Here is a 57671-nt window from a genome sequence, read left to right on the forward strand (position 1 = left end):
AGAGAATTGAATGGTGAAGAATCGTCTTCTCTTCTCACTCCATTCTACTATTATTCCAGATATAAAGGTGCTTCCGAAACTTCGGAACAGGCAACTAAGGTAGACTTTTTATTTTTTCCTACGATTTACTATAAACGAAACACCTCGGAAAGCACACTTTTTGTCTTAGGATATTATAGCGAATCTTCCCCCTCCGTCTCGAAAGGTAATTTCCTTGGGTTAGTATCTTCTTCTACCGAGAAAAAAGGTGAAAGGATATCTAATTCTTTTTATATATTTCCTTTCTATTTTTCCGGATCAGAAAAGGAGGGAGAAAAAACGATCGAAAGTTATACTACCATTCCTATTCTTTATTCCGGTTATAAAAAAGAAGATCGCTCGGGATGGAATATATTAGGTTTTTTAAGCGGCTCGGGTTCTAATCAAGAAAGTTCTTTTGCGATCTATCCTTTCTATTCTAATAAGGAAAAAAATATCCCGAATCTGCTTAAAGAAAGAGTTACCTGGGGACTTTTGTATTATTCGGATAGAACCGAATTCCAAGCGGGAAGTTGGAACTCATTTAACGCAAATCCTTTCGGAAAGTTAAAAGCCGAGGAGAAATCTTCTTATGGAAGCAAAACTTTAGAAACTAGTTCTTCTTTTTACTTTTTACCGATCCCGCTCTTATATACATATTCTGAAAAACAAACTTTGGAAAATCGGGAAAATTCCAAAAGGGAAGTGACCTTTCTGAAATTGATCGATTATTCCAAATACGAATCCGTCTCTCTTAAACAGAATAGTACGGATAAGGTTGTGGATCAATGGAGGGATTTTACGGCATTCTTCCTTTTTTCGAATACATTACATACAGTTAAGGATTTAAAGAAGGAAGAGACGACTAGTACGTATTTTAAATCTTATCTTTTTCCGGTATATAGATTCGAATCGGATAGCGATCCTTTCAAAAAGGAAAAACACTTAAACTTTTTGTTAATTACCGATTATAAATCAGGAAATTCCGGTTTAGAAAGATTAGTAGTCGGTCCCGCTTTTTATTTGGACAATTCGGAACGTACCGCATACGGTTTGGCTCCTCTCGCATTTTATAGGAAAAGTAGAGAGTCCAGATTCTGGTTTGCATTCGGCTTTTATAGTTATAAGGATACTGATTGGGATCGCTGGGGATTTGCGGGAATTTTCGATACGAACTACGAGAATTATCAAAAAAGAAGAAATTTAAACTTCTTCTTGGGTATGATCCATACGGAATTGGAAGAACAAAGAACGAAAGTTGCGATCTTTGGCGGACTCTTGGGTGGATATGAAAGAAGTCCTGATTATTCGGATACGAATTTCCTCTGGTTGCGTTGGAAATCAGTTCCTGGCGAAACTCTGGCAAATTTTTTACCGGTCTATTATTATCATTCGGATGCATCCGGAACCGCAACTTTGATCCCTCCGGTTTTAGGATATTTCTCTTCCGAAAAAGACGGAAGATTCGATATGCTTGGTTTGGGATTATTGTATTATCGAAATCAAAAAATTTCCAAAGAAGAAGATCTGATGCTTGTCGGTCCTGGATTATTCTATTATAGACAGTACGGGAATAATATGAACGGCTTACATGCGATGGGAATTTTAGCGATCCCTGGAATGGGGGGCCTTCTTTGGGATTGGGAATACGAGACCAAGACCAAATATAGCAAATACTCTATTCTACATTTATTATATAGTCATACGGTCACCAAGGAAGGGAAAGAGATCGATAGAATATTCAGCATCAAGTTATAAAAAAAGCCGAGGATTTCTCCTCGGCTTTTAACTTTCCGAAAGGAAGAGAGGCACATTACATCATGCCGCCCATTCCTCCCATACCGCCCATTCCACCCATAGGAGGCATTCCGCCGCCGTCTTTTTCAGGTTTGTCGGTGATTGTAACTTCTGTAGTTAACAACATTGATCCGATAGAAGCAGCGTTTTGGAGTGCGGAACGAACTACTTTAGCAGGGTCAACGACTCCAGCTTGTAGTAGGTCTTCCCAAACCATAGTAAGAGCGTTGAAACCTTCGTTTCCTTTTTTACTTTTTGCTTGCTCTACTATTACGGATCCTTCCAGACCAGCGTTAGAAGTGATCATACGGATCGGTTCTTCTAGTGCGCGGAAGATGATTTTTGCTCCAGTAGCTTCGTCGCCTTCTAATTTAAGACCCGCAACTGCTTCTTGAGCTTTTAGAAGAGTTAATCCACCACCAGGAACGATTCCTTCTTCTACTGCTGCGCGAGTAGCTGAAAGTGCGTCTTCTACACGGTGTTTTTTCTCTTTCATTTCTACTTCTGTAGCTGCACCAACATGAATCACTGCAACACCGCCAGCAAGTTTTGCTAGGCGCTCTTGTAGTTTTTCACGATCGTACTCGGAAGTAGTATCTTCGATCTGTTTTTTGATCTGACCTACACGGCCTTGGATATCTTTAGAAGCACCTTGTCCTTCGATGATGGTGGTGTTTTCTTTATCCACAGTAACTTTTTTAGCGCGTCCCAGTTGTTGAACTGTTGCGTTTTCCAGTTTCATTCCGAGGTCTTCGGAAATCACTTGTCCACCGGTAAGGATTGCGATATCTTCTAACATCGCTTTACGACGATCTCCGAATCCAGGAGCTTTAACAGCAACACAAGAGATAGTTTTACGAAGAGTGTTTACTACGATAGTAGCTAATGCTTCTCCTTCTACTTCTTCTGCGATGATCACTAAAGGTCTTCCAGCTTGAGCAACTTTTTCCAATACAGGAAGAAGGTCTCTCATAGAAGAGATCTTTTTGTCGTAGATCAGGATATATGGATCACTTAAAGTAGCGATCATTGCTTCAGGATCGGTTACCATATAAGGAGAAACGTATCCACGGTCGAATTGCATACCTTCTACCACGTCTAAAGTGGTTTCGATAGATTTTGCTTCTTCTACAGTGATAACTCCGTCTTTTCCGACTTTGTCCATAGCATCTGCGATCAGATTTCCTATATCCTTGTCGTTGTTTGCGGAGATAGTCGCAACGTTAGCGATATCTTTTTTGTTTTCGATCTTAACCGAACGTTTTTTGATACTTTCTACTGCTGCATTAACTGCTTTATCGATACCGTGTTTAAGTGCCATAGGGTTTGCACCAGCGGTAACGTTTTTCAATCCTTCGTTAACGATAGATTGAGCGAGAATAGTCGCGGTGGTAGTTCCGTCTCCAGCAACGTCATTCGTCTTTGTGGAAACTTCTTTTACCATCTGAGCGCCCATGTTCTCGATAGCATCTTCTAGTTCGATTTCTTTTGCTACGGTAACTCCGTCCTTAGTGATGGTTGGAGATCCGAATTTTTTGTCGATTACTACGTTTCTTCCCTTAGGACCAAGGGTAACTTTTACAGCGTTCGCTAGTTTGTTGACGCCTTCTAAAAGTTTACGTCTAGCTGTTTCATCATACTCGATAATTTTTGCCATTTTTATTTCCTCGGCCTATTACTTTTTCACGATGGCAAGAATGTCGCTTTCGCGGATGATTAAGTATTCTTTACCTTCGGATTTAATTTCAGTTCCGGAATATTTGCCGTATAGAACGACATCACCAGCTTTAACTTCTAGTGGTATAAGCTTTCCGTCTTCATAACGTCCGCTTCCTACTTCTACAACTTTTCCCTCTTGCGGTTTTTCTTTAGCCGTATCAGGAACGAAGATGCTGCCGATTTTTTCTTCAGCGTCTTGTTTAGGCTCGACCAGAACACGGTCACCTAGCGGTTTAATCGCCATGACTTTCTCCTTTTAGCACTTGAAATAAATGAGTGCTTGAATATAAATTCCAGGAAATCCGAAACAGGGGTGGGCGGTCAAGCACTTTGGGCAATAGAGTGCTAAAATATTCGTTAAAATCCGCTTAAACCCTCGAATTTTTCATTTCCCGTTTTTTAAAGGAAGAAGTCTAAGAGCGAATTGAGAATTAAGGGTTCGCACGGAGAACACAAAGATCACGAAGTATTTCGCTTATAGAATGTAAACGATTCGATCAAGCTTTCAAAATTTCTCCGTGTCCTTTGTGTCTTTGTGCGAAAAAAATCGAATAGGATAAGATCATTTGTTCTCAGAGAAAAATTTAATCAGAGTCCGGGAAGGAAATAAGAAGCCCGTCTTGGAAGAAGGAGAATATATTCTCTATTGGATTCGAGCGAATCGAAGGTTGGCTTGGAATCATTCTTTGGATTATTCCATTCATCTTTCTAAAAAATTTGGGAAACCTTTGGTCATCTTTGAATCCGTCATGATGGATTTCGAATGGAGTTCTCCTAGGCTCCAACAATTTCTTTTAGAAGGAATTTGTGATACTGTAAAAGACGCAACCCGTATCGGTCTTACATATTGGCCTTTTGTAGAAACAAAGAGGCATTCTCTTTCGGAGATCATCCCGAGTATTTTAGAAAAATCTTCTATTGTGATTACGGATGATTTTCCTTGTTTTTTTCTTCCACTACATGCTCAGAAACTTTCAGAGACCCTAAATTGTAAACTATTGCTCGTGGATTCTAATTCTATCACTCCACTTGCTTCTTATGAAAAATCATTCGGATACGCTAGGGTATTGAGACCTAAACTTCATGATAGGTTTGTGGAATCTTATGTTCATAGATCTAGTCCAAAACCGAATCCAAAAGGAATTCCAAGTTCTGATCATTTAAAAAAGCCGAAATTCCTATTTTCAGGGGAGAAGGAAGACATCTCTTCGTACCTGGAAAAAATGAATTCTCAGTTTCCAAATGTTCTTCCTGTTCCAGGTAAGACTGGGGGGCGAAAAGAAGGGCTCAAACTTCTTAAAAAATTCCTAAAAGAAGGACTTCCATTTTATTCGGAAGAAAGAAGTGAACCGAGACCTCCCGATAGAATGAAGGCTTCTTCTCTTTCTCCTTATTTACATTTCGGAATGATCTCAATAGATGAAATCGTCACTGCGGTTTTAGAATCTGATCCAAAGATAGATTGGAGTCCAGATACATTAAATCATTCTTATAGAGGAAAGAATGAAGGTTTCTTTCATCCAAACTCAAATATAAATTCATTTTTAGACGAACTTTTAACTTGGAGAGAACTCGGTTATCTTTTATTCTATAAGGAACCAAGTTTTAGAAAGGATCTTGCCATTCTTCCGAATTGGGCAAAACTTTCTTTAGAAGCGCATAGAGGAGATAGGAGAGAATATACATATACTAAAGAACAATTCGAAAATGCTATGACTCATGACCCTATCTGGAATGCAGCTCAGAAAGAATTAGTTCTTACGGGAACCATCCAAAATTATCTCAGAATGCTTTGGGGTAAAAAAGTGATAGAATGGTCTTCTTCACCCGAAGAAGCATTTCGTATATTAGAAGATTTGAATCATAAATATGCGTATGATGGAAGGGATCCGAATTCTTATACGGGAATCCTATGGTGTTTTGGTGCGTTTGACCGACCTTGGTCCCCGGAAAGAGCAGTGCTCGGAAATATTCGCTATATGTCCTCGGATTCCACTTCTAAAAAATTCAAAATGAAACCGTATTTGGAATATATCAAATCCCTCGAAGGTTTTTCGGAACTCCAACTCTTTAAATAACAGCCGTTATTATAAAGGGAAGAGAAGTTGTTGCGGATTCTTTTTCCTTGCCGTATTATGTAGTTCCGGAGGGAGAAAGATGACTGAAAATAAAAAATACGAAACCCTGCAGGAATTCTGGCCATTCTACTTGAGAGAACATTCAAACAAAATGAACCGTGTATTCCATTTTATCGGAACCACATGCGCTCTAGTGTTTATCGTTTCCGCAATCTTCTATATGAATGCTTGGTACTTACTGGGAGCATTGTTTAGCGGATACTTTTTCGCGTGGATAGGGCATTTCTTCTTAGAAAAAAACCGCCCCGCTACGTTTATTTATCCGTTCAAATCTTTCGTAAGCGACTGGAGAATGTATTTTTGCACGATTACCGGACAACTCGGTAAAGAACTGCAAAAGGCAGGAGTGAAGTAAGTTATCTATATTTCGGAATCGCAGCGTAGTAATTTTCACGTTACCTGCGATTTCGTTACGATTACCCCATTTGAGGGATACTCGTTTGTTACTGAAGCGGTGTAGGTTTAATTCGCTTATTAAGTAACGTTATAAATTATTGTCGGCTTACGTTTTTTTCTTTCTCAATCTATAATTAATCAATACATAGGCTCATTCTTAGAACGAAGAGAGGTTCTCTGATTGGATCCCGTTCTTCCCGCCGCCAAAGAATTAGCAAAGAATGTAGACACCCTATGGGTGATTTTCGCCTCCGCTCTTGTCTTTTTTATGCAAGCTGGCTTTTTGCTTTTAGAATCAGGATTAGTTCGATCTAAAAATTCGATCAATGTCGCAATTAAAAACCTGCTCGATTACGTTGTAGGAACAATTTGTTTCTTTTTGATCGGTTATGGTTTGATGTACGGGACTAGCTTCAATGGCTGGATCGGTAAGGACCTATTTCTTTTAGAGGGTCTTACCACTGGCAAAGAATTTGCCTTCTTCCTGTTTCAAGTTACCTTTATGGGAACAGCCGCGACTATCGTATCCGGTGCAGTTGCAGAGAGGATTCGGTTCCAAGCATATTTAGTCTGTTCCCTTTTTGTTTCCTTATTCATCTATCCTGTTTTTGGTCATTGGGCTTGGGGAGGAGGTTGGTTAAGCCAATCAGGCTTTCATGATTTTGCCGGAAGTTCAGTCGTACATTCAGTTGGTGCTTGGGTATCTCTTGCAGGAGTGATCGTACTCGGGCCCAGAAAAGATCGTTTTGATTCGGATGGAAAACCAAGGGAATTGTATGGTCATAATCTTCCTTTTTCCGTTTTAGGAACTTTCATCTTATGGTTTGGTTGGTTTGGCTTCAACGGCGGAAGTACACTCGCTCTCACTGACGCTGTTCCAAAAATTATAGTAAATACCAGTCTTGCTGCTTGCGCGGGATGTAGTGCAGCCATCATATTCGACTATATCACAAAAGGTGTTCCTCATGTAGGAGGTGCAATCAACGGAGTCCTTGCTGGGTTAGTCGCAATTACTGCAGGTTGTGATGCAGTGAGTCCAGCTTCTTCTTTAATTATCGGATTGATCGCAGGTATACTTGCAGAAGTTGCAGTTTGGATCATGGAGAATTTTCTAAAGTTAGATGATGTAGTGAGTGCATTCCCTGTTCATGGAGTTGGGGGAATTTGGGGGACCTTGGCTGTAAGTTTATTTGCACAAGAAGAGTCCTTACGCAGTTGGAATCAATGGCAAGCTCAACTTACTGGTGTAGCAGTTTGTGCGATTTGGGCTTTCAGCATGGGACTTATTTTATTCTTCTTAATGAAGTTCACTATTTCAATCCGTGTATCTTCGGAAGAAGAGGATAGAGGATTGAATGAATCTGAACACGGTGCTAAAACAGTTTGGCTAGACTTGATGAACGCGATGAAATACGTCGCAGATTCCAAGGACTTGAGAAAAAGAATAGATGTGGATCCGGGAGTGGAATCCGGAGCTGTCGCTGAATTATTCAATCGTTTACTTTTGAGTTTAACCCAGATCATCGGAGTGGTAAAAGAAAATTCGGATAAGATAGAAAACGAATCCGGGCTCTTAGAAAATTCCACCCTGGCCATCACCAAAGAGATCGAAAAACAAAAGGAAAGAACCGCACTTGTTCGGGAAACTTCCGACATATTGGAATCATCCTTAAAGGCGGTTTTGGATTTAGTTCGAGAAGAAAGAAGAAGGTCTTCCGAAATGAGAAGAATGTCCGAAGAAATGTCCCAAGGAATGAGGGAACTACAGACGGATATTTTGACCTCAGGCAAGATAAGCGAGTCCATACAATCCATTGCTTTCACCGGTGAGAGAACTTTGGAAAGGACAGTAAAAAGTATGCAAGGCCTGAACGGTTCCGCCAAAAAAGTGGAAGAGCTTGTAGTGATTCTTCAAAAAATTGCGGAACAACTTGGAATGTTGTCGATCAACGCTTCTATCGAATCCGCAAGAGGTGGAGATAAAGGATTTGCAGTGGTTGCGGAACAGATATCGGTTCTTTCCGAAAAAACGGCTTCGAATGCAAAACAGGCAAATAAATATCTACAAGAGATTTGGGAGACTGTGACCGGTTCCTTACAGTCCTTATCCGAAACAGTCGACTCATTTAAATCTATCTTAATACAGATACCGGAACTTTCCAAAACTATGAAAGGAGCCTTCGATTCTGTGCGCGATTATTCTTCCAGATCGGATGAACTGGAAACTTCCATCCAGGGAGTGGCCAATATGAGCGAATCAGTCGCAGGAGATATGGAAAAACGTTATTCAGAATTGAACAAGATGAGGGACTTTTTTTGCGAGTTAGAGGATGGTGCAGTCCGGATCGGATCTCTGTTGGAGGACCTACAGAAGATGAGCCTTATGTTAAGCGGACAAACAATCCGAATGCACCGAGTAGTTGATATTTTTCAAATAGAACCTAACGCAAGCTGAACTGTTAGGTCCCTACTGCAACCACAGTTACCAGTTTTTCTTTTCCTTTTACTTGCACTGGTGGAAGTGTCTCTCCCCTGAAATTTGCACCTGCAAGTTTCCAGGTTTCTTCCGAGACCAATAATTCTTTTCCGAAGTTTTTAGTAAGGGATTCGATTCTGGAAGCAGTGTTGACTGCGTCTCCTATTACTGTGAATTCCGCTCTTCTACTTGTTTCAATATTTCCGGAGAAAACTTCTCCCGTATGGATACCAATTCCGATCCGTACTGGCTCCAACCCTTTTGATTCTCTGGCCTTATTGAATTCCCCTAATTTTTCCAACATCTTCTGTCCGCATTGTAGCGCGCGGATCGCATCGGATGCAGGATCAGCGGAAGGATAAGGAGTTCCGAATGTGGCCATGACTGCGTCGCCAATATATTTATCCAAGGTCCCACCAAATTCAAAAACACAATCAGTTAATGTTTCTCTAATAGAGGAAAGGAATCTGCTCAGTTCTAATGGATCCATATTCTCGGAAAGAGCCGTGAAGTTTCGGATATCGGTAAATAATATTGTAGCAGTTTGTCTTCTTCCCTCCAATACGTTGGGGTTGGTCATCATTTCTTCTACCATTCCGGGGGAGAAGTAGCGCGATAATAAGGATCTTTGGGCTTCTCCTTCTCCAATTCTTCTGATCATGATGAGGGTTCTTAAGATCCCGAAAGAAAAGAAAAATGCCAAAATTAGATAGACCATAGGTCTTCCGAATAGCGCATCAGTGACTAGGACATTCGGCCCCATCACATAATCTCCCCAATCTTTCGCAAATACCATTTTGTCGTAGATTAATGCATAGGAGAAGATCCCAAAATAAACCAGATAAAATAAGATTACACTTAAGACAACATATCTTAATCTGAATTGGATCAATGAAAATGCAAGAGGGAAGAATAAAAAATTCATGATAGGATTTTTGATCGCAAATCCAAGATCAAATGAGTTTTCGTGAAGAGTATAATATAATAATAAAGAACTGATCACGAAAAAATCCGAGACTAATGCAAGATAAGAAAAACCTTTAATCGCCCAATGAGTGCAGGTCCGGATTACGTATGTGTGTCCAATCGTAACTGCAGTGAAAATTGCAAATGCGATCCCGTTAACTAGTGCGTCTCCACTTTTCCAGTTTAAGGCCAACTGAGCCGCGAAAAATATTAGAAGCAGATATCGGAAGGCGTTGGATACATAGGCGCCTATGATTTCTTCGTTTTCTAAAACCTTACGGACCGAATCGTCCATTTTGCTTCGATCTGTTATTTCCAGTATATTACAAAGAAACTTAGGTAGATAATCTTTGATAGGCATAGCTCCCTAAAATACTCCTTTCCATTTTTGCTTCAATCGTTTCTTATTGTTTTCGACTGAATCGATTAACAAAAGGAATGTTATAATTCTAAAATAAAAAACCGAATCGGTGGAACTTTTATACAAAACCAAGATCGATCCGATCTGGGCTAGAACAGGATGGAAGAATGAACAATAGAATTGCGATCATTGCGGGTGGGACTGGACTGGTAGGTGGGGAACTTATACAAGAATTATTGATAGATCCGTCCTGGGATAAGGTCTATCTTTTGGTCCGAAAACCTTTGGAATGGACTCATTCCAAATTGGAATTAATACTTACTGATTGGGATAAGACCTTAGAATTCCCTCAAGGTGTTACGGATGCATTTTGCACTTTGGGAACTACGATCGGCAAAGCAGGTTCTAAGGAAAATTTTAAAAAAGTGGATTTAGAATACCCATCCAGTTTTGCTAAAGCAGCAAAGGAGAAGGGTGTAAAATCTTTCTTTATAGTAACCGCGCTAGGAGCTGATCCAAATTCTTTCGTATTTTATAATCAGGTAAAAGGGGAAGTAGAAGCGAAAATTTCCACACTTGGTTTCGAAACTTTCGGAATTTTCAGGCCTTCTCTTTTAGAAGGAGATAGAAAAGAATTCAGGTTAGGGGAGAAGATCGGGTCTAAGCTTGCTTTTCTGATAAACCCTCTGCTTTTTGGTCCCTTGAAAAAATATAGATCCATTCATGCAAAGACCGTTGCTAAATCCATGTTGAACCTAGCTTGGTCCGGTAAAAAAGGAAATCATATTATAGAATCGGATAAAATTGCAGCATTAGGATCTTCTTCCGCAAGAGCGAATATAGAAAACTTAATATAGTTTCCGATTAGGATTTCCCGTTTAATTTTTTAACGATCTCGGAAGCATTTTCATTTTGAGGATCTAATTCAAGACTTAGTTTGGCGAAGTTAATTGCTTTTTCGTGCCTTCCTAATTTTAGATTTAAGTCAGCTATATGAGCTAGATTTGCAGGGATCCCCGGATTACGAAGTTGGATCCTTTCCGCAAGCTCTAAAGAGCGATTGTAATTTCCGATCTTTTTGAAACAGAAAGATGCGGAGTAGATTATATCCGTATCCCCCGGATTTTCCTCCACATAGGAATCCATAAGAGAACAAGCCTCCTGGTAATTTCCATTTTTATAATGGAGCCTGATCAAATCTCTCTTTAATATTTGGTTTTCTGGAGAAAGGTTTAAGGCTTCTTCGATAGTAAGAATTGCTTCCGGGATATTTTTGTTTCTTAAAAACTCTCTCGCTTTCTTGCTCAGATTATGGACTCCCTTTCCTGCCTTTGTTTTATTCAAGGATTTGCCTGGATCATATTCTATTCGCAAAAGAGAAAGATCGTCTGTAATACGTCCTTGGTTCTCTAAGTTGGAAGCTATCGTTTGTAAATTCCCTTCGGAAGATTCTACAACCCGCAAGAATAAGGATTCATCCTTATTCATGGTTTTATCTCCGGAGTCGGAAATGATTTCCAAATCATCTCTTCCGTCGGAACCGATCACTAAAATATCAGCAGGTTGGAGTCTGAATATTTTTACACTTAAACTTCCTTCCATTCCTGGAGTACCTAATTTTCTATATTGCAAACTTTCCTCTAAAAAGGAAGCTTTTCCATCTCTGTATAGAACGGACCAAGGATGTTCTGCATTAATATAGTATAATATACCTGCTTCTTCGTCTAAAACTCCCAAGACCATGGAGACTAACATGCTCCCGTCGAATCCCTGGAATAATTTATGCAATTCTGTAAATGCGTTTTTGATCCATTTTTCAGCGTACAGGGAATAGGTGTTTTCATTTGTTAAAGTTCTTTGTAAAATAGAGTGGAATGCCGCTCCTAAAACGAGAACGCCTCCTGCTCCTTGTAGAGATTTCCCCATTGCATCCGCGTTCAAGAATACAGTGTATTCCTTTCCTCTTAAAAGGATTTCTTGCGCGATACAAATGTCTCCGCCTATCTCGCTTTCTTTTCCTTTAAATACGAAATTCTTCTTTTGTTTAATTAGAAAATCAACCTTTGCCTTTCTTCCGCTGGTTCGATTTATGCCTAAAGGTTTGATTAAAAGTGAAGTAAGAAAATAATCTCCGTCCTGTTGTTGTTTAAGTTCTTCAACAGTACGCAATGTTTCTCTGAGTTCAGAAGTTTTTTCTTCCACTAATGACTGGAGATGCTCTCTGATCCTACCGATCTCGCCTGTGGCCTTCGCAAAATCTTTTGCAAAACCTAAAAATTCTCGATCAATCGAGACCAAAGGAAGTTTTCCGGGGCCTCCAGCTGCAAGATCATTCGCTGATTTTCCAATTTGCTCTAAGGTAGTGGAAATAGATTGGAAATACAAAATAATTAGTGTGGTTGCTGCAAAAAAAGTTAATCCGATAAAGAATGCGATCTCTAAATATGAATCAGGTCTGAGGCCTACATAAACCGCTAATATTGTTAGAGATAATAATACTAAAGAAAGTAAGAACCCGAATTTTCCTTTAAGACCTAAGAATCCGGGAGGGAAATTAGAAGAATAAGATCTACTTAGCAGAACCTTCTTCAACATGACCCGTTTAGGTCCGGTTATATAGTCTGTGATTATATAACTAAAACCACAATATACAAAAACAGCAGCAAGCCATCCTAAGAATATATATAAAAGTTCTTTCAAATTATAATCAAATAACAAGTAGGGAATAACGCTAGTGAGAAGGACAAAACTCCCGTAGCAGAATGCAGATATCATATTATGCATAGGCAAATGGATCAGATCGGATAAAATCACATCCAATTCTTCTGAGGAGTTCCTACGTATAGAATGAGTAGGATTTAGTGTTTTGTTGATCCTTCTGATATGTGGTTCGATTCCCGAAATACCTATTGGAGCAAGCAATCCATATTGTACACCATGTAATATAGTTACAAGCAAGGTCGCGAAAACAAAACAAAGGACGATTATATAATGGGTTTGAAGGGAAAACATCGGAATGGTCGCAGATCCGAAGAAAAAAGCATAAACCGCTCCAAACCAACCACCCGCTAAAGAGAATGCTACGATGGAAAAGGTATAGGAAATCTTTTTGTGAATCGCCTCGAAAAGGCGATAAAAATATCTCTGAGTCATCTCGATTATCCTGGAATGTTCCGGATCTTTATGGAATACAAAAGAATAAGACGAAACGATTCTTCTGAACATATTTTGTATGGAAAGAAATTTTTTCCTACAACTCTTTATCTGAAGCAGAATAATTTATAGAAAGATGTGGATATCATAAAAAGTATTACGTCGATAAGAATCGATTGGATTTTGTTTTTGTGAACAATTGTTTACATTCATTGATCTTGATCGGATATTTTGCTTTTCAAATACGATAGGCAAATTAGTTTCACCTTCGATTCACGTAGGGGATGAAAGATGGATATTCGAGGAAAACGTATAGTAATTACGGGAGCTGCCTCCGGGATCGGAAAAGAAACTTTGATCAAGTTTTTGGAATTCGATGGAGTAAAGGTCCTTGCTGTGGATTTGGATCCGTCTCGTCTGGATATTTCCGATGATCGAGTAAAAAAATTCAAATGTGATGTTTCCTCTTCCGAGAATGTAGATAAAATTTTTAAGGAAGCTGAAAAGGTTTTGGGCGGTATTGATATCTTTTATGCAAACGCAGGTTTTGCATACTATGAGGAGATTAAAAAACCGGATTGGAAACGTATGGAGAAAATTTTTCAAACAAATGTTTTTTCCACTATCTATGGATTACAAAAGGTCCAGGCGGAATATTCCAATCCTGTTTATTATATCATCACTGCTTCTGCTATGAGTTTTCTTTCGATCCCAGGTTATGCATTATATTCGGCAACCAAAGCGGCAGTACATTCTTTTGCAGAAGCGTTTCAGTTCGAATTGAAGAAACCGCATAGGCTGATGGTCGTTTATCCGATCGCCACTCGAACGAATTTTTTCGACTCTGCCGGCAAAAAGGTGCCGGTGCCTTTTCCTTCTCAGACTCCGAAACAAGTTGCAAGTGCGGTTATTTCCGGAATTCAATGGAATAAGAAGAAGGTTCTTCCTTCTAAAATATTTACTCTAATGATGTTCTTGGATAGATTTTTGATCTATCCGCTTCGTATTTATCAGCATATCGAAAACTGGAAACGTAAAAGGGCTCTAAACTAAGGCAGGGCTATTTTTATTCTCTATACGTATTTTATTATATTCTAATAAAGCAAGGCTATCTAAGTTATAAGCACAGACTAAGTTTGCTCTTACTTCCTTAGCGTCGCCTTGTAGCTTATTTAAACTTCTTTCTAAGATCACTCCTATGATAACTCTGGTTGCGGATTCTACTAGTTCGAAAGCAACCTCGTCCTTGGATATTCCATTTTCTAAAGATGTATAAATTAGATGGGATTCTTCTAATTTTTTGCGATTTTCTATTAGTTCTCTAGAGGGGGAGATATTACTCATTTCTTCGTCCAGATATTGTCTTAAAATACCTTTTGTTCCCAAACCCGTGACAATTCCTCCGATGGCTGCCACAACCTGCAATTGTGTGGTTCCTTCGTAAATATTAGTGATTCTCACATCTCTATAGATCCTGGAAATATCGTAATCATAAGTATATCCAGCTCCTCCATGAATTTGGAGTGCGTCGAATGCGATCTTATTTGCCTGTTCTGTAATATAATATTTGGATAATGGAGTGAATAAATTGGCGAGTTTTTCCCATTTTTTTATACTTTCGTCCTTTTTGATCTCCCTCTCATCGATGCCGGATTCTTTCATTTTTTCGGATTTCCAGTGATATAGATCTATAGATCTGGAAGCTTCTTGCAAAATGGAGCGCATCGCTATGATTTCTCTGTCCATTAGATCCAACATCTTCTTCACAGCTGGGATGTTTTTGATCTTCTTACCGAATTGTTCTCTTTCATCCGCGTATTTTTTAGCTTCGTAATAGGCTGCGGCTCCGATTCCCATTGCCTGTCCTGCGATGGAAAGTCTTGCTCCGTTCATCATTGCCATGGAATATTTTACAAGTCCGTAACCTTCTTCTCCGATTAAGATGCCGGGAGTATTCTCGTACACTACCTCGCATGTGGGAGAACAATGTAGTCCCATTTTTTTCTCTATTCCTGCGATCTCAACATCTTCACTTTTTACTATAAAGAAGGAAAGTCCTCTTGCCCCACTGGTGGGACTTCCCGTTCTAGCTAATGTAAGAATGATAGAAGGTTTATCATCGAACCCGCAGCCATGAGTAATAAACCTTTTGGCACCAGTAATTCTCCAGACACCGTCTTCTCCCTTGATCGCTTTTGTTTGTAAATTAGGAAGATCTGATCCGTAATTCGGTTCTGTGAGTGCCATTGCACCACATAGTTCTCCGGCTGCCATTTTAGGTACGTAAGTTTCTACCATTTCCTCCGAGCCGAATCTTTCTATCGTTTCCGCAAGGTTCATACATCCTAAAGCGATCGCAAGTGAGCCATCGGCTCTGGAAAATATTTCCATCAGCATAGCTTGTACTGTACAAGGTAGTCCCAATCCACCATGTTTCCGTCCGATAGAATAGGGGAGAATTCCAGCTTCTTTAACCTGATTGACTGCGTTTATCATTTCCTTTGGAAATGTAACTTTACCTTTTTCGTATATTAAACCTTCTGCATCCATTTTTTGGGCAAAGGGGGCCACTTCTTTTCCTGCGATCTCTCCTGCAGATTCTAATACCGATCTATAAAATTCGATGGCTTCTTCTTTACTTCCCGGAGCTAATGAAAACTCTTCTTTTCCGTTTTTTTCATATTCTTTTTTGTCTGAAAAACCTTGTTCGAAAGCTTCTACTACTTCTTCCCAGTCTATTAAGGATTCGAAATATTGTTTTAAGTCTTCATTCTCTAAGAAATAATTATTTTCGAGCATGGATATTCTCCGAATAAAATGAACTTTTGTTCAGTGTAATTACGTTTCTTAAGGAAGCCTTATTTTACGGATATGAAATGAAAAGGGAAAAATTGAGAAGCTTTGTTTTTTTGAGAGAACTAACAATATTTGTTTTGGGAGGCAAAGAGAGGAAGGGTTCGCACAAAGAACACAGAGATCACGAAGAATTTTATGCGAAGAATTGAATATACGATCTGTAAGGAATTAGAATTTTGAAACTTTGGTGAACCCCGTGCCTCCGTGCGAAATAAATATAACTAGGAGGTATAAAAAAAGCCGCCGGTTTAACCCGACGGCTTTCGGCTTTTCAGCAAAGCTGGATAAGAAGGATTACTTCTTGTCTCCTGCGATTGCAGCTTTCAATTTTTCTTCTGCATCAACAGCTAATTTTTGCAATTCAGCTGGGTTTGCGTGAAGAATAGGAGAAAGACCTGGAACACCTGGAGGGCCAAGAACTCCAACAGTTGCTACGAAAGAACCTTTAACTTCGCCTACTTTGTAAGTAGTGAAAGTAACTCTGTATAAACCGCGAACTAAAAGTTTTTTAGTGTCGATGTTTTTAAGTTCATCTAAGCTTTTTGGAATATTAGGAATTTGGATACGAAGTAAAGAGTTGTACTTGTTGTGACGCTCTTCATTGTAAGTATCGTCTCCATCATCATTGTCGCCAAGATTTTGAAGAGCTTTTCCTTTAGCTGCTCCTTCGATTTGGTTCGGCATAATAGCTGCTAAGCGCTCTACGCGGATCCAAGTATCGAACCAGTTCGGCATGCTTTTTTCTTCTGGAGTTGCAGCTTTGAAAGCCTCACTTTGGAAGTCGCTGCTAGATGGCTCACCAATTTCTCCGGTAGGGGAAATTAGACGAACACCTAATTCAACGATTGCTGCTGGAACCCAAATATAAAGGAAATATGATTTCTTTCCGTTTACTACTGCGTCAGCGGCTTGTCCTGGTTTGATGTATCCCCAATAGTTCACAGTTTCAGAATAAGGTGCAAAAAGCTTCTTAACTCCTACTCCTGGAATGTCTTGCTCACCGACCGAGAAATTACTTTGTAGGCCGGGAAGTCCACCGATACATGCAGCAAAGCTGACCATTATAGCGGTGGAGATTATAAGGATCGAAGATTTTTTCATTCGAGAGATCTCCTTGGTATGGATTGCTCAAGATAGAGAAGAGATTCCTTTTTGTAAATCTAATTAATAAATTTTTGTTTCCTACTCTTCTTTTGCGGTGCAAAATTTTTACAAAGCAGTAATTTTACATCTCAACCGGATCATATAACAAGTTCCATTTGATAAGTAAAAAAATTTCCAGGTCTCTTAACAGAAACGTTTTGAACGAGGGGATGATGGATAGGTGGTTTAGTTTAGTTTTTGAAAAGCCAGGACCAAAACCATTCCCAAAGATCCAATAACCAGGCAAACAATCTACCAAGGATCCCGGTATGGGAATACCTTCTTAATAGCTTTTGAGCCCTTTCTTGTTCTTCTGGGGTAAATGGTAGCCGTACATTGTTTTCTTCGGCTTCGATCAAAACTCTTTCTTTTTTACTTCGTACATCTACGATTCGAACATCAACATATTCCCAGCCCAGAAGTTTCACACATTCCAGGCGTCTTTCGCCAGAGACTAATTTATTGTCCAGGTCGATAATGATCGGATGCAAAAGCCCTAAGTTTTGTATGGAAGATTTGAGACCATGTAAGTCGCCTAAATCTTTACGAATGCGGTTCTTTACCTTAATATCGGAGACCCGAATTTTCATCTAAGAAATGCTTTTTTCACCGTATAAATCCTACAAACCAATTTCGGAAGTTTTGACTAAATTTCCTAAAGAACCCTTCTGGGATTGGAAAAGGTTGGGTCGGATTCACTTGACAGTGACGACTTGCATAGGTTTATAGTTTTAGGCGGGGAAGATTCTCCCCTTCGAATTAATTTTAACAGGAATTACAATCGAATGTCCCTTCAAGACTTCATCTTTACCTCGGAATCCGTATCGGAAGGACACCCGGACAAGGTTTGTGACCAAATTTCCGACGCAATTCTAGACGCTTATTTAGCTCAGGATCCTAAATCCAGGGTAGCTTGCGAAACTTTAGTGACTACCAACCTCGTTGTGGTTGCGGGAGAAGTAACTAGCAAGGGAAAAATCGACGCGGTTGAGATCGCAAGAAATGTGATCAAGGATATCGGATACAACGATGTTTCCCTAGGTTTTGACGCAGAGTTCGCTGTAGTTTCTTCTCATATCCATGCTCAAAGTCCTGACATTTCTCAAGGTGTTACCGAGGGAGAAGGTCTTTTTAAAGAGCAAGGAGCTGGTGACCAAGGTTTGATGTTCGGATTCGCTATCGACGAAACTCCTGAACTAATGCCTATGCCAATCTATTACTCTCACGAGTTAGTTAGACATTTGTCCGGATTACGTCATAACGGTAAATTGAAATGGTTACGTCCGGATGCAAAATCCCAGGTTACTGTAGAATACAAAAACGGAAAACCTTCTCGGATTGATACAGTAGTTATCTCTACCCAACACGCTCCTGAAGTTTCTCATAAGCAGATCGAAGAATCCGTAATTGAAGAATGTATTAAGAAGGTTATACCAGCTAACTTCTTGAAAGATACTAAGTATTTTATCAACCCAACTGGACAGTTCATCATTGGTGGACCACACGGAGATACCGGTCTGACAGGACGTAAGATCATCGTGGATACTTACGGCGGTTATGGAAGACATGGTGGTGGAGCATTCTCTGGAAAAGATCCATCCAAAGTAGACCGTTCGGCGGCTTATATGGGAAGATATATCGCGAAAAATATCGTAGCAGCAGGACTTGCTTCTCAGTGTGAGGTGCAGTTGGCATATGCGATCGGTGTTGCTGAGCCTGTTTCGGTCCATGTTGACACTTTTGGGACAGGTAAACTTTCCGAAGAAGAAATCGTAAAAAGAATTAAAGCAAACTTCAAACTGACTCCAAGAGGGATCACCGAGTCCTTACAATTATTGGAGAAAGGAAGAAAATACAGGGAAACCGCTGCTTACGGACATTTCGGAAGAAGTGGGGAAACATTCACCTGGGAAAGAACTGATAAAGCAGGAGCATTGAAAGGTTAATGGGAGCAGTATCCGCATCTAGCGCAGATCAAAAAGCAACCAGAGACGGTTATGGAGACGCATTGCACGAGTTAGGTGCAGGGCGTTCCGATATCGTAGTACTAGACGCGGATCTTTCCGGTTCTACTAAAACCAATAAATTCGCAAAAGCATTTCCGGATCGTTTTTTTAACGTAGGAGTTGCTGAACAGAATTTAGTGGGACATGCAGCCGGGCTTGCTCTTGCTGGTTACATTCCATTTGCTTCTTCTTTCGCGATGTTCTTATCCGGAAGAGCCTGGGAAGTAGTACGTAATAGTATAGTTTATCCTTTCTTAAACGTAAAGTTGGTAGCTTCCCACGGTGGAATTACTGTGGGTGAGGACGGAGCTTCTCACCAATGTATCGAAGATTTTGCCACTATGAGAGCCATTCCTGAAATGGTAGTGATCTGTCCTTCCGATTATAACGAAACTAAACAGATCATCCATGCAATTGCAGATTATAAAGGACCGGTTTATGTAAGAGTAGGCCGTCCTAATCTTCCTTTGATCGAAAGAGAAAATTATAAATTCGAGATCGGAAAAGCGGAAGTGATGAGAGAAGGTAAAGATGTTCTTATCATCGCAAACGGAGTTCTGGTGAACGAGGCAATGATCGCAGTAAAAGAACTGGAAGCTGAAGGTATCCAGGCAACTCTTTTGAACATGGCTACAATCAAACCTATCGATAAAGAAGCTATATTGAAATATGCTAAACTTTGCGGTGCAGTTGTAACTTGCGAAGAGCATAATGTGATCGGCGGATTAGGTTCTGCAGTAAGCGAATTCTTATCCGAAGAGCATCCGGTTCGAGTTCTGAAATTAGGAATGAAAGACAGTTTCGGTAAATCCGGTACTTGGTCTGGACTTCTGGATTATTTTGGGCTCAGATCTAAAAACATAGTGGAACTGGCGAAAAAAGCAGTCCAATCCAAATAACAAACAACCCGGTGTTTTGCCGGGTATAAGTTTTTCGTGCCATGCCTAACTCCCCCTCAATAGAAGAAACCACCACAGAAGATCCGGTGCAAATCGGCGGACCCTGGAGAGTGGTTTTATGGGATGATAACGAACATACCTACGAATATGTAATCATGATGCTTATGGATGTTTGTAAGATGACTCCGGAGCAAGCCTTTAGTCACGCTGTAGAAGTAGACGCTCAGAAAAAGACAGTAGTGTTTGCAGGCGAATTAGAACACGCAGAACATATCCAGGATCTAATTTTAAATTATGGACCGGATCCACTTCTACCAGCATCTAAAGGTTCCATGAGCGCAACCCTAGAAGGTTAATTTTTAGCTACGGTTTTCACACGAAGCACACAAAGAACACGGAGCGGTTAGCAGGCAAAGGCGTGAAGACCGTGAAGTTATGGCTTTAGCATAAAAAAACTTTGTGAACTTCGTGCCTCTGTGCGAAATAAAAAAGCCCGGGGAAACCCCGAGCTTTCATTTTAAGATTCTTAAAAAAGAAGTCTTATTTTTTCTTAATTAAGATCTTTCTTTCGATTTCGAAAATTTTCTCAGGAAGTTTTTCCTTACCGTGTTTTTTCTTATCGTTCTCTTTCAAGAATAGATCCGCTCCGAATTTTTCAAAGGCATCGTTTGCCTTGATGTTTTTCAGACCGATGAATTGAAGATGGACTTCTCCCGCAGGAATTCCGAACTCCGTTCCTCTATCTTTTACGGAAAGAACTCTAGTGATCGCAGTCACAGTGTCTCCGCTAAAAGAAGGTTGAGTATGATATCCTTCTGTGAATCCAAGATCCCAGATAACATTCTCAGTCACGTCTCTGGAAGAAAGTCCACATAACCATGCGAACACTAATCCTCCGTAAACGACAGGCTCTCCGCCCATTGGTCCGGAAATTCCGGAAGAGTAAAGTTTGTCGTAATGAAGCGGGTGGGTATTTCCAACTCTGTAAGTCCAAGGGAAATGTTCGTCGGTGATAGTTCTTCCATTTTGGTGGATATAGATCTGACCTGCCGCGAAATTTTCGAAATAAGTATCCGTCCAAGTAGCGGTCTCGAAACCTTTCGGGAATTTTAACTCAGGAAGTTCGATCACAGGGCTATCAGTCTCAGGGAAGAAAGCTTCTTTGATCACTGGTTTCGGAGTTCCTTTAGGTTTTCCGTTGGAATGATAAATCATGATCTTTCTTTCATACTGAAGAACTAGTTCTCTGTTTTGATTTAAACAGATTGTTCTTACATGAACGATCCCCGGCTTATCAGCTCCCTTATCATCAATTTTGATAATTTTGGTTTTAGCAGAAAGAGTATCTCCAGGATATACAGGTTTCAGGAATTGAACATCATAGTATCCAAGGTTCGCGAGCGCTTTTTCTGAATCGTTTTGAACTCCTAAAGAAAGTGCCACGTTGAACACCATCAAAGGAGAAACTAATAGATCCTTGAATCCGTGAGCTTGTGCATAAGGAGCAGAAAGATAAAGTGGATTTGCTTCCATAAAAGTGGTAGCAAACTCTTGTGCAAAAGAACGATCGATTGTCAGTTCTCTTGGATGTTCGAAAATTGCACCTTCTGTAAATTCTTCCAGATATCTACCGTAAATACCCCGTTTTACGGTTCCGGTTTCCACCGGAGTTTTGGGACCTAGTTCCGCGAAGGGGGAAGTAGGGATTTTAGCCATATTGTGAACTCCTGCTTCGTTTTTAGTTTCTTCCAGGATTTTGAGATCCTCCGGTCGGAAAAGGCTTTTTCCTATCAATAAGTCCCGAAATACCCGTCCAGTTGGGTTCTGGATCCGAAACGAAACTCGGAAATTTGGATCTCTTGTTTGGAAAGCTCCGGATTATTATCCTTCTCCCCAAACATATGATTCCAGGTGTTTACATAAAGAATAGGCAGTGAGTTCCGATTTTCCAAAAGAGAAGAAGAGAGTATTCTATCCTTATGAACGACAGGGTCTTCTTGAAAGATTTGATCCCCCGAGTAAACATTCTTCAGATCCAATTGGAAAGTTTTACCATCAGGTTCTAGTCGGACTAAAAATGATTCGATGTCGTAGGCCCTGCCGTAACGGATCCTTCTGTAGATCCTATAGAAAAAATCCTTCCAGGTGCTTGGATGTATCTCGTCTCTAAACACCAGACTGATCTCCCATTCAAATCCGATCGGTGTAATATTCGCCTTACAATAGATCCCTACTAGATCATTTCCAGTCTGCACATCTATCTCAGGTTGGGACAAAACGAATAGATCCGACTTAGGGCAGATACCTTCTGTGGTTGGGAATACAGGTAACGGGGGGCTCGTGCAGCCCAAATAAAGAAGGAATAGCGGGATGAGAAGATATGATTTCATGAGAGGGCCGGAATGGGGGAATTCAAATCAGTTTTTCAATCTTGTCAAGATGGAAAATAGGTGCTTTTCCATTCGGGAAGGGAAAGTCTGGAATCGATGAGTTCAACAGTTCTATTCAGAGAATTTCCCCAAATTGCACTTTCTGTCCAAAAAGAGAAGGTGAGAGAAAAGATCCAAACCACTAAAAAGGTTTTGGAAGAAGTTTTGCAGAAAAAGGATGTAAATTACGAGTCCGTAATACGACCTCTGAACGATTCTATGGAGGAATTACAGGAAGAGTTTACTGTACTGTCCCACCTAAATAGTGTTAAGAACAGCGAAGAAACCCAAGAACATTATACTGAGATCCTTCCTGAGATTACAGAATTTTATACTGAACTAGGGCAGAACGAAGAATTATTCAAATTATACTCTCAGATTTATGAGAAAGAAAAATCTAATTTAGACAGACCTAAGAACAAGGTCTTAGAAGATGCGATCTTACAATTTAAACTAGGTGGAGTAGGGCTTCCGGAAGATAAAAAAAATCGTCTACAAGAGATCCAACTTAGGTTGTCCGATCTTTCCAACCAATTCTCCCAAAATCTTTTAGATTCTACAAATTCTTTCGAAATGAAAATCGAATCGGAAGAAGATGTGAAAGAGATCCCGGAATCGGACAAAGCATTGTACAGGAACGAGGATGGGACTTATACTTTTACTCTCCAATTCCCAAGTTATAATTGTTATATGACTTATGGAAGTAATCGTTCTAAAAGAGAAGAATTATATAAAGCGTATGTAACTCGTGCACCAGGAAACGGTAAAATTTTAGAAGAGATCCTGGCTCTCCGTGATGAATCTGCAAAATTACTCGGATATAAAAATTATGCGGAATCTTCTTTGGCAACTAAGGTTGCGGATTCTCCTGAGCAAGTATTGGACTTCTTACAAAAAATTGGAAAACTAGCAAAGCCAGTTGCGGAGAAGGAAATCTCAAAACTAAAGAAATTCGCGGAAACACTTGGAATTCCGGACTTCAAAGCATTCGACAGTGCTTATGTTTCTGAAAAATTAAAGAAGAAGGACTATGATTTTGATGAAGAACAGACCCGTCCTTATTTCGAAAAGAATACTGTGGTAAAAGGAACCTTCTCCTTTTTGGAAAAACTTTTAGGAGTCCAATTCGAGAAGACGAACGCTCCCATCTGGGATCCTAAAACGGAAGTTTATCATGTAAAAAACGGCTCCGAAATTATCGCAAGACTCTACTTGGACTTGGAAGCGAGAAAGGACAAACAGGGCGGAGCCTGGATGAATCATTGGGAAACTAGAAATAGGCTTTCAGGTAAGACGATCCTTCCTTCTGCATTCGTGGTTTGTAATTTTCCTCCTTCTAAGGATTCGGCTCCTTCTCTTTTAAACCATTCGGATGTGGTAACATTTTTCCATGAGATGGGGCATGCACTCCATCACCTTTGTGCAAAAATAGAAGAGCCTCCTGTGAGCGGTATCAATGGAGTAGAATGGGACGCAGTGGAATTTCCTTCTCAGTTTTTGGAAAATTTTGCCTATGAGCCTGAGGTTTTGGACTTCTTCGCATTCCATTATGAAACAGGAAAACCTATCCCGAAAGAATTGGCCCAAAAATTGAAAGATACTAAAAACTTTTTGGCTGCGATGGGAGTGGTCCGACAATTAGAATTCGGAATTTTCGATATAAGGATCCATCTCCAGAAATATTCGGAGGAGGAAGTACAGAATATTCTGGATACTGTTCGGAAAGAAGTAAGTGTTCTTTTCCCGCCTGGATATAACAAGTTCCAGAATGGTTTCGGCCATATTTTCTCCGGAGGATACGCGGCAGGTTATTATAGTTATAAATGGGCGGAACTTTTAGCGGCGGACGCGTTTTTTGCATTTAGATCCAAAGGAATTTTTGATACGGATCTTGCTTTGAAATACAGAACTGAGGTTTTGGAAAAAGGAGGTTCCGAAAACGCGATGGTACTATTCAAACGTTTTCTAGGAAGAGATCCAGAACCAGATGCTTTATTAAAACTCTATGATTTAGTAGCCTAAATAGACTAAGAAAGTTTTTTGCGGAAGTTTTGAAGTAATTGCTCCGTGCCTGAAAGTAGTAATTCTACTTGGTCGGAATCAATATTATAGACCACATTCGTCTTTAAAGAATCTTTAAAGGCGTTTGCGTCTATCGTTTTCTGATCGTAACTATCCTTTAAAAAATTATACCATCCGGCTAGGATCACTTTTAAGTGAGGAAGTTCTTTGATAGGGACCGAAATGACTTTCTCTGCTTCCATAAAGACACCAGCAGGTTAATTTGCGAACCGAACCAGTCAACCAGATTTTTTGCAACTAGGTTTGATCCGAATTTTTCTCAGGGAAAAACGCGGCGCACAAAATCTTCGATTTAGATCCGCTCTATTTACGGAGTCTTTTTAAAGCTTTCATTACGACTGACTTTGGTTTGTCCACCTTTGCGGCATTCGGATTCTGCATCATCATATCCAGATATGCTTGTAATCCCGGAATTTCGAAAAGTGGATTTGGAGATATCCAATCAGCAATATGATCGTTTATGATCTGAAAGGTGGCGAACGCAGAACAATCTGCTGCAGTAAATTCTTTGCCTGCAATATAAGGAGAAAATTTAGCCAATCTGGAAAGTGCTCTCGCTCCTTTTTGGATAGAGAGCCTTGTGAGTTCCACAGTTTCCGGCGGGATCGTTTTTCCTTCTACGATGGACTCGTACAATCTGCGAGCTGGGATATCTATATAATTTTCGATGAATGATATAATTGTTCTAACTTCCGCAGCTTCGAATGGATCGGCCGGGATCAAACGTTTGGTATTTGGATAAGCATCATCTAAAAATTCGAGAATTGCTTGGGACTCTACCAGATATTTTCCATCTACTTCTAAGTAAGGGATTTTTCCCATTGGGCTTTTTTGTAGGAACTCCTCGTCTTGGGAGAATGGGGTGCGAATTTCTTCGAACTCCAAACCTTTTTCTAAAAGTGCCAATTTGACCTTATTCGTATAATTGCTGATCGGATAACCGTGTAGTTTTATCATAAGGGTTAGGATCATTCAATCGGAAGCGGGCTGGTAAAGTCTTTTTCATGGCAGATAAGAAAGAAAGGGAACTTGTACGAATTTCCAATTTCTACTTTCCTGAAAGGAAATCTAAATCTAAAATTGGCAGCGAAAAAAGCGATTATACTCTTTCGAAAAGGAATCTTATAGATCATGAAAAAAACAGCATTAATTACCGGAGCAAGCGTAGGTATCGGTTACGAAATTTCTAAATTGGCCGCAAAAGACGGTTACGATCTTATACTCGTAGCAAGAAATCTCAAAACTTTGAACTCAGTGAAAAAGGAAATGGAAAGTCTGGGGGCGAATGTAGAAGTTCTTTCTGCAGATTTATCCGATCCAAAAACTCCTAAAAAAATTTACGACTTCGCCAAGAAGAAAAAAGCGATCGTGGATCTTTTAGTGAATAACGCAGGTTTTGGAACAAACGGAAAATTCCATTCTTTGGATCTGAAAGAAGAATTGGATCTTATCCAAGTTAATGTGACTTCTCTAGTAGAATTAACTCATTTGTTCTTGAAGGATATGAGAGAAAGACATGCCGGAAAAATTTTAAATGTGGCCTCTACTGCTGCTTTCCAACCGGGTCCTATGATGACAAATTATTATGCATCCAAGGCTTACGTTCTATTCTTCTCGGAAGGACTTGCAGAAGAAGTTCGTAAAGACGGTGTGAATGTTACTTGTTTATGCCCTGGGCCAACTAAGACCGAATTTTTCAAAAGAGCGGAGATGGATAAATCTGCGATCCTAAATAGTGGTCTTGTTCCTAAAGCAGATGCTGCTTACGTAGCAAAGGTAGGTTATCAAGGAGTAAAAGCGGGTAAGGCTGTAGTGATTTCCGGAGTAGCGAACAAGGTAATGGCACAATCCGTTAGGATCTCTCCTAGGTTTTTGGTCCGTAAATTGGCAAAATTTCTAAATACAGTAAACTAGATAAATAGTAAGAGTGTGGGATATGCAAGAAACGATTTTGGACAAGGCGGTTCCTTTTTTCTTGGGACTTGCCTTAATAGAATTTATATGGGGAAGAAGGAAATCAGTCTATAGATGGAATGATTCCGTTTCTGATCTGGCAACCGGGATTTTATACTCTTTCACTGGGGTTATAATCACTTTAGTAGCCATTCTGCTATATGATAAAATTAGAATATATTATTCTGTCCAAAGTCTTTTTCATTTAGGGGAATTTCCGTCTTCTTCTCCTTTGGTGAAAACCGCTGAGGGTTGGCAATTCAACCTAGAATCGTTTCTTGCATGGACATTTGTTCTGCTTGCAGTGGATTTTATTTATTATTGGTTCCATAGGGCAACTCATGAAATCCATTTTCTATGGGCCTGCCATGTGACCCATCATTCCAGCGAGGAATTTAATCTAACTGTTGCACTTAGACAATCCATGTTCCAAAGGATTTTCGAGTATGCTTTTAATCTTCCTCTGGCTCTTCTTGGGATTCCTTGGTGGATGTTTTTTATTTGCCACGGGATCTTGAAGATCTACCAATTCTGGGTCCATACTAGATTGATCGGTAAGTTGGGTTGGATGGAAAAAATACTTCTGACTCCTTCTCATCATAGAGTTCATCACGGAAGAGATCCGGAATATTTGGATAAGAACCATGGAGGCATTCTCATCCTTTGGGATCGTTGGTTTGGAACATACGCTGAAGAAAAGAAGGAACCGATCTACGGATTAACAGAACCTCTTCCTACATTCAATCCTATTTGGGCAAATCTGCATGTATATATTTCTCTCTGGAATTTAGTGAAGGCAACGCTTAGTTGGAAAGATAAACTTCTTCTTCTTATCAAAAAACCGGACTGGAGACCTGATTCATTAGGAGGGGAGAAGAAGGTCCCGGAAATAAACAGATCCACCTATACAAAATTTGATCCGACCATTTCTAATTCCAGAAAAGTATATGGGGTCTTGCAGTTTGTTGTTCTTGCAGGGCTTTCCGTCTATCTATTGAAACTTATAAAATTGGGAAAGATATCTTTGGCTTTGTATTCAGGCTTTGGTCTTTGGTTCTTCTTTGCGTTTTTAAGTTTAGGTCTTGTATGGAATGGAAGAACTAAGATGGAAAAATGGGAAGTTCTAAAATTCGTTTTATTAGGTGTTCTGGTTTGGAATTTAAAATAGTATTTTAGATTCTATCCTTTAGTTCGTGTAACAAACAATCCACATTATAGCGAGCGAGGTGAAAAGCTTCGCTTGATCAATCTATACCTTCTTCTAAAGATTGCCTAGGAATCAAAATCCGAATTTGAAATAGAATATCATTGGGAGGCAAGCTTGAATTCATCGCTTCAATTCGAATTACCAGAGGAATTACAACAACTCAGAGAACTGGTCAGGGACGTAGTCAGAAAGGAAGTTGTTCCGAACAGAATGCACTACGACGAAAACAACGAGTATCCGAAAGCTATTTTACAAAAATTTAAAGAAGCTGGATTATACCAGGCATTGTTCGACGAAGAACATGGCGGACTAGGTTACGGAATGATGGGAGGGATCGTCCTCGCTGAAGAAGTTTCCTGGGGATGTTTAGGAGTGAATACTGCATTTACTTCCACGAAATTAGGGGCTCTACCTATCGATGTGGGAGGGACCAAGGCTCAAAAAGACAAGTGGCTTCCTCTTCTTGCTTCAGGAGAAAAAACTGCTGCATTCGGTTTATCAGAACCGGGAGCAGGTTCAGATGTTCCTGCAATGGCAACTACAGCAGTAAAAAAAGGCGACCGTTATGTTTTGAACGGCACAAAACAATGGATTAGCAGTGCAGGCCAAGCTGATATTTATACTGTGTTTGCAATGACTGATAAGGACAGAGGCCCAAGAGGGATTTCTTGTTTTATCATAGAAAAAGGAACCAAAGGATTTTCTTTCGGAAAGAAGGAAGATAAGTTGGGGATCAGATGTTCTGAAACAAGACAACTTATAATGGAAGACTGCGAAATCCCCGAAGAAAATCTTTTGGGTGGAAAAGAGAATATGGGATTCTTACACGCATTCAAGACTCTTATACTTTCCAGACCGGCAGTTGCAGCAGGAGCAGTCGGTTTGATGCAAGGTGCATTCGATGCTGCAATCGAATATGCTAGAGAAAGAGAACAGTTTGGAACTACAATCGCCTCTTTCCAAGCAATCCAACATATGCTTGCCGATATGGCTATCAAGATAGAAGGATCCAGACTTTTGACTTACAAGGCGGGAGTTTATGCGGAAACTTTCCATAAGGATGCTGCGAAATTTTCCGCAATGGCAAAATGTTATGCATCCGATTCTTCCGTCCAAGTTGCGTCAGACGCAGTGCAAATTTTCGGCGGATATGGATACACCAAAGAATACCCGGTGGAAAAATTTTATAGGGACGCTAAAATACTTCAGATCTACGAAGGCACAAGCCAGATCCAAAGGAACGAAATTGCCGCAGGACTTATAAAAGATGCGGCTTCCAAAAACAAAAAAGGCTAAAATCCTCTTTTAGTCTCCGAGGGGAGAATTTTGACTTGCTTGCCGATCCGGTACGGTCAAACTTTTCCCTCCGGTTTTTTAGAAAGAGTGAAAGGTTTTTTGGACATCCAGAATTTTTTACCATGGAGAGTTTTTTGTAAACTCTCGTTCATTCTTTTGACCTTTTCCGTTTTCGATCCGATTTTTGCGTTCGATCCTTCTTCTTTACCTTATGATGGGATTTCTTTGGTCTCCTATGCGGAGGTTTGGGTTGACGAAGAAGAGGAAACCGGCTTCGAAAAAATGCAAAAGAAGGAGTTTTACCCTCTTTCTTCCGCGAGTTTAGGATATTCGGACAAGGCTCATTGGTTCAAGATCCCTCTTGAAAACAAATCTTCTCATTCAGTTTCCTGGATTTTGGAAATCCATTATAGCCAATTGGACAAGGCAGAATTATATCTAGCATCCAAAGGGGACAAGGTTTTGTTCCGTGGAGGGGACAGAGTTCCTTTTGGGGAAAGGCCTATCCAATATAGATTTCCTAGTTTTCCTTTGGAGTTAAAAGCGGGAGAGAAGGACACTGTTTATTTAAAGATCCAAACTAAAAGTTCGATAAACTTTGCTGCGTTCGCATATAAGTCAGAGGATTTTTTCTCTAATATAAGCAATGAGCAGATATTACTCGGGATCTATTTCGGATCTCTTTTGGTGATGGCATTATATAATCTATTTTTGTTCTTATCCACAAAGGAAAAAACGTACTTAGCATTTTTCGGATATGTGGGCGCAGGAGTGCTCGCGCAATGGTCACTTCATGGATATTCTTTTCAATTTTTCTGGCCAAACTCCATAGTTTGGGCAAGTCATATCATCACTTCTTTTACCTTTTTGGTTTCGGGGACCACTGCGGATTTTATCCGACTTTATTTCGATGCTCCTAAGAATTATCCGAACTCCAATAAGGTTTTGAAAGGAATATCAATTTTATCTTATATACTTGTAGTAGTCGGATATTTTTTCCCATTCGGATTTGCATTAGCACTTTATGTATTTTTATCTACGATCACATTGACTGCCATCTTGTTTCTGGGTTTCCAAGGATTTTCAAGGAATTTAAGGTCTGCACTTTTCTTTTTAGGCGCTTGGATTGCGCTCGTTGCCGGTGCATTCGTATTTACTTTACGTTTTTCGGGTATCATTCCTCATACGATCTCTTTGGCTTATTGGGGAGTTGAGATCGGAACTGCAATGCATATTCTACTTTTAGCATTAGCCCTTGCTGATAGGGTTAATGATCTGTCCAAAGATCTTTCTTCTAAGGTGGATGATCTGAATGAGGCAAAACATGCAATCGAACAATCCGAACTCAGGTTTAGGAATTTGTTCGAAGGAGCGGAAGAACTTCTTCTTACATTGGACCAAGAAGGGAATATTAAGGATGCAAACCGTACTCTTTCCAGACTAACGGGTTATAAACCTGCAGAAGTAGAAGGTAAAAACTTTCTGGATCTAATCTATACTCTGGACACTCAAGAAGGATCTATCGTACTTCTTCTCGCAAAAGAGAAGTTAGAGGAACATTTAAGAACCAGAAAGACGGTAGAATTCCATTCTGAATTCAAACAGAAATATGTAATGGAACCTAAGCCGGTAAAAATCCGTCTTCAATCTTTTGAGAGTGAGGCAGGAAGAAAGGTATTAGGTAAAGTTTCTGAGATTTCCGAAGACATTTTGTCTCGCTTTCTGATCTCCGAAAGTATGCATTTTACTGTGAATAATTATCTCAGAAATGCGGATATCCTGAGTAGGCAGCTTACTTCTAATCTGAGCCAATTTACCGGATCCGAAGTGATTACTGCGATTCGTACTTGCCTTAGGGAAGTTCTGATCAATGCAATCGAACATGGAAACTTAGGCATCAGCTTTGATGAGAAAACAGACGCTATGAAGTCCGGAAATTATATGGAGTTCATCCAAAAAAGGCAGAGGGAAGCTTTTTACGGTGCGAGAAATGTAAAAGTGGCTTATTCCTTAAATTCAAAACGGATCGGCTTCGAGATAGAAGACGAAGGAGACGGTTTTGATTTTAAGAAGATGTTAAATTTAGACGGAGAAAAACTGAATGAGGAAAGTTATACTCATGGCCGTGGGATCATGATGACTCGAAAAGTTTTTGATGTGGTGAAATTTAACGATAAAGGAAATAGAGTCCTTTTAATCAAATACCTCCAAAAACCTCTCAAATACAAAAGAGAACCTAGTTCCTTAGATATTGATTAATATTTCCTAACTTATATTATGTAACCGAATTTTACAGTTGCTTTGATCATAGAGATGATTAGATCATTGCTTCGGTTATAGGTCGCCGCCGAGAGGTTTGATCATTCTTATGAAACATGTATATCTGATACTATTTCTTTTAATTCCTATGCGATTATTTTCTTGGGATTTGGAGAAGGATAAAAATGGGATCACTGTCCATACCAGAGCAGTGGAAGGTTCTGAATTAAAAGAATTTCGCGGAAAAACAAAACTTAAAGCAGATCTGAATACTGTGATCTCTTTAATGGAAGATAATCCTAATTACGTTACTTGGTTTAAAAATTGTAAACATGCGGAAGCGGTTAAAGTTTTAAATACAAGAGAGAAGTATATTTATATTCAGAATGGCGCTCCTTGGCCGGTGGACGATCGAGACTTTGTGATCCATACCGTTTTTAGTCAGGACAAAACTACTGGAGCGGTAACTTATTCAATCCGACCTGTTGCAAATATAGTTGCCGAGAAGAAAGGGCTCGTTAGAGGAGAGCTTAAAGGTTTTTGGAAATTTGTTCCAGTAGGAGACGAAATAGAAGTTACCTACCAGATACTAAGTGATCCTGGTGGAAGTATCCCTACCTCTATCGCGAATTTTGTGGTGGTAGATATTCCTTATGAAACATTAAAGAAGATGAAGGAAAAAGTGACAGAGTCTAAATATATCAATTCTCCTAAACATCCTGATTTGATTCTTCCGGTCGCTAAATAAGAATTAGAATTTTATAATTTATAGTTCACACCAAAAAACAGTCCGCCATATGCGGACTGCATATCCAACTTTCTGGAATATTGGTTAGAGAGTAGTATATTGTCTTGGTTTGTTGATTCCGTAAGAGGGGAAAGCCTTCCATCCTGTCTTATATAAAATGAGGCAGTATCTCCGTTAAAGGAACCGTCAAATGAGGTGATATTGATCCAGGCCAAATAAGTCCCGAAACTTAAACTTACTCTTTCATTGATTGGATGGATCAAGGAACCTTCTAATCGAAATTCAAGTCCGCTTCCTCTCATATTTCCATTTTGTTGGTAATATTCTTTTCCGTCGGTGGCGTAACCTTTCGTTATCCATAATGCTCTTGTGATCCCGAGTCCTAACCCTGTTTCCCAACGGAAATATCTGTTCAGTCTACCTTCTTGCCAGACCATCCCTAAAACATAAAAACTTTCCATTTCAAAATTCAATTTAGTATAAAAGGGTTCAGAGGTAAGATTAGTGAGATGAAATGGATCGTAGTATCTATATCCGCCTATTATCCCGACCTTAAAATTTTCGCTTAGCCTGGTCCTGGCTAAAAATTCTCCTTGGATACTTCCTCTTGTGTTTTCCTGTTTTGTTTGGCTGGCGACTAGAGGATTCAAGTTGGAACTAAAACCGTTTAAATTCTGATCGAATCTATTCGGTCCTCTCATTCCAAAACCGAATCTGGCACCGAATTCCCAGGTGTCTGGAGTTTCGGGAGCTCTGTTTTCCGGCATTTCCTTCAGTTTAGGCGTGGTTATAACATTTTCTTCTGCACCCAGGGAAATCATTCCGAACAGTAACCCAGTCAGGATGATAGAATAGAAACTTGCTCTTCTGCCTTTAGGCCCCGACCGCTTTTCAAAAAGGAGTGGTTTTGGGACTGGATGCGTGAAAACTGTGTTGGAGCCCGGCATACGAGCAGAAAATTTCGGGCCAATAATTCTAAAAGCCTTTATTTTTAAGGAAAAGATGGATTGGAATGCTAACAACTAAACTATTTCCGTTCTTGGATTTGGATCTTCTAAAACCATATTTTTATTTTTTACTCTTCATCGGGTTATACCTAACATTCCGCTTAAAGTTTCCACAAATCCGTTTTTTATTTTTAGCGATTAAAATTTTTTCCGGGAACATGGACTATAAAGGTTCCCGAGGACGTTTGGTACATTCTCAAGCGTTATATGCAGGAACAGGTTCGTCCTTACTTCCTGGAGCGGTGCTTGGATCAGCATTAGCTTTAGTATTAGCGGGCCCAGGAGTTTTACTTTGGATCTGGCTTTCTAGTTTTCTGATCATGCCGCTTCGTTTCGTTTCTTCTACACTTGCGATCCGATTCAGGATCAAATTGGAAAGTGGAAGATACCTTTCAGGCCCGATGTATTTTATAGAAAAAGCACTGAGAGCTAGATGGCTTGCTATCGCTTTTTCTTTGGCATGTTTGTTAACAGTACTTTCGATGGGAAGTGCGGTCCCTATTTTAGGAGCTTCCTTCTTAGCGCAGAATGGACTAGATATCCAAGGGATGACGGTTCCGTTTTTAGTTTCCATCATAGTAGTATTCGTGGTATTAGGCGGGATCAGAAGGATCGGAAAAGTTTCTTCTTATATTGCTCCGATTGGCCTCATTCTGTTTTTCTTAAGTTATGTTCTATTGTTCAGGGATCATCTGGGCAATTTTTACTTTTTCTTAGAATCTGTATTTAAAGAAGCGATGCAGCCATTCTCCTTACTACTTGGAGGCGGATTTTCTCTCGCAAGGATTTTCAGCACCGGAACAGGGATGTTTTTCTTATCCACTGAAACTGGGATCGGAAAAAGCGCAGGAGTAGCAGGTGTGGTTCGTACTGATTCCGCTGCAAAACAGGGAATCGTGAGCATGCTTGCCACATTCTTCGAAGGTTTTGTGATCTCCACTTTGGTGATCTATGCATTATTTTCCTTCGGAGTTAAGGATCTTGAGTCTGTTAAAAATTTCTTATACGTTTTAATAAACGGTCCCACGGATCCCGCAAGACTGGCTCTAATAATATCCTTCTTATTATTCTCTATAGTTGCGATCTCCGGATGGTTTTATACCGGTGAACAGAATGCGAGATATATCTTTGGCGAAAAATTTGCAAACGCCTATAGGATCTTATTCATAGCTTCCCTACTAGGCTCCGCATATGCTTACGTTCAATACGGAGAAGATTTTTTATTACAAGTTTTCGGTATCGGCTATGGGCTCGCGCTTATCACTGCTGTTCCTGTATTAATCAGTTTGGTTCTTTTGGCTAAAGTTGCTCAAGGAGAACTCAGAAAATTCCTGGAGGGTGGAGCACATTACGAAATCTTTAAGGATTTTTACCTCCTTCTTCTTTCCATCTTACCTAAAAACTTGGTTTCTTTATTATTCGGGATCTTGGCTTCTTTGAGACTGCCTAGGTTCATCATGATCCCAATCTTAAAGGCATTCGCAAAAGCATATAAGATCAATTTGAACGAAGCTGAGTTGGAGATCCAAGAATATAATTCATTAAACCAATTTTTTACCAGAGCCTTAAAAGCAGGAGCAAGGATCATAGATTCTGCAGAGAATGCTCTTGTTTCCCCTGTGGATGCAAGGATCACAGGTTTTGGGGATATCAACGATCAGGTGATTCTACAGGCAAAAGGTGTGGATTATAATCTGAAAGAATTGTTAGGGGGAGATAAGTATCTTTCCAAATTCCAGAACGGAAAATATATCACATTCTATCTTTCTCCTCAGGATTATCATAGGATCCATTCTCCTGCATACGGTAGAATATTAGGATATTATTATGAACCCGGAAAACTATTCCCAGTAAACGAATTGGCGGTTTTCGGGATCAGAGGTCTTTTTCCTAAGAACGAAAGATTGATCACATTCTTACAGACTGAATTCGGACTCGTAGCGGTGATCAAAGTGGGCGCTTCTAACGTAGGTCGTATTCGTGTGACGTATGATAAAAAGATCATCACGAATACTCTTATTCGAACTACTAAAGAAGAAGATTATAAAGACGTTTCAATCATGATCGAAAAAGGCGCGGAACTAGGTAGATTTGAAATGGGTTCAACAGTGATCTTGATCCTTGAAAGAGATACTTTCGATTTTGCGGAACTTCCTCTGAACGAAAAAGTGACTTATGGAACCACGATCGGGACTTTCAGAAAACAGGTTTTAAAACTTCCTAGATAATATGAGTCTTAGTTTAAAAGCTACTACACCAGAAACTATAGAATTCGATGAGAATATTCTAAAAATAGAATGGAAAGACGGAGTTATCTCCGAATTTCCTCTATTGGAACTCAGAAAAAGATGCCCTTGCGTGGTTTGTAAGGGAGGCCATGGCGGAAAAATAGGCGCGGCTACTGGCGGGATTAAAGAGGCAAAATTATTGTCTTTTTCCAAGGTGGGAAGATACGCGATCAATTTAGTTTGGGGAGATTATCATAATACGGGCATTTACAGCTTCGATTCTCTCAGATTGTACGCTCAGGGAGAACCTGGGGATCTGGGAATTCCCTGATTCTGTCTCGAACTAGTCTTTCTAACTAAAATATGCCCTTTCCAAAGCCGAAATTAATAAAAGGCCTAATGGAGGGAGACAAAAGGGTGATCTTAAAATTCTTGAATCGGGTCCTCTTTGTCTTTCTGATATTTTCAGTATTCGCTTCTCTCTCGCCCGAAAAGAAGAAGGAGCCGAATTCCCCCCTGAACCTGACAATTCCCTTCGATTGGTTTCCTATGGAACCATTTGCTGGAGGGATTTTTGCGGCAAAAGATTATAATGAGTCCGCAAGTGTCCTAATCACTCGAAAAGAATTAACTGAATCTGTGGACCATGGTGCCTTAAATAGGGATTTCCAAATGGGAGTCATTGACTCTATTAAAAAAGGGAATGGCAGGATTATCGAATTCGGGGAATTAGAAGTGGCAAGTCGTCCCGCATTCAGAGTTTATTATAAAGATAAGGGAAGTAATCTCCATATTCTACATATTACATTATTTAAAGAAAACGTAATGTATGGCATCATGTTTTTTTGCTTGGGGGAAGATCCTGGCCAAAGATACGATGTCCAAAAAATGGTCAAAAAAGCCTATTTCAGGGTGGATACCTAAAAAATTATCACTGATTATAGGTTTCTTTCTTTAATCAAACATTGTGCAAAAACATTTTATAGGCAGGATTATCCGTTTCTTCTTCATAAGGATAACCTAAACTTTTAAGCCTTTCTCTAAAACCTTCTCTGTCGGAAGAAGGAACCTGGAATCCTACCAATACTCTTCCATAATCAGCCCCGTGATTTCTATAATGGAATAATGTAATATTCCAATTGGTTCCGACTGATTCCAGAAATTTTAACAAGGCACCCGGGCGTTCCGGGAATTCACATCTAAGGATAATCTCATCTTTAAGTTCGGAAACTCTTCCACCCACCATATAACGAATATGGATCTTAGCAGTTTCATTCGCGCTGATATCTAAAACTTCATAACCCAATGATTCTAATTCAGAGATTACTTTTTCTTTTTCAGAATGAGCACCTTTCAGTTTTAAACCCACAAATACATGTGCTTGTTTGTCAGTAGCATATCTATAATTGAACTCGGTGATGATCTTATTCCCTAAAGTCTGAACGAATTTTAAATAACTTCCGGTTTTTTCAGGGATAGTGACTCCGAGCAAAATTTCCCTGGATTCCCCGATTTCCGCTCTTTCCGCAACATGTCTGAGCCTATCAAAATTCATGTTCGCGCCGCTATTGATCGCTATAAGCGCTCCGGTTCGATTCGGATTTTTGTTTGCATAAGATTTTAATCCTGCAAGAGACAATGCACCAGCAGGTTCCGCGATCACTCTCATATCCTCGAATATATCTTTGACTGCTGCACAGATTTCATCCGTGTTTGCTACTAATACATCGTCTAAAAGTTCTTTGCATACTTTGAATGTTTCTTCTCCTGCTTGTCTGACTGCGACCCCGTCTGCAAATAATCCAACTCTATCTAAGATAACTCTTTTACCAGCAGAGATTGCCTCTTTCATCGAAGCTGCGTCTGAAGGTTCTACTCCGATAACTTTGATCTCTGGTCTTAAAAATTTAATATAAGAAGAAACTCCTGCGGCTAAACCTCCGCCTCCTATTGGAATAAAAATGGCTTCGATTGGATCCGGATACTGCTGCAAAATTTCTAAACCGACTGTTCCTTGTCCCGCGATCACATCCGGATCGTCGTAAGGATGAATGAATTTTAGTCCCTTCTCCTTTTCTAATTTCCTAGCATGGGAATACGCTTCGTCGAAAGTATCTCCATGAAGAACGATATCTGCTCCAAAATATTGGACCGCTTCTATTTTTATGGATGGGGTAGTAATAGGCATCACAATGATAGCCTTGATTCCTAATTTTTGAGCGGAGAGCGCAACTCCTTGCGCATGATTTCCTGCAGAAGCGCAGATGACTCCGGTTCTTTTTTCGTCAGTGGAAAGCCTGGAAATTAGATTGTATGCTCCTCTTATTTTAAAGGAGAATATTGGTTGGAGGTCTTCCCTTTTTAATAGGACCGAAGAATTTAATCTTTGGCTCATTCTGATCATAGGATCCAAAGGAGTATGGACCGCGACATCGTAAACTCTCGCGTCTAAAATTTTGCGGATATAATCTATCACGAAAGAAATCCCCAAGAGCAAAATCGCTCTTAGGGATAGGATTTAATCTACTTGGATTTACTTCCAAAGATTTTTTGATCTAAAGAGAATCTTCCTGCGCCTACTGTCAAAAATACCAAAGATATCGTAAAAAATACTCCTGCCAATTCGTAGGATCTTCCACCGGTCAGATTGATAAAAGAGTCCCCCAAGATCACAGAATGAAAATAGGCGGCCACGATCATAGTGCAAACGATCCCGAAGGAGGCGAGCCTTGTCAGAAGACCGATTACCCAAGCGATCCCTCCGCCGAATTCTGAAAGCGCAGCCAAAAATTGAAAAATAGCAGGCACCGAGGAATCAGGCCCCATCCAATGGAAAGGGTCTTGTATTTTTCCCCAGCCATGCAGTATAAACGCATATCCGCAAACAACTCTTGCTACTAAGATTGCTAAATCAGCTTTGATATTTAAAGTTTCGTTTTTAAAAATGTCTAAATTCATCCAATATTTCCTTTAAATTTTAATAATATTCTAATATCAGGACCCTTGGATCCTGCGGAGAAATTCCGCTAATCTTTCGAAAGCCTCTTCCCAAAATCGACTTATTTCTTTCTTTTCCTCCGGAACAGAGAATAGAGCCGTAAAGAAGATCTTTTTTTTATAAAAAATATCGTCCTGAGATTTTTTAGTTCGGATCTTTTCTTTATCGGGAGGTTTATGAAAATAGTGGGAGTAACCTCCCACTTTCGGGTCCATCTTAAGCTCCGGCTCTTTTCCTTTTTTGGAAAGGAAAGATGATGATCCAAAAACTTAGTATTTGCAACGGATTTACTTTCATATTCTGTTTCCTTAATGTTTATTTTTTATTTCCCATCCAGGGTAATTAAACCTTTGCCAGAAGTTCTTCTAAACGATCGAAATTTTGTTCGTTCCCATCCACTGCATAAACTTTGATCTGCTCACATTCTTCAGCAGTTTCGAACAACATTCTGAAAACTAATTTTGTCTTTTCTCCGATTGATTCGAATGTTGTAGTCACTTTGAAAATCGGGCCAGATAAATGATCGAATACTATCTTTTCCGGTTCTACGATTTCTTGAAATACGCTTCGATTCGGGTAATCCGTTCCATCAGGACCGTGCATGATAAATTTCCATTCTCCGCCCGGCCTTTGATCAAAGATCTCGAAAGTGTTCTTAAAACCTTTTGGTCCCCACCAGTTCTTTAATTGTTCCGGGTCTGTCCAAGCCTTGAAAACTTTCTCTCTTTGAAAATTTACAACTCTTGTGCTTACGATTTCTTTAGGATTATCTTGGTTCATAAATTTCTCTCTAAGATCAATTAAGCAAAAATTGCAGTAAGTTTATCCAATGTTTGGGTCCAACCTTCTTCCATACCTTCCACTGCAGGATAGAGTTCAGGATCCACTTTTATAGGAAGCGCACGCACCTGAAGTTCCGTTTGAGAACCTTTGTCCGCGAATAGAATAGTGATTTGGATTTCCGCCGCGGGTTTTTTGCCATCCATCTCGAATGCGATATAAGATGAGAATACGATCTTTTCTAAAGCGACGATCTCCTTATAAGTACCATTCATTGGATTGATCCCTCCTTCCGGATCTCTCATATGGATGAGGATCTCTCCGCCTGGACGAAGATCCAATTGGCAGAGAGGAGCCGTAAAACCATGAGGACCCCACCACTGAGATACCATATTCGGATCTGTCCAAGCCTTCCAAACCAGATCTCTTGGTGCATTTAGAGTCCTAGTTAATACCATCTCTTTAAATTCAGGTTGTTTGATCTCGTTCACAAACTTCTTCTCCGCTTTTTAAAAAATTATTATATTCGAAAATATTTAGGAACTGGCGCAAACATCTTAGTTTTTTACCAGGAATTCTTGCAGACGTCCCAGAGTTTCTCTGAGTCCATCCAATGCGTAGTCTGCGACTTTTTTAATATCATCTTCGCTGGAGAAGATAGTTCTCATGGTAAGTTTGGTTTTGGAACCTTCTTCTTCGAAGCGAACGATCACATGGAATTGTTTCGGATTGGAATCGTCTCCGTGATCATAGACCAATTTTTCAGGTTTAACCACTTCTATGAACTCTACTCGGTTCGGATAATCTACTCCATCCGGACCATGCATTGTAAATCTCCAGACTCCTCCCGGTTTTACGCTCATTTCATGAATTGTATTCGTAAAGCCGTTCGGTCCCCACCAAATCGCAACTTGTTTAGGGTCTGTCCAGGCACTCCAAACTAATTCTCTTGGGGCATCAAAAGTTTTAACCCCTATAATTTCTTTTCCAACAACTGAAACTTCTGCCTTCATTCTATTTTCCTTATATTAATATTATCTTGTCGCTTTTTCTAATTCTGCCGTTTCAGCAGTCGCTTCCGGTTCTTTTTTATCCTTTAAAATGAAGAAGATCACAAAAGCCAAAGCAATAGAGATCCCCACACCCAAGAAAGAAACAAAATGTAAAGAATCAGTGAATGCACCTTGGGCAGTACTAAGCAGAATCTGCCTGCTCGGTTCCGGAAGTTCTTTTGCTATAGCTACTGCAGAAGCTAAAGTATTATGAGAACTTTGCAATTGCTCAGGAGTAAGTCCTGGAAGTTCAATCGAATTGATCCTGGATTTGAAAATCGCAACACCTATACTTCCAAGTACTGCGATTCCTAGAACCCCACCAAATTCAGCCGCAGTTTCTGAAATAGAGGCCGCAGCTCCCGCTCTTTCTGGCGGCGCAGAACCAACGATGATATCCGTTCCTAAGATCACAACTGCGCAGATCCCGAAAGACATGATAAGAGATCCTGCGATAATCATCCAGATCCCGTTTTCGGTATTGATCAGAGTGTATAAATACATACCGATCGCGAGCAACACAAGTCCGCTTAACATTACATATAATGGACGCATAATACGAACAATCATATGGATCGTAAGAGATCCTATAATATTACCTAATGCTCCAGGAAGAGTCCAAAGCCCAGCTTCCAAGGGAGAAAGTCCTAAGACCAATTGTAAGTATTGGGAAATAAATAAGAAAGCTCCCAAACCTACGAAGATGGTCATAGTATTTCCGACGACTGCAGCAGTGAATGCGGGAAGTTTGAATAACTCAAGATCTATCATTGGATCTTGTAAAGTGGTTTGCCTTTTAATAAAGACCGCTCCGATCGCTAAACCTGTTACGATGGTAAGAATCGGGACTGTTCCCCAGCCATTCTCCGCGATCTGCTTCAAACCATAGATGATAGAAAGAACCGATATTAAGGATAGGATCGCACTTGGGATATCCATTTTGCCAGCATTAGGATCTTTGAATTCAGGAAGAAGTTTAGGCCCAACGATTAGAAGAAGAATCATAACCGGAACACTCATCAAGAAAACGGAACCCCACCAGAAATATTCCAATAGAACCCCACCCGCAAGAGGACCGATCGCTCCACCTAAAGAGAAACTCATTCCCCAAATACCGATTGCGAAAGTTCTTTCTTCCGGATCCAGAAACATATTACGGATTAATGATAGGGTAGAAGGAGCCAAAGTTGCCGCCGTGATCCCTAAGATTGCACGAGTTAGGATCAAAATTTCGGAACTAGGAGAAAATGCTGCAAGAACGGATGCAACTCCGAACGATGCTGCTCCATATAGAAGAAGTTTTCGACGACCTATTCTATCTCCTAGATTTCCCATGATCACTAAGAAACCGGCGACTAAGAAGCCGTAGATATCCATGATCCATAATTGTTGAGAAGGGGTTGGGTTCAGATCCGCGGACAATTGAGGGGCCGCTAGATAAAGAACCGTTAAATCCATTGCGTATAGCAAACAAGGAAGTGCGATTACGGCTAAGCCTATCCATTCCTTTTTAGTTGCTTTGGTTTTGTTTTCTATCTTTTCAGACATTTAAAGTCCCTTATTTTATATATTTATAATATTTCTCTTTCTATAACAAAAGGTTACGTTTGTGTGTCCGGACCTTCCGGATTTTTGTTTTTAGCTTGGAGTTGTTGCAGATACGCATCCAAACGATCCAAACTTTCTTCCCAGAAATGTTTGTAATGATCGAGCCAACCTGACGCTTCCTTTAGGCCGTCCGGTCGGATCTTACAAGGTCTCCATTGGGCCTCTTTACTTCTTTCAATCAGCCCGGCCTTTTCCAAAACCTTAAGGTGTTTGGAAATTCCAGGCAGACTCATATTAAAAGGCTCCGCAAGTTCCTTAACGGTTGCTTCTCCCGAGACCAGATAGAGAAGGATCTCCCTCCTCGTTGGGTCCGCCAAGGCAGAGAATGTATTATTAAGCCGCTCAGATTCTGTGCTATATTTAACCATTTAGTTAATTTACCATTTGGTAAAATACGGCAGCTTTAATCGCCAGTCAAGCCCAATATACGCAAAAAATGGAAAAAATCTGGTATCAGAGGACTGGTCTGGGGTTTGGAAAGTGCAAGAGGGGGTTCGCACAAAGGCACGGAGATCACAGAGTGGATAAATTTCTACAAGCGAAAGCTTAGATTCTGAAAACGGAATGGCGTGCAGTATTCACGCTATTTTGCAAAAGGCTTGTAGGCATCGATATCCATGGAAATGCCTCTCAATATGTCGATCTTTCTTCTTTTCAAATCGAAACATTGGAACCTTTAGGACCTCTTCCTTAAAATATACTTGTTTTTGCATCTAAAGTCGGATCTTATCAAGTAGTTCCCGGCCTTTTTCCCACCGATTTTCTGAGCAAGAAAAAAAAGGGTCGACAAATTTCTTTTTATTATGTCTCCTAATCCAAAACTAAGAGAGAGTGCCCAATATGGGTGAAGGATCCCTTTCCCAGGAAGAAATAGACGCCCTTTTAGCGGGTGCAAACGATTCATTTGATCCAGGCAGCAGCATGGCTGCCGGAGGCGGCTCCAAAGAAGCTGCCGGTCTTTCTCCGGTAGACAGGGACCTTCTGTCTGATTTTCTTTCTCATTGTTTTATGACTGCAGGGAATACCTTAGCGGCCATTCTTTCTAAAACTTCTAATTTCATGAATCCTACCTCCGAGGCAAAATCCCGGAAGGATGTGGAAGCAGAACTTAAGTCCAACACGTTTTTATTATATTCTACCTATTCGGGAAATCTGAATGGAAGAGTTGTTCTTGCGATGGGCGCAGATAATGCAGCTCGTATTGCTAACATGATGATGGGCGGTTTCGATTCGGGCGGTCTCGACGAAGGCCAACTCCAAACACTAAGAGATAGTTTGACTCCCATCATGGGAGCTCTTCAGTCTCAGATCGCTGCTAAGACCGGCGGTGGGGTGAATGGTTCTCCAGCAGAAACTAGACATGTAACTTCTCCTGCTGCTTTGGTACTTCCAGAAGGTGATCCGCTGGTGCGGACCTTCTTCAACTTAGCAATAGAAGGACTTCCTTCCTTTAGAGTTCAGTTCCTTCTTTCTTTATCTATGGCGAATGATATTCTCTCTCTTTCCAAAAGGTCTGGAGGAGGAGGGGGAGGCGATTATGGTGGCGGTGGCTACCAAGGCGGAATGGGCGGCGGCGGAATTTCCCAAGTAGGAATGAAAGGTGTCTCCTTTCCGAATCTTGCTACCGCAAGCGGCGCTCAAGGAACTCCGAATCTAAACCTTCTCATGGACGTTCAAATGTCTGTGACCGTGGAACTCGGAAGAACTAAGATGTATATTAAAGATATCTTAGGTTTGGGTGAAGGTTCCATCATCGAGTTGGACAAGTTGGCAGGTGAGCCTGTGGACCTTTTGGTGAATGGTAAGTTGATTGCGAAGGGAGAGGTCGTGGTCATCGACGAAAACTTCGGTGTACGTGTAACGGATATCGTAAGTCCGGCCGATAGGATCAAGCCGGAGTCGGGAGGCGGATGAGCCGAATTTTTCAAAAGATCCATTCGTTTTTTTCAGGATTCGGCTCCCTCGCTTTGGCGTTCGGAGTCTTTTGTATTTTATCGGGTATTGCCGGAGGATTATATTCCCAAGGTTCCGAAAGAGAACAAATGGACGAAGTTCTCAAGAGAGAATTGGGCACTTCTGATAAAAAGGCCCCGGAATCTTCTGCAACTTCTGCGCCTAAACAAGAAGAGAAGAAGGAAACGACTGCTGAGTCAGTCCCGAATCCAGTGGAAGAAAGATATAAGCCTGTTTCGGATGGGCCGAGTCTTGCAGGGATCTTATTTAGGATCGTCCTTGTATTAGGAATTCTTTGTGGAGCCGCGTATTGGGTTTTAAGGACTCTCGCAAAATCTAGAGAAGGTTCTCTTCCTGTTAGAGGAGAAATGAATCTTCTCGGAAGTTTGAATCTTGGTACGAATAAACAGCTTCAGATTGTAGAAGTGACTGGACAAATTTTCGTGCTGGGTGTGGCGGATAACGGTATTAATTTAATTTCCGAGATTACTGATACGGAGACTAAGGCAAGGCTCCAGAGAATGAGAGACGAATTCAAACCTCCTGAAGGTGGTTTTTTGGTCACCGCTCTGGAACAATTAAAAGATTTGAATATTCGTCTGACCGGAAAATCGGAAGATGAAGAACAAACACTTCGACAGACTCCTGGTGAAAGAAAAGAGAAGCAGAGAAAACTCAAAGAGAAGTTAGACGAAATTAAGAAGGAAAGGAATAATCTGGAGAACGGATTATTCGATTTGAACTAGGGGGAAAAGTGGGAGAGGGGTTCGCTAAAAAGGCTGGGAAAAAGTTTTCTGAGGGTATGAGACATAATAGAGTTATGTGGAAGATACTTTCAGGAGTTCTTCTTTTTGCTGTTTTGATCATTGCGATCCCTGAAGATACTTTTGCTCAAGCAAATGCGCCTAGGATTCCTATCCCAAATCTGAATATCAATGTGAACGAGGCAAAAGGTCCTAGAGAGACAAGCCTTTCTTTGATGATCTTGTTCCTAGTGACAATTCTTTCTTTGGCTCCTGCCATTGTGATGTCCCTGACTTCTTTCACTAAGATAGTAATCGTTTTAGATTTTGTGAGAAGGGCACTTTCTATCCAAAACCTTCCGCCTAACCAGGTAATGGTGGGGCTTGCGTTATTTATGACTTTTTTCATCATGGCGCCCACCTTGAATATAGTGTACGAGAAAGGTTTAAATCCGTACATGGAAGGTAAGATAGACACAAACGAATTTTTTGATAAGTCCATGATACCTCTTCGGGAATTTATGATGAGGCAGATCGGAACGAGTGGAGCCAAGGATGTGGCTCTATTCTTAAAGATCGGAAAAGTAGAGAATGTGGAATCATTCGATGATGTTCCGAATTACGTTCTTATCCCTGCGTTCATGCTTTCAGAGATAAAGAAAGCCTTTTGGATCGGGATCATCATTTTTATTCCATTTATTGTAGTGGATCTTGTAGTCGCTTCCGCACTTCTCTCCATGGGTCTGAATATGCTTCCTCCAGTGATGGTGAGTTTGCCGTTTAAATTGATCTTATTTGTTCTTGTGGATGGTTGGAATTTAATCGTCTACGAGCTCGTAAGGAGTTATAAATGACGGAAGTAGATGCAATCACTCTGATCAGGGACGCGCTGTTTGTGACTCTTAAACTTTCTTCTCCCATTTTGCTGACTGCAATGGTAGTAGGATTGATCATCGGTATTTTACAAACCACAACTTCTATCCAAGAGCCTACGATCGCTTTTGTTCCTAAGTTATTATCTATTTTTGCAGTGATCGTGATCTTTGCTGGCTGGATGCTCCAGACAATGACAGATTATACCAGGGATCTTTTCCTGATGATAGAGAAGTTTTAGATTAGAAAAATGGAATACTTTATTGGAAATTTCCAAGTGTTTCTTCTGATCCTGGCAAGGATCGTGGGGCTTCTATCTGTGGCTCCTGTGTTCTCGTTTGCCTCCATTACTTTTCCGCAAAGGATGACTCTTGGTTTTCTAATCGCAGTAATTTTATTTCCGGTAAGTGCATCCTTTGTTCCTCCAATCCCAGGTAATATGGCCGATTATGGTTTAGTCGTGATGGCCGAGGTTCTCATTGGTATTCTGATGGGATTTTTGGTGAGTTTGGTATTCTCCTCATTCCAAATGGCGGGAGAATTTTTTAACGTCCAACTTGGTTTCGGTTATGCCGAGATTTTGGACCCAATCTCTCAAACAAGTCTTCCCGTGATCAGTACTCTTAAGAATATGTTGGGTATGCTTCTGTTCTTATCCTTGGGAGCTTATCGTTTTCTATTCGAAAGTTTGGTATATTCTTTTGAGAAGGTGCAAGTTTTGAAACTTGTGCCAGAGATACAAGACGGACTTTACAAAGCGATGGAAGAGGCGATCGGGGCTATGTTCCTAGTCGCTTTTAAAATTTCTCTGCCGATCCTCGGGGTTTTATTTTTAGTCACTGTTTCCGAAGCATTAATGGGAAAAGCAGCCCCTCAGTTGAATATTCTGCAACTTAGCTTTCCAATTAAGATCGCAATTGGCCTTGTGGTCATGATCTTGATTGTTCCATTCCTGATCACTCAGATGGACAATGCTTTCCAACTTTCCTTCGAGAAAATGAACTTAATGCTGAAAGGCTGGCCAAACTAATGGGCATCTTTTCTAAAACTGCAATGTTGGAGTTCCTACACGCAATACGAATTATCCGTTTGGAGCGCATATTGGAATTCCAACATGCGGTACCAGCGAAAGTTGTACCTGCTCCAGTGATAACTCCTTTCCGAATCGACCTGCAATTATTCGCAGCAGAGGACGAGGGACGTACACAACCAGCCAGCGAAAGAAGAAGAAGGGAAGAAAGAGAAAAAGGAAATGTTCCTAAAAGCCCCGAAGTTGCTTCTGCGATCGTTCTATTAGCAGGTATTGTTTTAATGTATCTCATGGGAGAATATTTTTTCATGAGATCCTATTATCTTTTGAGAAAATATTTTTTCGGAATACGTTCTGCGAATGTGATTAGCTCCGAGGCAATAAGTGAACTTCTGAATAATGCTCTCGTGGATATTACTCAGTTACTTCTTCCTTTGATGGGAATTACGGTAGTTGCTGCAATCGTTGGTAACGTTGTTCAAACTGGATTTCTATTCGCACCTCGTGCATTGGCTTTCAATTTCGGAAGGATACGCCCTAATTTCAAAAAGGTACTTCCGAATCGCCAAACATTATTCAGTTTAGGAAAATCCTTAGTCAAAGTAGCTGCAATTGCTTGGGTTTCTTATTTTGTAATAGAGAAGGATTTTTTCAAGATACTGATGCTCGGGAATATGGGCCTTGAAGAATCAGTAGCATTAATCACCTATACAGCATTCAAAATTTTTATAGTAGTGGGGATTCTACTTCTTGCGATCAGCGTCGGGGATTACTTCTTCCAAAGATATGAATATGAAGAAGCACTCAAAATGACTCCTTCCGAATCTAAAAGAGAAATGAAGGAACAGGATGGAGACCCTTCTTTACAGGCCAGAAGAAGACAAATGGCAAGGGACCAGATAAAAAAGAGCAAGATGCTGGCAGAAGTTCCCAAGGCAGATGTGATCATTACAAACCCGACTCACTTTGCAGTGGCATTAGAGTATAAGCCCAACAAACACAGGGCACCCGTTGTGATCGCAAAGGGTGTAGATGATTTCGCATTACGTATTATCCGGGTGGCTAAGGCGAATGATATCGCTACAGTAGAAGACCGCCCAATGGCAAGAACACTTTATGACGAGGTGGAAATTGGACAGGAAGTTCCTGCTAAGTTTTATACCGCACTCAGTGTGATCTTTACGAAACTCGAATCTTTCCGGAAAGCGTTCCGAAACGCTTCTTAAACCTAGGAGAATATTATGGATAAGAAATGGTACACACAATCCGACTTCATCCTGGGTGCGGGAGCAGTTGCTATCGTTGGGATGCTTGTTGTTCCTTTACCCGGATTCATATTAGATATCCTGATACTATTCAGCTTGGCTTTAAGTTTACTCATCGTTATGACTTCTTTGTCTATTAAGGAACCGTCTGAGTTTTCTGTTTTTCCTAGCTTACTGCTTATAACAACGATCTATCGATTGGCGCTAAACGTTTCTACTACGAGACAAATTTTGTCAAAAGGTCCTGGGGTAAATAGTGCGATCATAGATGCATTTGGTTCATTCATAGTAGGAAGTGAATCCGGTTTAAGTAAATACGTAGTTGGATTTATTATCTTCATAATCTTAGTGCTCGTACAGGTTCTCGTGATCACTAAAGGTGCGACCCGTATCTCCGAAGTTGCTGCAAGGTTCACGTTGGACGCATTGCCAGGTAAACAAATGGCAATCGATATGGAACTTTCTACTGGAAATATAAACGAGGCAGAAGCTCGTAAAAGAAGAAAGAAGATAGAAGCGGAAGTGGACTTCTACGGTTCCATGGATGGAGCGAGTAAGTTCGTCCAAGGGGACGTAAGAGCGGGATTGATCATCACTGCGATCAATTTGATCGGAGGAGTTGTCATCGGTGCAAGTATCCGTGGTGAATCATTCGTAGCCGCAGTCGAAACTTACGGAAAGTTCACAATTGGTGATGGGCTTGTTTCCCAGATCCCGGCACTTCTTACCACTGTTGCTACAGGTATCATTGTTACTCGTTCCGGTTCTGAATCGGATCTTGCAAAACAATTCAAGACACAGTTATTTGCAAACTCTAAAGTATTATATGTAGTCGCGGCCTCTATGGGGTTAGGCGCATTTATTCCAGGTTTACCATTTATTCCGATGGTGCTTCTCTCGGGAGGACTTGCTTATCTTGCATACTCTCTTGAAAGAACAGTCCAAGAACAGCTCGAGGTTTTGGAGAAGAAGGAAAAAGAAGCGGTTGGAGATCGCAAACCTAGAGATTATTACGACGAACTTAGGATCGAACCGATCGAAATCGAATTCGGTTATCATTTGGTGCCATTAGTAGACGCTTCTCAGGGTGGAACATTGATGGACCAAATTTCAAACTTAAGAGGAAAGTTTGCTCGTGAAAGCGGGATAGTTATCCCTCCAATCCGTATATTAGATAATTTGGAAATTCCTCCGGATCAATTTACAATTAAGATCAATGGAGTTGAAGTTGGTTCCAGCACAATCCGTCCTGAAAAACTGATGGCCATGCCTTCTGCAGAAAGCCAGGATCTTTCTTCTATCGAAGGAGAATCTTTTATGGAACCTGCTTATGGAAGAACTGCAAAATGGATCTCTGCGGATTCGAAAGGAGATGCGGAGTCAAAAGGTTTTATCGTAGTAGACTCTTCTACAGTTATCATCACATATTTAAGAGAATTACTTGCGACTCATGCTTCCAGTTTGTTAGGAAGAGAAGAAGTCAAAAAACTTCTGGATCATTACAGGTCTCAATACCCAACGCTTATCCAAGAGTTGGAAGCCGACAAGCCTGGGAATTTGGGAATGCTCCAACAAGTTCTTCAAAATCTTCTCAGAGAAGGTTTGGGGATCCGCAACCTTGTTCCAATTTTGGAAACAGTCGCAAACAAAATGGGCAAGTATCCGAATCCTTATGTTCTTACGGAATTTGTAAGACAATCTATCTCCAATACGATCGTAAAAGATTATATGGTAGATGGAAAACTCCAGGTCATAGTGGTGGAAGGCCGGGTGCTCGATAGATTGAACAAATCACTTGCTCAGGATCGTTTAGAAGGAAGAGATATTTTGGTCCTTCCTCCGGATTTCCAAAGAAGACTTTTAGAATCAGTAGCGGATATGAATCGTAGGGTCCAAGAAGGAAGAGGGTTCCCGATCTATGTGGTGAATAGAGAAGTAAGAATGCCTTTCGCGTATTTCTTAGCGAAAGAATTCCCACCTAGGAACTTTGCAGTTCTCGCATTAGAAGAAGTGCATTCTTCCGTTCCGACAGTGATCGCAGGTGAACTCAGAATAGCTCAGGCCCAGGCGGCGGAACCCGCAGAAGTGGTTTAGTAAAACGTAATATTGTAATCGAAAAAACAGGAGGATAACATGGATTTCGCAAAGATTAGGGGCAAGGATCTACAGGATTGCCTAATGCAGATGAAGATGAAATACGGCCCGGAAGCCCATGTCATCGAACATAGAATTCTTACCGAGGGTGGTGTATTCGGAACAGGACTCATGGCTCGTAAGGTCGTGGAGATCCAAGTTGGAATCCCAGAAAAGGCAAGTTCCAGAGAGAAGGTGGAGAAAAAACTCCAAGATCTAAAAGAACTACTCAAACAAAAGTCCACCCTTGGCTCTGAAAAAAGAAGAAATCTGGAAGAATTGCCTAGCTGGGAAGAAAGAACTTCTCGCCCAAGAGTTTCTTCTTTACCAAAAGAACTGATAGAAGTCACTTCTGAAGAAATAGAATCCGAAGAAAATTTGGGACTTTCTTTTTCAAAAGAATTCGAGCCTAAAATTTCCAGACAGGTCCGCAAAGAGCAGGATTCTAATATCCTTAAAATGAGGGATAAGCTCGTTAAAGAAGGGATGAGCGAGGCATATGCGGAAGAAATTATTTCCCAAGCAGAGCAAAGACTTTCTCCTTTGGATCGTTCTCGTACCGTTTCAGTTCAGGAGAAAATTGTAGAAGTTCTTTCCGAAAGAGTGCAGGTAGAGCCGGATATTTTTAAGGGAACCAGAAGAGGACAAAGAAAAGTAGTCTTCTTTGTGGGGCCTACGGGCAGTGGAAAAACTACTAGCATTGCAAAACTAGCCGCTAAGTACCATCTTCATATGGGAAAATCGGTATCATTGTATACAACTGACAACTACAGGATCGCTGCAATCGAGCAGTTAAAACGCTACGCTGATACCATGGAAATGCCTTTTTATGCGGTAAAAGATCTGAAACGTTTTCAGGAGACTCTGGCAAGAGACGGATCCGAGCTGATCTTAATAGATACTGCGGGTTATAGCCATCGTAATGTGGACCAGCTTAGCAAAATGTATGGATACCTTTCCGCTTTCGGAGAAAGGGACAACGTTGAAAATATCCTTGTATTATCCGCCACATCTTCGTATCATCACACCCACTCCGTAATGAAAGCCTACGAGCCCCTTGGTTTCCGTAGAATTTTATTAACTAAACTGGACGAAGCGGAATTTTTGGGTGGATTTCTGGAACTAGCCGATACACTTAATAAGGGTTTTACCCATTTAAGTGTTGGCCAAGAAGTTCCCTTCGATATGATCCCAGCGGAAAAACACCAACTCGCTGAATGCGCAGTAAATCCGGAAAAACTCATCGAGATCCGTGGAGAAGTATTCTCCGCTTAAGGTTTCGGTAGAAAACCTAAGTCCCAGAGAAAGAGGTTAGGATGGACCAAGCGACTCAGTTGCGGAAACTTACCGAGGGTAATACGAGTTTGAAACTCGTGTCTTCAACCAAACCTATGACTAAGATTATAGCGATCGCTTCCGGAAAGGGTGGGGTCGGTAAAAGTACTATCTCCGTAAACCTTGCCATCTCTATGGCTAAGGCAGGACAGAAGGTTCTAGTATTCGACGGAGACCTAGGACTTGCTAACGTGAATGTGATCTTAGGGATCATCCCTAAATACAATTTGTATCATGTAGTCAAGGGACATAAAAGTTTAAAGGACATTATCATCCAAGCTCCGGAAGGGGTGGATATCATAGCGGGTGCAAGTGGTTATTCTCAACTTGCTAACCTGAACGATACCCAAAGAAATAATTTGATCAAAGGATTCGCCGATCTGGACTCCTATGATTATATGATCATAGACACGGGGGCAGGGATTAGCTCAAACGTGATCGGACTCACATTGCCTGCGGACGATGTGATCGTAGTTACTACACCGGAACCTACTGCAATCACTGACTCTTATGGATTGATCAAAGCGATCGTTTCCCAAAGTAGAGATAAAAATCTAAAGATGGTCGTGAACCGTGTACGTTCCGCTATCGAAGGGAAGAAGGTTGCAGACCGTGTGATCGATATTTCCGGTCAATTCTTAGAAGTAAGAGTCGAAAATTTAGGATTTATCTTCCAAGACGACGAAGTCGAAAAAAGTATCCGGGAACAAAAACCGTATATTATCCATTCACCTAAGAGCAAGGCAGCAGCTTGTTTGAATCGGATCACATATTCTCTTCTTAACCAGGAAATGGAAGGTGGAGATGATTCCGGGATCACCGGCTTCTTCAAAAAATTCTTCAATTTCGTGGATGTTAGGGAAAAACAACAGAGCGAGGAAGAGTGAACCTACAAATTGGTTTCCTCGCTTTTTTCTCCTTTTTAGGACTCATCATAAGTCTGGTCTGCGGCATCATGGTTGGAAATTATTTCGGCCATATTGCATTCATTACCTTTTTATCCACAGTCGGTATGGCTGTTTTCGGATTCGGGGTGTATTCCGTTTTGGCTTCCAAGGTTCCGGAGTTTTTAGAGCTGCTTGGTAATTTCACAGGCGCTCATTCCTCCGGAGAAGAAGATGGCCTAGAGGGTGGGGACCGCCATTCTCATTCGGGACATGCGGATATGGATACTTCTACCCCTCATTTTGATTCTCCAGGTAGCGCAGACGAAATCCGGGCCGCTGCGAGTGGAATCCCTCGTAAAAAAGCGGATAAATTCGGAGATCACATCATCGTGGAAAATATTGCGATCAAAAATGAGCCTAAGTTGATGGCGGAAGCGATTCGTACGATGCTCGCGAAAGACGACGGCAGCCAGGAAAAATAGTAAAAATCTTTTCGACCGCATTCTTGATTTGTTGGAACTCCAACACGCTGAAAATGCCCGATTTCCGCCCAGAAACCCAATGAGACAAAAAACTGCTTGATTTCCCGTTTTTGAGACAAAAAATGCTATTGCAAATCGGTTTGGTCCACGACACTCTTAAGCAGAGGACCAGCCCATTCCGTAGTTATGTCCAAACTTTTCGATAAATACAATAATACGGATGAAACCGAACTTTGGAAGTCCTATCGGGCTACTAAAGATCAAAATATTCGCAGTTATCTTGTAGAAAAATATTCTCCTCTCGTCAAACACGTGGCTGGTCGTATTGCGATCGGCATGCCTCAGAACGTTGAGTTCGATGATCTAGTTTCATACGGCGTGTTTGGTCTTTTAGATGCGATCGAAAAATTCGATCCAGATAGACAGATCAAATTTAAAACCTATGCAATGACTCGTATTAGAGGTTCTATCTTCGACGAACTTCGTTCCATCGACTGGATCCCTCGCTCTATTCGCCAAAAAGCGAAACAGTTGGAGCAAATTATCGGGATGCTCGAGAACAAAGAGGGCGCTCACGTAGAAGATGAGGCGATCGCAAAAGAAATGGGTATCTCCGTCGAGGAGTTCAACTCACTTCTTACTAAGATCAGCGGAACGTCACTCGTCTCTTTAAATGATATTTGGTTCCTTGGTGATGAGAACGACGAGGTTTCTTTCATGGAGACATTAGAATCTCCGATGAACATGAATCCGGATACCATCATCGAAAAAGAAGAGATCAAAAATGTGATCGTGGAAGCGATCAAAACACTTCCTGACAAAGAAAAAAAAGTAATCGTTCTTTATTATTACGAAGATCTAACATTAAAAGAGATCGGAGAAGTATTGGAAGTAACTGAGTCCAGGATTTCACAACTTCACACGAGAGCTGTAGCAAGACTTCGTAGTAAATTAGGAAAAGTGAAATCGGTTATTAGTAAGAAATAAAACGCGAAGCTCGGAACTTGCATCGCGTTCCTAAGGGTTGCGATGCAGGGGAAAGCTTTCCCCTGGCCTGAGCCAAGGTCTCAGGCCACCCCTTCTCCGGGGAATCCGATTTTCAAAACCCCGGACCCAATGACCCGGCTGCAAGGAGGAGTTTCTTTTGAGTCTTACATCCTTTCTAAAAGACCAATCCAAAGAACTAGACAAGCTCCAAAACGAGCAGGTAGAAGTTATAGCTCCTACATTGGAAAAATGTCTTCAATTGGCAGCATCTCATCTCAAAAGAAAATCACATGAACTGGACTATATCGTAATCAAACGCGGAAAGAAAAAACTTTTCGGCTCGGAACCTTGGCATATCAGAGCATCCATCCTTCCTGAAGATACTTTCTTAGATGAACTCTCAGAGTTAGACAAAAAACTCACAGGTGGATCTGGCAAATTAGTTTCCAAAGATCTAAAAGAGTTCTTACAACCTAAGGACAGAGATGGAAAAGCAGTCGTTCAAATTTTCAGAAACGGAACTTATCTTACAATCTATCCACCTTCAGGTGATGGAAAAGCAATCGAACTTTCGGAAGTTTCTCGCAGGTTATCTGTTCGAGGAATAAACGAAGTAGATGATAACCAGATCCGTAAGATTGTAAAAGAAACCAAGGGAGAACCGATCTATATTTCCAATATGAAACCTAGGCAGGGTGCCGAGGGTAAAATGGTATTGGATATTGCTCCAGATAAGATGAGAGCAAAGATCACTTTTATTCCTCCAAAACCGGGCGGAAGAGATCTTGAAGTAAAAGACGTTGTCAATTATCTCAAGAACGCAGGTATTAAATACGGAGTTAAAGAAGAAGAAATCCAAAAAAGATTAGAAGATGAATTCTATAACCAACCTTTCACTGCTGCAGAAGGTGATCCTCCTGTTAATGGAAAGAACGCTCAGGTTATCTATCATGTTCGTATTAGCAAGAAGGTAGTCTTCAGAGAAGATGAATCCGGAAAAGTTGACTATAAGGATATGGACCTGATCGAGAACGTTGTGGTAGGGCAACTTCTGGCGGAAAAGATTCCTGCAGAAAGAGGGAAATACGGTCGTACATTATTCAACGAACTTCTACCTGCAAAAGACGGTTTAGATACGGAACTCAAACAAGGAAAGGGCACGATCCTCTCCGAAGACAGAACCAAACTCACTGCGGAAGTGAATGGGCAAGTAGTCTATGCAAGTGGCAGGCTCTCTGTCGAAACGGTTTACAGAGTCAACGGCGATGTTGGAATTAAAACCGGTAACGTTACATTCTTAGGCTCAGTGATCATCACAGGAAACGTAGAAGACAATTACTCGGTCAAGGCCGCAGGAAACATCGAGATCTACGGCACCGTCCAAAAAGCAAATGTGGAAGCTGACGGAGATATTATTATCCGCCAAGGTGTTTCCGGAAGAGACGAGGCTCGTATTGAATCCACAGGCGGAAACGTAATCGCAAAGTTTATCCAGAACGCGACCGTAGTCACAGAAAAAGACGTCGTTGTGCAGGAAGGAATTCTTCACTGCTTTGTAAGCGCCGGTGGAAAAGTAATCTCTAATGGTAAGAGGGGACAGATTGTAGGAGGTACGATCCGTGCTTCCGATACGATTGCTGCAAAGGTCATTGGATCTTCTGCAAACCCTGCAACCGAACTTATAGTAGGAACAGATCCTAAGGTATTAAAACAGATCTCCGAATATGAAGAAAAACTGGCCGAAAACCAGGACAAGTTCGAACAGATCTCCAAAAGTCTTAAGACCCTCAAGGCAAGAAAGGAGAATGACCCTGCTTCTTTCACCCAAGACCATGAGCAACAGTTGGTTAAAACCAGCAAGGCTACCGAAAAACTGGAGATCCGGGTCCGAGAATACGAAAATGAGATCCAGAACCTCAAGGCATATATAGAAGAAAGAGCTGCAAACGGTAAGATCAGTGTCGAAAAGACCCTATTTGGTGGGGTTACCATCAAGATCAAAAGTGCCGACTTCAAGACCCGTAACGAGATCAAACATAAGACCTTTGTGGAAGAGAACGGGGTTATCCGACAATTGCCGTACCAAGATCCTGAACCGGATAAAAAAGACTGGAGAAAAAACAGATCTAGAGGAAAATAAAGGATATGAGGCTGAACGAACCTCTTTCCGGATACGGTGCTGCGAACGATCTGGTCCGAAGGACTATGGTGGAGAACCCACATACTCTTTCGAACGTAATCGCCCAAAACGAAAAATCGGTCCGAGAGTATTCTATAGATAAAAAGTATGCGGTGCAGATGTACACCGAGACTTTTTCTTTATCTCCGGAATATAGAGAAAGACTTCGTAACTCATACACCCAAAGGATCGGAGAAATAGAAAAGGAAATCCGTTCTTTTAAAGGGCCAAAACCCGAGGGTGGTAAGGAGAGAATTTTCTCCTATGATAAGAGCGGTAGAAAAACCGAAATTCGGACACCTACTCGTTCCACAGTGGACTATATAGCTTAATAAAAACATGCCGGCTTCCAGAGGAATGTTGTTGGAAATCTCCTCGAAAAGGACGCTTGTGCGATGGAACTATTCACAGTCCTATTCTTAAATATTATTATAGCCATAGGCTTGTACGTCGGTGTGTCCGCGCAAGTAACGAAGAGGATACGCTCTCATATGATCCGTCGTATCAATGAAGAGATCCGAACCCTCGTAGACGAGATCCAAACGGAAACCGAAAGCCAAATCGAACTTTTAAATTCCAAGATCCAAGCTTATAAAATTTTGGTACAACGTTCCGATTCTTTGGAGGATAAATACAAATCTATTCTCCAAAAATTAGAATCCCTTCCTGAAAGAATACTTTCCAATGAAGGGAAAAAAACAGAAAAACAGAATGTTTATTCCGAACCGATATTAGAATTCGAAACGGTAGAAGAAGAATTAGAAACTAGCGTTCCTTCTATCTTAACTCATCAAGAAGAGATCCAAATTTCCGATGAGGAAAAATTTAAGAACGAATATCTGACTCTAATTCGAGAAAAACAAAAAGAACTTAAAACTACTCCGACCGAATCATTAGAGAATAGAAAACAGGAACTTGCTGCAAAAGCAGGAGAGGGTGTAGGTAGACTTTATAGACAAAATCTAAGAGAAAATTATTCCCCAGAAAATCCAAAACCATTCCTGGATCCGGAGAAAAAAAATTCCCGAAAAGAAAATGCCTCTAATCCAGACGAAGAATCCGGGACTTTAGGGATTTTGAAAAACTTCGGCAAAACGATTAAGAACGTAATGGGTTGGAAAGATTCTCAAGAATTGATGTCTGAAATTTCTCCAACCAGAACTCCTCAGCCGATGTACAATCCAAGTTCTACATTTGATATTTCTTTGGATGGAGATCCATTTGAAGAAAATAAAATTGAATTTCCGGAAGATATTAGCGGAGGTTCTCTAAAGGCAGAACCTGATTATACACCTGAATTAGATCCTAAAAAAGCGAGTTCTAAATCCAAAAGAACAGACAATAAAATTCCAGTGGAAGAGAACTTCGGAAAGATCCTGGAAAGAAAAATGACGGGTTACGTTCCGCAAAAACAGGATTCCGTAAAAATTTCCTCCGAAACGGCGCTAAAAGACCTGGGAGAAGGGGCGAGTAAAATTGAGAAGGTAGTTTTCCTCTTGAAAAAAGGATACTCCCATGAGGAAATCTCCGAAGCCTTGGATCTCGCCACCGGTGAGGTGGACATTATAGAAAGATTTAGGTTGGAGAGAAATAGGAGGACCTAATGTCCCAATTTAGCGTCTTGAACGTTGGTTTTGGAAATATAGTTATGGTTTCCAAGATCGTAGGTATCATTCATTCGGATTCAGCATCTGCTAAAAGGATCCGAAACGAAGCCAAAAGTAATAACAGTTTGGTAGACGCGACTCAGGGAAAAAAGACCAGGTCCATCATAATCACTGACTCCAATCATTTGATCCTTTCCAACTTAAGAGTAGAAGCCCTCACAAGAAGGATAGAAAGTAGGGATAATTCTATCGCAGAAGAAGAGGAAGAAAAGGACTGAAATCTCCCAAACTAATCGTTCTATCCTCCGTAGCAGGAGGAGGCAAATCCACACTTATCCAAATGATCCGAGCCAAACACCCCGATTTGGCTTTTTCTGTTTCTTGTACTACGAGGACACCACGTCCCGGTGACAAGGAAGGAGTAACGTATTTTTTCTTAACCAAAGAAGAATTCGAATCCGGGATCGATAAGGGAGAGTTTTTAGAATGGGCCAAGGTCCATGATAATTATTACGGAACTCCCGCAATATTCGTAAACCGATGTATGTCAGCCGGCAAGTCAGTGATCATGGATCTGGATGTGCAGGGTGCCGCTCAAGTAAAACAAAAACTCGGAAAAGAA

General features: G+C 40.7%; 54 protein-coding genes (2 of these 54 running past the window's edge). 34 read left to right on the forward strand and 20 right to left on the reverse strand.

Annotated elements, in window-relative coordinates; translation table 11 throughout:
- On the forward strand, nucleotides 1–1776 hold the final stretch of the coding sequence (locus tag CH377_RS09705) for an LA_1737 family protein (protein WP_244283709.1). 3207 nt of this gene lie to the left of the window's left edge; only the last 1776 of its 4983 coding nucleotides appear in the window; its start codon lies beyond the left edge, outside the window; it ends in the stop codon at nucleotides 1774–1776.
- 55 nt (nucleotides 1777–1831) lie between these two features.
- Here the strand turns inward: CH377_RS09705 and groL are convergent, their stop codons facing one another.
- Together groL and groES are read right to left on the reverse strand one after the other, a co-directional pair.
- Nucleotides 1832–3472: a chaperonin GroEL gene (gene groL, locus CH377_RS09710; protein ID WP_100723604.1), complete on the reverse strand. Its 1641-nt coding sequence runs from the start codon at nucleotides 3470–3472 to the stop codon at nucleotides 1832–1834.
- An 18-nt stretch (nucleotides 3473–3490) separates the two neighbouring features.
- Nucleotides 3491–3778 carry a co-chaperone GroES gene (gene groES, locus CH377_RS09715; protein WP_100707090.1) on the reverse strand — a complete coding sequence of 96 codons (288 nt, stop codon included), beginning with the start codon at nucleotides 3776–3778 and terminating at the stop codon, nucleotides 3491–3493.
- 322 nt (nucleotides 3779–4100) lie between these two features.
- On the opposite strand from groES, the gene CH377_RS09720 reads away from it, so the two are divergent.
- From CH377_RS09720 to amt, 3 genes are all read left to right on the forward strand, one after another.
- Nucleotides 4101–5612, forward strand: a complete 1512-nt coding sequence (locus CH377_RS09720; RefSeq protein WP_100723605.1) for a cryptochrome/DNA photolyase family protein — start codon at nucleotides 4101–4103, stop codon at nucleotides 5610–5612.
- A gap of 79 nt (nucleotides 5613–5691) precedes the next feature.
- Nucleotides 5692–6027, forward strand: a complete 336-nt coding sequence (locus tag CH377_RS09725) for an Mpo1-like protein (protein ID WP_100723606.1) — start codon at nucleotides 5692–5694, stop codon at nucleotides 6025–6027.
- 222 nt (nucleotides 6028–6249) lie between these two features.
- Nucleotides 6250–8523 carry an ammonium transporter gene (gene amt, locus CH377_RS09730; RefSeq protein WP_100723607.1) on the forward strand — a complete coding sequence of 758 codons (2274 nt, stop codon included), beginning with the start codon at nucleotides 6250–6252 and terminating at the stop codon, nucleotides 8521–8523.
- A gap of 4 nt (nucleotides 8524–8527) precedes the next feature.
- Here amt and CH377_RS09735 read toward each other — a convergent pair whose 3' ends face one another.
- On the reverse strand, nucleotides 8528–9871 hold the full coding sequence (locus CH377_RS09735) for an adenylate/guanylate cyclase domain-containing protein (protein ID WP_243401984.1): 1344 nt from the start codon (nucleotides 9869–9871) through the stop codon (nucleotides 8528–8530).
- A 167-nt stretch (nucleotides 9872–10038) separates the two neighbouring features.
- Here CH377_RS09735 and CH377_RS09740 point away from each other — a divergent pair, with 167 nt between their 5' ends.
- Nucleotides 10039–10728: an oxidoreductase gene (locus CH377_RS09740; RefSeq protein WP_100723608.1), complete on the forward strand. Its 690-nt coding sequence runs from the start codon at nucleotides 10039–10041 to the stop codon at nucleotides 10726–10728.
- Nucleotides 10729–10735: 7 nt separating this feature from the next.
- Here CH377_RS09740 and CH377_RS09745 read toward each other — a convergent pair whose 3' ends face one another.
- A complete protein-coding gene (locus CH377_RS09745) occupies nucleotides 10736–13096 on the reverse strand; it encodes a SpoIIE family protein phosphatase (RefSeq protein WP_100723609.1) in 2361 nt (786 codons plus the stop codon).
- Nucleotides 13097–13315: 219 nt separating this feature from the next.
- On the opposite strand from CH377_RS09745, the gene CH377_RS09750 reads away from it, so the two are divergent.
- Complete coding sequence (locus CH377_RS09750) at nucleotides 13316–14077, forward strand: SDR family NAD(P)-dependent oxidoreductase (RefSeq protein ID WP_100723610.1); 762 nt, start codon at nucleotides 13316–13318, stop codon at nucleotides 14075–14077.
- Here CH377_RS09750 and CH377_RS09755 read toward each other — a convergent pair.
- The 3 genes from CH377_RS09755 to CH377_RS09765 form a co-directional block, all read right to left on the reverse strand.
- Nucleotides 14069–15823 carry an acyl-CoA dehydrogenase family protein gene (locus CH377_RS09755; protein WP_100723611.1) on the reverse strand — a complete coding sequence of 585 codons (1755 nt, stop codon included), beginning with the start codon at nucleotides 15821–15823 and terminating at the stop codon, nucleotides 14069–14071. The two genes, CH377_RS09750 and CH377_RS09755, sit on opposite strands and share 9 nt — an antisense overlap.
- Nucleotides 15824–16174: 351 nt before the next feature.
- Nucleotides 16175–16981 (reverse strand): major surface lipoprotein LipL32, encoded by an 807-nt coding sequence (lipL32, locus tag CH377_RS09760; protein ID WP_100723612.1) that lies wholly within the window; start codon nucleotides 16979–16981, stop codon nucleotides 16175–16177.
- Between the two features lie 233 nt (nucleotides 16982–17214).
- Complete coding sequence (locus CH377_RS09765) at nucleotides 17215–17613, reverse strand: ParB N-terminal domain-containing protein (RefSeq protein ID WP_086446566.1); 399 nt, start codon at nucleotides 17611–17613, stop codon at nucleotides 17215–17217.
- Between the two features lie 195 nt (nucleotides 17614–17808).
- Between CH377_RS09765 and metK the strand changes: the two genes are divergently transcribed.
- The 3 genes from metK to CH377_RS09780 are packed head-to-tail and all read left to right on the forward strand — an operon-like array spanning nucleotide 17809 to nucleotide 20284.
- On the forward strand, nucleotides 17809–18969 hold the full coding sequence (metK, locus tag CH377_RS09770) for a methionine adenosyltransferase (protein ID WP_100723613.1): 1161 nt from the start codon (nucleotides 17809–17811) through the stop codon (nucleotides 18967–18969).
- Nucleotides 18969–19928: a transketolase family protein gene (locus CH377_RS09775; protein ID WP_100723614.1), complete on the forward strand. Its 960-nt coding sequence runs from the start codon at nucleotides 18969–18971 to the stop codon at nucleotides 19926–19928. Before metK ends, CH377_RS09775 begins: the two co-directional genes overlap by 1 nt.
- A gap of 41 nt (nucleotides 19929–19969) precedes the next feature.
- Nucleotides 19970–20284, forward strand: coding sequence for an ATP-dependent Clp protease adaptor ClpS (locus CH377_RS09780; protein WP_100709550.1), 315 nt, complete (start codon nucleotides 19970–19972; stop codon nucleotides 20282–20284).
- A 184-nt stretch (nucleotides 20285–20468) separates the two neighbouring features.
- On the opposite strand, the gene CH377_RS09785 is transcribed toward CH377_RS09780, so the two are convergent.
- Both CH377_RS09785 and lsa23 read right to left on the reverse strand, forming a co-directional pair.
- Nucleotides 20469–21644 carry a MaoC family dehydratase gene (locus CH377_RS09785; protein ID WP_100723663.1) on the reverse strand — a complete coding sequence of 392 codons (1176 nt, stop codon included), beginning with the start codon at nucleotides 21642–21644 and terminating at the stop codon, nucleotides 20469–20471.
- A gap of 74 nt (nucleotides 21645–21718) precedes the next feature.
- The gene (gene lsa23, locus CH377_RS09790) at nucleotides 21719–22318 is read right to left on the reverse strand and encodes a surface adhesion protein Lsa23 (protein ID WP_100723615.1); all 600 of its coding nucleotides are present in this window, start codon (nucleotides 22316–22318) and stop codon (nucleotides 21719–21721) included.
- Nucleotides 22319–22414: 96 nt separating this feature from the next.
- Between lsa23 and CH377_RS09795 the strand changes: the two genes are divergently transcribed.
- Nucleotides 22415–24379, forward strand: coding sequence for a M3 family metallopeptidase (locus CH377_RS09795; protein ID WP_207797594.1), 1965 nt, complete (start codon nucleotides 22415–22417; stop codon nucleotides 24377–24379).
- 5 nt (nucleotides 24380–24384) lie between these two features.
- Here the strand turns inward: CH377_RS09795 and CH377_RS09800 are convergent, their stop codons facing one another.
- The gene (locus CH377_RS09800; RefSeq protein WP_008592710.1) at nucleotides 24385–24621 is read right to left on the reverse strand and encodes a hypothetical protein; all 237 of its coding nucleotides are present in this window, start codon (nucleotides 24619–24621) and stop codon (nucleotides 24385–24387) included.
- Between the two features lie 121 nt (nucleotides 24622–24742).
- Nucleotides 24743–25396, reverse strand: coding sequence for a glutathione S-transferase family protein (locus tag CH377_RS09805; protein ID WP_100723664.1), 654 nt, complete (start codon nucleotides 25394–25396; stop codon nucleotides 24743–24745).
- A 174-nt stretch (nucleotides 25397–25570) separates the two neighbouring features.
- Between CH377_RS09805 and CH377_RS09810 the strand changes: the two genes are divergently transcribed.
- The 5 genes from CH377_RS09810 to CH377_RS09830 all read left to right on the forward strand — a co-directional run bounded on the left by CH377_RS09810 (nucleotide 25571) and on the right by CH377_RS09830 (nucleotide 31902).
- The gene (locus tag CH377_RS09810; RefSeq protein ID WP_100723617.1) at nucleotides 25571–26353 is read left to right on the forward strand and encodes an SDR family NAD(P)-dependent oxidoreductase; all 783 of its coding nucleotides are present in this window, start codon (nucleotides 25571–25573) and stop codon (nucleotides 26351–26353) included.
- A gap of 22 nt (nucleotides 26354–26375) precedes the next feature.
- Complete coding sequence (locus tag CH377_RS09815; protein WP_100723618.1) at nucleotides 26376–27560, forward strand: sterol desaturase family protein; 1185 nt, start codon at nucleotides 26376–26378, stop codon at nucleotides 27558–27560.
- Between the two features lie 153 nt (nucleotides 27561–27713).
- Entirely contained in the window at nucleotides 27714–28895 is a 1182-nt protein-coding gene (locus CH377_RS09820; protein ID WP_100723619.1) for an acyl-CoA dehydrogenase family protein, read from the forward strand.
- Nucleotides 28896–29051: 156 nt separating this feature from the next.
- Entirely contained in the window at nucleotides 29052–31154 is a 2103-nt protein-coding gene (locus CH377_RS09825; RefSeq protein ID WP_243401986.1) for a 7TM diverse intracellular signaling domain-containing protein, read from the forward strand.
- A gap of 109 nt (nucleotides 31155–31263) precedes the next feature.
- Nucleotides 31264–31902 (forward strand): START domain-containing protein, encoded by a 639-nt coding sequence (locus CH377_RS09830; protein WP_100723620.1) that lies wholly within the window; start codon nucleotides 31264–31266, stop codon nucleotides 31900–31902.
- An 11-nt stretch (nucleotides 31903–31913) separates the two neighbouring features.
- Here CH377_RS09830 and CH377_RS09835 read toward each other — a convergent pair whose 3' ends face one another.
- Entirely contained in the window at nucleotides 31914–32723 is an 810-nt protein-coding gene (locus CH377_RS09835) for an LIC_11366 family protein (protein WP_100723666.1), read from the reverse strand.
- A gap of 191 nt (nucleotides 32724–32914) precedes the next feature.
- On the opposite strand from CH377_RS09835, the gene asd reads away from it, so the two are divergent.
- From asd to CH377_RS09850, 3 genes are all read left to right on the forward strand, one after another.
- A complete protein-coding gene (gene asd, locus CH377_RS09840) occupies nucleotides 32915–35137 on the forward strand; it encodes an archaetidylserine decarboxylase (protein ID WP_100723621.1) in 2223 nt (740 codons plus the stop codon).
- A 1-nt stretch (nucleotide 35138) separates the two neighbouring features.
- Entirely contained in the window at nucleotides 35139–35468 is a 330-nt protein-coding gene (locus CH377_RS09845; protein ID WP_100723622.1) for a DUF971 domain-containing protein, read from the forward strand.
- 218 nt (nucleotides 35469–35686) lie between these two features.
- Nucleotides 35687–36061 carry a hypothetical protein gene (locus tag CH377_RS09850; RefSeq protein WP_243401987.1) on the forward strand — a complete coding sequence of 125 codons (375 nt, stop codon included), beginning with the start codon at nucleotides 35687–35689 and terminating at the stop codon, nucleotides 36059–36061.
- A 34-nt stretch (nucleotides 36062–36095) separates the two neighbouring features.
- Here the strand turns inward: CH377_RS09850 and ilvA are convergent, their stop codons facing one another.
- The 8 genes from ilvA to CH377_RS09890 form a co-directional block, all read right to left on the reverse strand.
- Complete coding sequence (gene ilvA, locus CH377_RS09855) at nucleotides 36096–37613, reverse strand: threonine ammonia-lyase, biosynthetic (RefSeq protein ID WP_100723668.1); 1518 nt, start codon at nucleotides 37611–37613, stop codon at nucleotides 36096–36098.
- 47 nt (nucleotides 37614–37660) lie between these two features.
- Nucleotides 37661–38095 (reverse strand): DoxX family protein, encoded by a 435-nt coding sequence (locus tag CH377_RS09860; RefSeq protein ID WP_100723623.1) that lies wholly within the window; start codon nucleotides 38093–38095, stop codon nucleotides 37661–37663.
- 36 nt (nucleotides 38096–38131) lie between these two features.
- On the reverse strand, nucleotides 38132–38350 hold the full coding sequence (locus CH377_RS09865) for a hypothetical protein (protein ID WP_100723624.1): 219 nt from the start codon (nucleotides 38348–38350) through the stop codon (nucleotides 38132–38134).
- 127 nt (nucleotides 38351–38477) lie between these two features.
- Nucleotides 38478–38915 (reverse strand): SRPBCC family protein, encoded by a 438-nt coding sequence (locus tag CH377_RS09870; RefSeq protein WP_100723625.1) that lies wholly within the window; start codon nucleotides 38913–38915, stop codon nucleotides 38478–38480.
- 20 nt (nucleotides 38916–38935) lie between these two features.
- Nucleotides 38936–39406, reverse strand: coding sequence for an SRPBCC family protein (locus CH377_RS09875; protein WP_100723626.1), 471 nt, complete (start codon nucleotides 39404–39406; stop codon nucleotides 38936–38938).
- A 66-nt stretch (nucleotides 39407–39472) separates the two neighbouring features.
- The gene (locus tag CH377_RS09880; protein WP_100723627.1) at nucleotides 39473–39928 is read right to left on the reverse strand and encodes an SRPBCC family protein; all 456 of its coding nucleotides are present in this window, start codon (nucleotides 39926–39928) and stop codon (nucleotides 39473–39475) included.
- Between the two features lie 21 nt (nucleotides 39929–39949).
- The gene (locus tag CH377_RS09885; RefSeq protein WP_100723628.1) at nucleotides 39950–41515 is read right to left on the reverse strand and encodes an MFS transporter; all 1566 of its coding nucleotides are present in this window, start codon (nucleotides 41513–41515) and stop codon (nucleotides 39950–39952) included.
- Nucleotides 41516–41568: 53 nt separating this feature from the next.
- Nucleotides 41569–41943, reverse strand: a complete 375-nt coding sequence (locus tag CH377_RS09890) for an ArsR/SmtB family transcription factor (RefSeq protein ID WP_100723629.1) — start codon at nucleotides 41941–41943, stop codon at nucleotides 41569–41571.
- A 472-nt stretch (nucleotides 41944–42415) separates the two neighbouring features.
- Here CH377_RS09890 and fliN point away from each other — a divergent pair, with 472 nt between their 5' ends.
- The 16 genes from fliN to gmk form a co-directional block, all read left to right on the forward strand.
- On the forward strand, nucleotides 42416–43489 hold the full coding sequence (fliN, locus tag CH377_RS09895; RefSeq protein WP_100723630.1) for a flagellar motor switch protein FliN: 1074 nt from the start codon (nucleotides 42416–42418) through the stop codon (nucleotides 43487–43489).
- The gene (gene fliO, locus CH377_RS09900) at nucleotides 43486–44274 is read left to right on the forward strand and encodes a flagellar biosynthetic protein FliO (RefSeq protein WP_100723631.1); all 789 of its coding nucleotides are present in this window, start codon (nucleotides 43486–43488) and stop codon (nucleotides 44272–44274) included. Before fliN ends, fliO begins: the two co-directional genes overlap by 4 nt.
- 56 nt (nucleotides 44275–44330) lie before the next feature.
- Nucleotides 44331–45125 (forward strand): flagellar type III secretion system pore protein FliP, encoded by a 795-nt coding sequence (gene fliP, locus CH377_RS09905; protein WP_207797681.1) that lies wholly within the window; start codon nucleotides 44331–44333, stop codon nucleotides 45123–45125.
- Nucleotides 45122–45385: a flagellar biosynthesis protein FliQ gene (gene fliQ / locus CH377_RS09910; RefSeq protein WP_100707118.1), complete on the forward strand. Its 264-nt coding sequence runs from the start codon at nucleotides 45122–45124 to the stop codon at nucleotides 45383–45385. The genes fliP and fliQ overlap by 4 nt, the downstream gene beginning before the upstream one ends.
- A 9-nt stretch (nucleotides 45386–45394) precedes the next feature.
- Nucleotides 45395–46174: a flagellar biosynthetic protein FliR gene (gene fliR / locus CH377_RS09915; RefSeq protein ID WP_100723632.1), complete on the forward strand. Its 780-nt coding sequence runs from the start codon at nucleotides 45395–45397 to the stop codon at nucleotides 46172–46174.
- Nucleotides 46174–47400, forward strand: a complete 1227-nt coding sequence (locus CH377_RS09920) for an EscU/YscU/HrcU family type III secretion system export apparatus switch protein (protein ID WP_100723633.1) — start codon at nucleotides 46174–46176, stop codon at nucleotides 47398–47400. The genes fliR and CH377_RS09920 overlap by 1 nt, the downstream gene beginning before the upstream one ends.
- A gap of 15 nt (nucleotides 47401–47415) precedes the next feature.
- A complete protein-coding gene (locus CH377_RS09925; RefSeq protein WP_100723634.1) occupies nucleotides 47416–49533 on the forward strand; it encodes a flagellar biosynthesis protein FlhA in 2118 nt (705 codons plus the stop codon).
- Between the two features lie 39 nt (nucleotides 49534–49572).
- Entirely contained in the window at nucleotides 49573–50847 is a 1275-nt protein-coding gene (gene flhF / locus CH377_RS09930) for a flagellar biosynthesis GTPase FlhF (RefSeq protein WP_100723635.1), read from the forward strand.
- Nucleotides 50848–50888: 41 nt separating this feature from the next.
- Complete coding sequence (locus tag CH377_RS09935; protein WP_100723636.1) at nucleotides 50889–51794, forward strand: MinD/ParA family protein; 906 nt, start codon at nucleotides 50889–50891, stop codon at nucleotides 51792–51794.
- Complete coding sequence (locus CH377_RS09940) at nucleotides 51791–52276, forward strand: hypothetical protein (RefSeq protein ID WP_100723637.1); 486 nt, start codon at nucleotides 51791–51793, stop codon at nucleotides 52274–52276. The genes CH377_RS09935 and CH377_RS09940 overlap by 4 nt, the downstream gene beginning before the upstream one ends.
- 186 nt (nucleotides 52277–52462) lie before the next feature.
- Nucleotides 52463–53263, forward strand: a complete 801-nt coding sequence (whiG, locus tag CH377_RS09945; protein WP_100709575.1) for an RNA polymerase sigma factor WhiG — start codon at nucleotides 52463–52465, stop codon at nucleotides 53261–53263.
- A gap of 157 nt (nucleotides 53264–53420) precedes the next feature.
- A complete protein-coding gene (locus CH377_RS09950) occupies nucleotides 53421–55403 on the forward strand; it encodes a FapA family protein (RefSeq protein WP_100723638.1) in 1983 nt (660 codons plus the stop codon).
- Nucleotides 55404–55408: 5 nt separating this feature from the next.
- Nucleotides 55409–55774 (forward strand): hypothetical protein, encoded by a 366-nt coding sequence (locus CH377_RS09955; RefSeq protein ID WP_100723639.1) that lies wholly within the window; start codon nucleotides 55409–55411, stop codon nucleotides 55772–55774.
- Nucleotides 55775–55837: 63 nt separating this feature from the next.
- Nucleotides 55838–57046 carry a hypothetical protein gene (locus tag CH377_RS09960; RefSeq protein WP_100723640.1) on the forward strand — a complete coding sequence of 403 codons (1209 nt, stop codon included), beginning with the start codon at nucleotides 55838–55840 and terminating at the stop codon, nucleotides 57044–57046.
- Nucleotides 57046–57327: a DUF370 domain-containing protein gene (locus CH377_RS09965; RefSeq protein WP_008597280.1), complete on the forward strand. Its 282-nt coding sequence runs from the start codon at nucleotides 57046–57048 to the stop codon at nucleotides 57325–57327. Before CH377_RS09960 ends, CH377_RS09965 begins: the two co-directional genes overlap by 1 nt.
- Nucleotides 57328–57341: 14 nt before the next feature.
- A protein-coding gene (gene gmk / locus CH377_RS09970) for a guanylate kinase (RefSeq protein ID WP_100723641.1) crosses the window boundary here: on the forward strand, nucleotides 57342–57671 show its 5' portion. 204 nt of this gene lie beyond the right edge of the window; only the first 330 of its 534 coding nucleotides appear in the window; it begins with the start codon at nucleotides 57342–57344; its stop codon lies beyond the right edge, outside the window.

It is taken from the genome of Leptospira haakeii, from assembly GCF_002812045.1.
In the GTDB taxonomy this organism is placed as follows: Bacteria; Spirochaetota; Leptospiria; order Leptospirales; family Leptospiraceae; genus Leptospira_B; species Leptospira_B haakeii.

What these genes read in the sequence shown, in the direction of transcription:
- groL (WP_100723604.1), bottom strand. Translation starts at nt 3,472, where the DNA reads ATGGCAAAAATTATCGAGTATGATGAAACAGCTAGACGTAAACTTTTA.
- groES (WP_100707090.1), bottom strand. Translation starts at nt 3,778, where the DNA reads ATGGCGATTAAACCGCTAGGTGACCGTGTTCTGGTCGAGCCTAAACAA.
- CH377_RS09725 (WP_100723606.1), top strand. Translation starts at nt 5,692, where the DNA reads ATGACTGAAAATAAAAAATACGAAACCCTGCAGGAATTCTGGCCATTC.
- CH377_RS09735 (WP_243401984.1), bottom strand. Translation starts at nt 9,871, where the DNA reads ATGCCTATCAAAGATTATCTACCTAAGTTTCTTTGTAATATACTGGAA.
- CH377_RS09740 (WP_100723608.1), top strand. Translation starts at nt 10,039, where the DNA reads ATGAACAATAGAATTGCGATCATTGCGGGTGGGACTGGACTGGTAGGT.
- CH377_RS09745 (WP_100723609.1), bottom strand. Translation starts at nt 13,096, where the DNA reads ATGTTCAGAAGAATCGTTTCGTCTTATTCTTTTGTATTCCATAAAGAT.
- CH377_RS09750 (WP_100723610.1), top strand. Translation starts at nt 13,316, where the DNA reads ATGGATATTCGAGGAAAACGTATAGTAATTACGGGAGCTGCCTCCGGG.
- CH377_RS09755 (WP_100723611.1), bottom strand. Translation starts at nt 15,823, where the DNA reads ATGCTCGAAAATAATTATTTCTTAGAGAATGAAGACTTAAAACAATAT.
- lipL32 (WP_100723612.1), bottom strand. Translation starts at nt 16,981, where the DNA reads ATGAAAAAATCTTCGATCCTTATAATCTCCACCGCTATAATGGTCAGC.
- CH377_RS09765 (WP_086446566.1), bottom strand. Translation starts at nt 17,613, where the DNA reads ATGAAAATTCGGGTCTCCGATATTAAGGTAAAGAACCGCATTCGTAAA.
- metK (WP_100723613.1), top strand. Translation starts at nt 17,809, where the DNA reads ATGTCCCTTCAAGACTTCATCTTTACCTCGGAATCCGTATCGGAAGGA.
- CH377_RS09775 (WP_100723614.1), top strand. Translation starts at nt 18,969, where the DNA reads ATGGGAGCAGTATCCGCATCTAGCGCAGATCAAAAAGCAACCAGAGAC.
- CH377_RS09780 (WP_100709550.1), top strand. Translation starts at nt 19,970, where the DNA reads ATGCCTAACTCCCCCTCAATAGAAGAAACCACCACAGAAGATCCGGTG.
- CH377_RS09785 (WP_100723663.1), bottom strand. Translation starts at nt 21,644, where the DNA reads ATGGCTAAAATCCCTACTTCCCCCTTCGCGGAACTAGGTCCCAAAACT.
- lsa23 (WP_100723615.1), bottom strand. Translation starts at nt 22,318, where the DNA reads ATGAAATCATATCTTCTCATCCCGCTATTCCTTCTTTATTTGGGCTGC.
- CH377_RS09795 (WP_207797594.1), top strand. Translation starts at nt 22,415, where the DNA reads ATGAGTTCAACAGTTCTATTCAGAGAATTTCCCCAAATTGCACTTTCT.
- CH377_RS09800 (WP_008592710.1), bottom strand. Translation starts at nt 24,621, where the DNA reads ATGGAAGCAGAGAAAGTCATTTCGGTCCCTATCAAAGAACTTCCTCAC.
- CH377_RS09805 (WP_100723664.1), bottom strand. Translation starts at nt 25,396, where the DNA reads ATGATAAAACTACACGGTTATCCGATCAGCAATTATACGAATAAGGTC.
- CH377_RS09810 (WP_100723617.1), top strand. Translation starts at nt 25,571, where the DNA reads ATGAAAAAAACAGCATTAATTACCGGAGCAAGCGTAGGTATCGGTTAC.
- CH377_RS09815 (WP_100723618.1), top strand. Translation starts at nt 26,376, where the DNA reads ATGCAAGAAACGATTTTGGACAAGGCGGTTCCTTTTTTCTTGGGACTT.
- CH377_RS09830 (WP_100723620.1), top strand. Translation starts at nt 31,264, where the DNA reads ATGAAACATGTATATCTGATACTATTTCTTTTAATTCCTATGCGATTA.
- CH377_RS09835 (WP_100723666.1), bottom strand. Translation starts at nt 32,723, where the DNA reads ATGATTTCCCTGGGTGCAGAAGAAAATGTTATAACCACGCCTAAACTG.
- asd (WP_100723621.1), top strand. Translation starts at nt 32,915, where the DNA reads ATGCTAACAACTAAACTATTTCCGTTCTTGGATTTGGATCTTCTAAAA.
- CH377_RS09845 (WP_100723622.1), top strand. Translation starts at nt 35,139, where the DNA reads ATGAGTCTTAGTTTAAAAGCTACTACACCAGAAACTATAGAATTCGAT.
- CH377_RS09850 (WP_243401987.1), top strand. Translation starts at nt 35,687, where the DNA reads ATGGAACCATTTGCTGGAGGGATTTTTGCGGCAAAAGATTATAATGAG.
- CH377_RS09860 (WP_100723623.1), bottom strand. Translation starts at nt 38,095, where the DNA reads ATGAATTTAGACATTTTTAAAAACGAAACTTTAAATATCAAAGCTGAT.
- CH377_RS09865 (WP_100723624.1), bottom strand. Translation starts at nt 38,350, where the DNA reads ATGGACCCGAAAGTGGGAGGTTACTCCCACTATTTTCATAAACCTCCC.
- CH377_RS09870 (WP_100723625.1), bottom strand. Translation starts at nt 38,915, where the DNA reads ATGAACCAAGATAATCCTAAAGAAATCGTAAGCACAAGAGTTGTAAAT.
- CH377_RS09880 (WP_100723627.1), bottom strand. Translation starts at nt 39,928, where the DNA reads ATGAAGGCAGAAGTTTCAGTTGTTGGAAAAGAAATTATAGGGGTTAAA.
- CH377_RS09885 (WP_100723628.1), bottom strand. Translation starts at nt 41,515, where the DNA reads ATGTCTGAAAAGATAGAAAACAAAACCAAAGCAACTAAAAAGGAATGG.
- CH377_RS09890 (WP_100723629.1), bottom strand. Translation starts at nt 41,943, where the DNA reads ATGGTTAAATATAGCACAGAATCTGAGCGGCTTAATAATACATTCTCT.
- fliN (WP_100723630.1), top strand. Translation starts at nt 42,416, where the DNA reads ATGGGTGAAGGATCCCTTTCCCAGGAAGAAATAGACGCCCTTTTAGCG.
- fliO (WP_100723631.1), top strand. Translation starts at nt 43,486, where the DNA reads ATGAGCCGAATTTTTCAAAAGATCCATTCGTTTTTTTCAGGATTCGGC.
- fliP (WP_207797681.1), top strand. Translation starts at nt 44,331, where the DNA reads ATGAGACATAATAGAGTTATGTGGAAGATACTTTCAGGAGTTCTTCTT.
- fliQ (WP_100707118.1), top strand. Translation starts at nt 45,122, where the DNA reads ATGACGGAAGTAGATGCAATCACTCTGATCAGGGACGCGCTGTTTGTG.
- fliR (WP_100723632.1), top strand. Translation starts at nt 45,395, where the DNA reads ATGGAATACTTTATTGGAAATTTCCAAGTGTTTCTTCTGATCCTGGCA.
- CH377_RS09920 (WP_100723633.1), top strand. Translation starts at nt 46,174, where the DNA reads ATGGGCATCTTTTCTAAAACTGCAATGTTGGAGTTCCTACACGCAATA.
- CH377_RS09925 (WP_100723634.1), top strand. Translation starts at nt 47,416, where the DNA reads ATGGATAAGAAATGGTACACACAATCCGACTTCATCCTGGGTGCGGGA.
- flhF (WP_100723635.1), top strand. Translation starts at nt 49,573, where the DNA reads ATGGATTTCGCAAAGATTAGGGGCAAGGATCTACAGGATTGCCTAATG.
- CH377_RS09935 (WP_100723636.1), top strand. Translation starts at nt 50,889, where the DNA reads ATGGACCAAGCGACTCAGTTGCGGAAACTTACCGAGGGTAATACGAGT.
- whiG (WP_100709575.1), top strand. Translation starts at nt 52,463, where the DNA reads ATGTCCAAACTTTTCGATAAATACAATAATACGGATGAAACCGAACTT.
- CH377_RS09955 (WP_100723639.1), top strand. Translation starts at nt 55,409, where the DNA reads ATGAGGCTGAACGAACCTCTTTCCGGATACGGTGCTGCGAACGATCTG.
- CH377_RS09960 (WP_100723640.1), top strand. Translation starts at nt 55,838, where the DNA reads ATGGAACTATTCACAGTCCTATTCTTAAATATTATTATAGCCATAGGC.
- CH377_RS09965 (WP_008597280.1), top strand. Translation starts at nt 57,046, where the DNA reads ATGTCCCAATTTAGCGTCTTGAACGTTGGTTTTGGAAATATAGTTATG.